The organism is Streptomyces griseus subsp. griseus (assembly GCF_000720255.1).
Lineage (GTDB): Bacteria > Actinomycetota > Actinomycetes > Streptomycetales > Streptomycetaceae > Streptomyces > Streptomyces griseus_I.
Map to the genome: position 1 here is coordinate 54,525 of NZ_JOJE01000032.1, position 56,104 is coordinate 110,628.

General features: G+C 69.2%; 59 protein-coding genes and 1 pseudogene (2 of these 60 only partly in view). 32 read left to right on the forward strand and 28 right to left on the reverse strand.

Annotated elements, in window-relative coordinates; genetic code table 11:
• The 8 genes in view from rpsC to rpsJ are tightly spaced (at most 42 nt apart) and all read right to left on the reverse strand, a layout consistent with a single transcriptional unit that may run on beyond the window.
• Nucleotides 1–93 carry the 5' portion of a 30S ribosomal protein S3 gene (rpsC, locus tag IG99_RS32575; protein WP_037680401.1) on the reverse strand. It extends 729 nt beyond the left edge of the window, so the window shows 93 of its 822 coding nt (coding positions 1–93); its start codon is at nucleotides 91–93; the stop codon falls past the left edge of the window.
• Nucleotides 93–440, reverse strand: a complete 348-nt coding sequence (gene rplV / locus IG99_RS32580; protein WP_037680403.1) for a 50S ribosomal protein L22 — start codon at nucleotides 438–440, stop codon at nucleotides 93–95. Before rplV ends, rpsC begins: the two co-directional genes overlap by 1 nt.
• Nucleotides 441–482: 42 nt before the next feature.
• A complete protein-coding gene (gene rpsS / locus IG99_RS32585; RefSeq protein ID WP_010986346.1) occupies nucleotides 483–764 on the reverse strand; it encodes a 30S ribosomal protein S19 in 282 nt (93 codons plus the stop codon).
• A gap of 12 nt (nucleotides 765–776) precedes the next feature.
• A complete protein-coding gene (rplB, locus tag IG99_RS32590; protein WP_037680406.1) occupies nucleotides 777–1,613 on the reverse strand; it encodes a 50S ribosomal protein L2 in 837 nt (278 codons plus the stop codon).
• 38 nt (nucleotides 1,614–1,651) lie between these two features.
• Nucleotides 1,652–2,071: a 50S ribosomal protein L23 gene (rplW, locus tag IG99_RS32595; RefSeq protein ID WP_037680408.1), complete on the reverse strand. Its 420-nt coding sequence runs from the start codon at nucleotides 2,069–2,071 to the stop codon at nucleotides 1,652–1,654.
• On the reverse strand, nucleotides 2,071–2,727 hold the full coding sequence (rplD, locus tag IG99_RS32600; protein WP_037680410.1) for a 50S ribosomal protein L4: 657 nt from the start codon (nucleotides 2,725–2,727) through the stop codon (nucleotides 2,071–2,073). The genes rplW and rplD overlap by 1 nt, the downstream gene beginning before the upstream one ends.
• A gap of 8 nt (nucleotides 2,728–2,735) precedes the next feature.
• Nucleotides 2,736–3,380 carry a 50S ribosomal protein L3 gene (gene rplC, locus IG99_RS32605; RefSeq protein ID WP_037680411.1) on the reverse strand — a complete coding sequence of 215 codons (645 nt, stop codon included), beginning with the start codon at nucleotides 3,378–3,380 and terminating at the stop codon, nucleotides 2,736–2,738.
• Nucleotides 3,381–3,397: 17 nt separating this feature from the next.
• Nucleotides 3,398–3,706 (reverse strand): 30S ribosomal protein S10, encoded by a 309-nt coding sequence (gene rpsJ / locus IG99_RS32610; protein ID WP_003948644.1) that lies wholly within the window; start codon nucleotides 3,704–3,706, stop codon nucleotides 3,398–3,400.
• Nucleotides 3,707–4,230: 524 nt separating this feature from the next.
• Here rpsJ and IG99_RS32615 point away from each other — a divergent pair.
• Nucleotides 4,231–5,892, forward strand: a complete 1,662-nt coding sequence (locus IG99_RS32615) for an RNA ligase family protein (RefSeq protein WP_037680413.1) — start codon at nucleotides 4,231–4,233, stop codon at nucleotides 5,890–5,892.
• A gap of 50 nt (nucleotides 5,893–5,942) precedes the next feature.
• The gene (locus IG99_RS32620) at nucleotides 5,943–8,726 is read left to right on the forward strand and encodes a poly(A) polymerase (protein ID WP_037680416.1); all 2,784 of its coding nucleotides are present in this window, start codon (nucleotides 5,943–5,945) and stop codon (nucleotides 8,724–8,726) included.
• Nucleotides 8,727–8,748: 22 nt separating this feature from the next.
• On the opposite strand, the gene IG99_RS32625 is transcribed toward IG99_RS32620, so the two are convergent.
• The 4 genes from IG99_RS32625 to IG99_RS32635 all read right to left on the reverse strand — a co-directional run bounded on the left by IG99_RS32625 (nucleotide 8,749) and on the right by IG99_RS32635 (nucleotide 12,655).
• Nucleotides 8,749–9,261, reverse strand: a complete 513-nt coding sequence (locus IG99_RS32625; protein ID WP_037680417.1) for a hypothetical protein — start codon at nucleotides 9,259–9,261, stop codon at nucleotides 8,749–8,751.
• Nucleotides 9,261–9,827, reverse strand: coding sequence for a hypothetical protein (locus IG99_RS49130; protein WP_158973283.1), 567 nt, complete (start codon nucleotides 9,825–9,827; stop codon nucleotides 9,261–9,263). The genes IG99_RS32625 and IG99_RS49130 overlap by 1 nt, the downstream gene beginning before the upstream one ends.
• 79 nt (nucleotides 9,828–9,906) lie before the next feature.
• A complete protein-coding gene (locus IG99_RS32630) occupies nucleotides 9,907–12,174 on the reverse strand; it encodes a DUF6571 family protein (protein WP_037680418.1) in 2,268 nt (755 codons plus the stop codon).
• A gap of 10 nt (nucleotides 12,175–12,184) precedes the next feature.
• Nucleotides 12,185–12,655, reverse strand: coding sequence for a hypothetical protein (locus IG99_RS32635; RefSeq protein WP_037680419.1), 471 nt, complete (start codon nucleotides 12,653–12,655; stop codon nucleotides 12,185–12,187).
• A gap of 236 nt (nucleotides 12,656–12,891) precedes the next feature.
• Here IG99_RS32635 and IG99_RS32640 point away from each other — a divergent pair, with 236 nt between their 5' ends.
• From IG99_RS32640 to IG99_RS32655, 4 genes are read left to right on the forward strand one after another with little or no spacing between them, the layout of a single operon-like run.
• Nucleotides 12,892–13,260: a WXG100 family type VII secretion target gene (locus tag IG99_RS32640; RefSeq protein WP_051866163.1), complete on the forward strand. Its 369-nt coding sequence runs from the start codon at nucleotides 12,892–12,894 to the stop codon at nucleotides 13,258–13,260.
• Complete coding sequence (locus tag IG99_RS32645) at nucleotides 13,260–13,994, forward strand: hypothetical protein (RefSeq protein ID WP_199815661.1); 735 nt, start codon at nucleotides 13,260–13,262, stop codon at nucleotides 13,992–13,994. Before IG99_RS32640 ends, IG99_RS32645 begins: the two co-directional genes overlap by 1 nt.
• Nucleotides 13,995–14,014: 20 nt before the next feature.
• On the forward strand, nucleotides 14,015–15,556 hold the full coding sequence (locus IG99_RS32650) for an AAA family ATPase (protein WP_037680420.1): 1,542 nt from the start codon (nucleotides 14,015–14,017) through the stop codon (nucleotides 15,554–15,556).
• Nucleotides 15,557–15,560: 4 nt separating this feature from the next.
• Nucleotides 15,561–16,235 (forward strand): hypothetical protein, encoded by a 675-nt coding sequence (locus IG99_RS32655; protein WP_037680422.1) that lies wholly within the window; start codon nucleotides 15,561–15,563, stop codon nucleotides 16,233–16,235.
• 42 nt (nucleotides 16,236–16,277) lie between these two features.
• Here IG99_RS32655 and IG99_RS32660 read toward each other — a convergent pair whose 3' ends face one another.
• The 3 genes from IG99_RS32660 to IG99_RS32670 form a co-directional block, all read right to left on the reverse strand.
• Complete coding sequence (locus IG99_RS32660) at nucleotides 16,278–17,951, reverse strand: multicopper oxidase family protein (RefSeq protein WP_037680424.1); 1,674 nt, start codon at nucleotides 17,949–17,951, stop codon at nucleotides 16,278–16,280.
• Nucleotides 17,944–18,288 (reverse strand): hypothetical protein, encoded by a 345-nt coding sequence (locus IG99_RS32665; RefSeq protein WP_199815662.1) that lies wholly within the window; start codon nucleotides 18,286–18,288, stop codon nucleotides 17,944–17,946. The genes IG99_RS32660 and IG99_RS32665 overlap by 8 nt, the downstream gene beginning before the upstream one ends.
• Before the next feature lie 141 nt (nucleotides 18,289–18,429).
• On the reverse strand, nucleotides 18,430–18,870 hold the full coding sequence (locus IG99_RS32670; RefSeq protein ID WP_037680518.1) for a YybH family protein: 441 nt from the start codon (nucleotides 18,868–18,870) through the stop codon (nucleotides 18,430–18,432).
• A gap of 117 nt (nucleotides 18,871–18,987) precedes the next feature.
• Here IG99_RS32670 and IG99_RS32675 point away from each other — a divergent pair, with 117 nt between their 5' ends.
• Nucleotides 18,988–19,887: a LysR family transcriptional regulator gene (locus tag IG99_RS32675; RefSeq protein ID WP_199815664.1), complete on the forward strand. Its 900-nt coding sequence runs from the start codon at nucleotides 18,988–18,990 to the stop codon at nucleotides 19,885–19,887.
• Between the two features lie 46 nt (nucleotides 19,888–19,933).
• Here IG99_RS32675 and IG99_RS32680 read toward each other — a convergent pair whose 3' ends face one another.
• A complete protein-coding gene (locus tag IG99_RS32680; RefSeq protein ID WP_037680426.1) occupies nucleotides 19,934–20,881 on the reverse strand; it encodes an NAD-dependent epimerase/dehydratase family protein in 948 nt (315 codons plus the stop codon).
• A 140-nt stretch (nucleotides 20,882–21,021) separates the two neighbouring features.
• Here IG99_RS32680 and IG99_RS32685 point away from each other — a divergent pair, with 140 nt between their 5' ends.
• Nucleotides 21,022–22,422 carry a S41 family peptidase gene (locus tag IG99_RS32685; RefSeq protein ID WP_037680428.1) on the forward strand — a complete coding sequence of 467 codons (1,401 nt, stop codon included), beginning with the start codon at nucleotides 21,022–21,024 and terminating at the stop codon, nucleotides 22,420–22,422.
• Between the two features lie 55 nt (nucleotides 22,423–22,477).
• Here IG99_RS32685 and IG99_RS32690 read toward each other — a convergent pair whose 3' ends face one another.
• Nucleotides 22,478–23,026 carry a DUF1062 domain-containing protein gene (locus IG99_RS32690; RefSeq protein WP_037680430.1) on the reverse strand — a complete coding sequence of 183 codons (549 nt, stop codon included), beginning with the start codon at nucleotides 23,024–23,026 and terminating at the stop codon, nucleotides 22,478–22,480.
• 200 nt (nucleotides 23,027–23,226) lie between these two features.
• On the opposite strand from IG99_RS32690, the gene IG99_RS32695 reads away from it, so the two are divergent.
• Nucleotides 23,227–24,213 (forward strand): hypothetical protein, encoded by a 987-nt coding sequence (locus tag IG99_RS32695; RefSeq protein ID WP_037680432.1) that lies wholly within the window; start codon nucleotides 23,227–23,229, stop codon nucleotides 24,211–24,213.
• Here IG99_RS32695 and IG99_RS46330 read toward each other — a convergent pair.
• Complete coding sequence (locus tag IG99_RS46330; protein WP_078948035.1) at nucleotides 24,178–24,405, reverse strand: DUF397 domain-containing protein; 228 nt, start codon at nucleotides 24,403–24,405, stop codon at nucleotides 24,178–24,180. The genes IG99_RS32695 and IG99_RS46330 overlap by 36 nt on opposite strands.
• On the reverse strand, nucleotides 24,402–25,280 hold the full coding sequence (locus tag IG99_RS32700; RefSeq protein ID WP_037680434.1) for a helix-turn-helix domain-containing protein: 879 nt from the start codon (nucleotides 25,278–25,280) through the stop codon (nucleotides 24,402–24,404). Before IG99_RS32700 ends, IG99_RS46330 begins: the two co-directional genes overlap by 4 nt.
• A gap of 111 nt (nucleotides 25,281–25,391) precedes the next feature.
• Between IG99_RS32700 and IG99_RS32705 the strand changes: the two genes are divergently transcribed.
• The 3 genes and pseudogenes from IG99_RS32705 (at nucleotide 25,392) to IG99_RS32715 (ending at nucleotide 27,175) form a co-directional block, all read left to right on the forward strand.
• Nucleotides 25,392–25,868, forward strand: coding sequence for an ATP-binding protein (locus IG99_RS32705; protein WP_037680436.1), 477 nt, complete (start codon nucleotides 25,392–25,394; stop codon nucleotides 25,866–25,868).
• A gap of 199 nt (nucleotides 25,869–26,067) precedes the next feature.
• Nucleotides 26,068–26,373 (forward strand): annotated as a pseudogene (locus IG99_RS32710) (helix-turn-helix domain-containing protein); the annotation flags it as partial.
• A gap of 214 nt (nucleotides 26,374–26,587) precedes the next feature.
• Nucleotides 26,588–27,175, forward strand: a complete 588-nt coding sequence (locus tag IG99_RS32715) for a Uma2 family endonuclease (protein WP_037680437.1) — start codon at nucleotides 26,588–26,590, stop codon at nucleotides 27,173–27,175.
• A gap of 355 nt (nucleotides 27,176–27,530) precedes the next feature.
• Here the strand turns inward: IG99_RS32715 and tuf are convergent, their stop codons facing one another.
• The 6 genes from tuf to IG99_RS32745 all read right to left on the reverse strand — a co-directional run bounded on the left by tuf (nucleotide 27,531) and on the right by IG99_RS32745 (nucleotide 33,229).
• A complete protein-coding gene (gene tuf / locus IG99_RS32720; protein ID WP_037680438.1) occupies nucleotides 27,531–28,724 on the reverse strand; it encodes an elongation factor Tu in 1,194 nt (397 codons plus the stop codon).
• A gap of 155 nt (nucleotides 28,725–28,879) precedes the next feature.
• Entirely contained in the window at nucleotides 28,880–31,006 is a 2,127-nt protein-coding gene (gene fusA / locus IG99_RS32725) for an elongation factor G (RefSeq protein WP_037680439.1), read from the reverse strand.
• A 39-nt stretch (nucleotides 31,007–31,045) separates the two neighbouring features.
• Nucleotides 31,046–31,516 (reverse strand): 30S ribosomal protein S7, encoded by a 471-nt coding sequence (gene rpsG, locus IG99_RS32730; RefSeq protein WP_005481264.1) that lies wholly within the window; start codon nucleotides 31,514–31,516, stop codon nucleotides 31,046–31,048.
• A 2-nt stretch (nucleotides 31,517–31,518) separates the two neighbouring features.
• A complete protein-coding gene (rpsL, locus tag IG99_RS32735; protein WP_003948652.1) occupies nucleotides 31,519–31,890 on the reverse strand; it encodes a 30S ribosomal protein S12 in 372 nt (123 codons plus the stop codon).
• A 314-nt stretch (nucleotides 31,891–32,204) separates the two neighbouring features.
• Nucleotides 32,205–32,450 carry a MerR family transcriptional regulator gene (locus tag IG99_RS32740; protein ID WP_051866166.1) on the reverse strand — a complete coding sequence of 82 codons (246 nt, stop codon included), beginning with the start codon at nucleotides 32,448–32,450 and terminating at the stop codon, nucleotides 32,205–32,207.
• The gene (locus IG99_RS32745) at nucleotides 32,447–33,229 is read right to left on the reverse strand and encodes a hypothetical protein (RefSeq protein ID WP_234312045.1); all 783 of its coding nucleotides are present in this window, start codon (nucleotides 33,227–33,229) and stop codon (nucleotides 32,447–32,449) included. The genes IG99_RS32740 and IG99_RS32745 overlap by 4 nt, the downstream gene beginning before the upstream one ends.
• 210 nt (nucleotides 33,230–33,439) lie before the next feature.
• Here IG99_RS32745 and IG99_RS32750 point away from each other — a divergent pair, with 210 nt between their 5' ends.
• From IG99_RS32750 to IG99_RS32770, 5 genes are all read left to right on the forward strand, one after another.
• Entirely contained in the window at nucleotides 33,440–33,958 is a 519-nt protein-coding gene (locus IG99_RS32750) for a helix-turn-helix domain-containing protein (RefSeq protein WP_234312046.1), read from the forward strand.
• A gap of 364 nt (nucleotides 33,959–34,322) precedes the next feature.
• On the forward strand, nucleotides 34,323–34,736 hold the full coding sequence (locus IG99_RS32755) for a hypothetical protein (protein WP_037680440.1): 414 nt from the start codon (nucleotides 34,323–34,325) through the stop codon (nucleotides 34,734–34,736).
• A gap of 149 nt (nucleotides 34,737–34,885) precedes the next feature.
• A complete protein-coding gene (locus IG99_RS32760; RefSeq protein ID WP_037680441.1) occupies nucleotides 34,886–35,485 on the forward strand; it encodes a phage tail tube protein in 600 nt (199 codons plus the stop codon).
• Between the two features lie 122 nt (nucleotides 35,486–35,607).
• Nucleotides 35,608–35,898 carry a hypothetical protein gene (locus tag IG99_RS32765; protein ID WP_037680449.1) on the forward strand — a complete coding sequence of 97 codons (291 nt, stop codon included), beginning with the start codon at nucleotides 35,608–35,610 and terminating at the stop codon, nucleotides 35,896–35,898.
• Between the two features lie 65 nt (nucleotides 35,899–35,963).
• On the forward strand, nucleotides 35,964–36,317 hold the full coding sequence (locus IG99_RS32770; RefSeq protein ID WP_037680524.1) for a hypothetical protein: 354 nt from the start codon (nucleotides 35,964–35,966) through the stop codon (nucleotides 36,315–36,317).
• 259 nt (nucleotides 36,318–36,576) lie between these two features.
• On the opposite strand, the gene IG99_RS48045 is transcribed toward IG99_RS32770, so the two are convergent.
• Nucleotides 36,577–37,512: a hypothetical protein gene (locus IG99_RS48045; protein WP_158973284.1), complete on the reverse strand. Its 936-nt coding sequence runs from the start codon at nucleotides 37,510–37,512 to the stop codon at nucleotides 36,577–36,579.
• Between the two features lie 273 nt (nucleotides 37,513–37,785).
• On the opposite strand from IG99_RS48045, the gene IG99_RS32780 reads away from it, so the two are divergent.
• The 15 genes from IG99_RS32780 to IG99_RS32850 all read left to right on the forward strand — a co-directional run bounded on the left by IG99_RS32780 (nucleotide 37,786) and on the right by IG99_RS32850 (nucleotide 50,035).
• Entirely contained in the window at nucleotides 37,786–37,980 is a 195-nt protein-coding gene (locus IG99_RS32780; RefSeq protein ID WP_107056076.1) for a hypothetical protein, read from the forward strand.
• Between the two features lie 81 nt (nucleotides 37,981–38,061).
• A complete protein-coding gene (locus tag IG99_RS49135; protein ID WP_158973285.1) occupies nucleotides 38,062–38,484 on the forward strand; it encodes a hypothetical protein in 423 nt (140 codons plus the stop codon).
• A 101-nt stretch (nucleotides 38,485–38,585) separates the two neighbouring features.
• The gene (locus tag IG99_RS50710; protein ID WP_037680456.1) at nucleotides 38,586–39,197 is read left to right on the forward strand and encodes a hypothetical protein; all 612 of its coding nucleotides are present in this window, start codon (nucleotides 38,586–38,588) and stop codon (nucleotides 39,195–39,197) included.
• Between the two features lie 66 nt (nucleotides 39,198–39,263).
• Nucleotides 39,264–40,460 carry a phage tail protein gene (locus IG99_RS32795; RefSeq protein ID WP_037680458.1) on the forward strand — a complete coding sequence of 399 codons (1,197 nt, stop codon included), beginning with the start codon at nucleotides 39,264–39,266 and terminating at the stop codon, nucleotides 40,458–40,460.
• Entirely contained in the window at nucleotides 40,457–41,749 is a 1,293-nt protein-coding gene (locus IG99_RS32800; RefSeq protein ID WP_037680459.1) for a phage tail family protein, read from the forward strand. Before IG99_RS32795 ends, IG99_RS32800 begins: the two co-directional genes overlap by 4 nt.
• A gap of 19 nt (nucleotides 41,750–41,768) precedes the next feature.
• Nucleotides 41,769–42,689: a phage distal tail protein gene (locus IG99_RS32805; RefSeq protein WP_037680462.1), complete on the forward strand. Its 921-nt coding sequence runs from the start codon at nucleotides 41,769–41,771 to the stop codon at nucleotides 42,687–42,689.
• An 81-nt stretch (nucleotides 42,690–42,770) separates the two neighbouring features.
• Entirely contained in the window at nucleotides 42,771–43,988 is a 1,218-nt protein-coding gene (locus tag IG99_RS32810; protein ID WP_037680464.1) for a hypothetical protein, read from the forward strand.
• Nucleotides 43,989–44,011: 23 nt separating this feature from the next.
• Nucleotides 44,012–45,202 carry a hypothetical protein gene (locus IG99_RS32815; protein ID WP_037680466.1) on the forward strand — a complete coding sequence of 397 codons (1,191 nt, stop codon included), beginning with the start codon at nucleotides 44,012–44,014 and terminating at the stop codon, nucleotides 45,200–45,202.
• A gap of 28 nt (nucleotides 45,203–45,230) precedes the next feature.
• Nucleotides 45,231–46,253 carry a hypothetical protein gene (locus tag IG99_RS32820; RefSeq protein ID WP_037680467.1) on the forward strand — a complete coding sequence of 341 codons (1,023 nt, stop codon included), beginning with the start codon at nucleotides 45,231–45,233 and terminating at the stop codon, nucleotides 46,251–46,253.
• Nucleotides 46,254–46,282: 29 nt separating this feature from the next.
• On the forward strand, nucleotides 46,283–47,386 hold the full coding sequence (locus IG99_RS32825) for a hypothetical protein (RefSeq protein WP_037680470.1): 1,104 nt from the start codon (nucleotides 46,283–46,285) through the stop codon (nucleotides 47,384–47,386).
• A complete protein-coding gene (locus IG99_RS32830; RefSeq protein ID WP_037680472.1) occupies nucleotides 47,386–48,108 on the forward strand; it encodes a hypothetical protein in 723 nt (240 codons plus the stop codon). The genes IG99_RS32825 and IG99_RS32830 overlap by 1 nt, the downstream gene beginning before the upstream one ends.
• A 27-nt stretch (nucleotides 48,109–48,135) precedes the next feature.
• Nucleotides 48,136–48,549, forward strand: coding sequence for a hypothetical protein (locus IG99_RS32835; RefSeq protein WP_037680474.1), 414 nt, complete (start codon nucleotides 48,136–48,138; stop codon nucleotides 48,547–48,549).
• A gap of 83 nt (nucleotides 48,550–48,632) precedes the next feature.
• Nucleotides 48,633–49,514: a peptidoglycan-binding protein gene (locus IG99_RS32840; protein WP_037680477.1), complete on the forward strand. Its 882-nt coding sequence runs from the start codon at nucleotides 48,633–48,635 to the stop codon at nucleotides 49,512–49,514.
• 15 nt (nucleotides 49,515–49,529) lie between these two features.
• Entirely contained in the window at nucleotides 49,530–49,775 is a 246-nt protein-coding gene (locus tag IG99_RS32845) for a hypothetical protein (protein ID WP_037680479.1), read from the forward strand.
• Nucleotides 49,772–50,035 (forward strand): hypothetical protein, encoded by a 264-nt coding sequence (locus IG99_RS32850; RefSeq protein WP_037680481.1) that lies wholly within the window; start codon nucleotides 49,772–49,774, stop codon nucleotides 50,033–50,035. Before IG99_RS32845 ends, IG99_RS32850 begins: the two co-directional genes overlap by 4 nt.
• A gap of 55 nt (nucleotides 50,036–50,090) precedes the next feature.
• Here the strand turns inward: IG99_RS32850 and IG99_RS32855 are convergent, their stop codons facing one another.
• Together IG99_RS32855 and rpoB are read right to left on the reverse strand one after the other, a co-directional pair.
• Entirely contained in the window at nucleotides 50,091–53,990 is a 3,900-nt protein-coding gene (locus IG99_RS32855; RefSeq protein WP_037680483.1) for a DNA-directed RNA polymerase subunit beta', read from the reverse strand.
• Nucleotides 53,991–54,088: 98 nt separating this feature from the next.
• Nucleotides 54,089–56,104 carry the 3' portion of a DNA-directed RNA polymerase subunit beta gene (rpoB, locus tag IG99_RS32860; protein ID WP_037680485.1) on the reverse strand. The gene runs 1,470 nt beyond the window's last position, so only the last 2,016 of its 3,486 coding nucleotides appear in the window; its start codon lies off the right edge, out of view; the stop codon is at nucleotides 54,089–54,091.

The following is a 56,104-nucleotide window of genomic DNA, read 5'->3' on the forward strand; positions in this document are numbered from 1 at the left end:
GTAGTCCTTGTACAGCTTGTCGGCGTACCAGCGCGACTTGAAGTCGGTGGTGACACCGAGCCGGAACCCATGCGGGTTAACCTTCTGGCCCATTACCGGGTTCCTTCCTTGCTGCTGACGACCACGGTGATGTGGCTGGTCCGCTTGCGGATCCGGTAGGCGCGGCCCTGGGCGCGCGGACGGAACCGCTTCAGGGTCGGGCCCTCGTCGACGTACGCCTCGGAGATGAAGAGGCTGTCGGCGTCGGTGTGGTCGTAGTTGTGCGCGGCGTTGGCGATGGCGCTGTCAAGCACCTTGCCGACCGGCACGCTCGCGGCCTGCGGGGCGAAACGCAGGACCGCCTGAGCCTCCGTGGCGTCGAGGCCACGGATGAGGTCCACCACGCGGCGGGCCTTCATGGGCGTGACGCGGATGTACCGCGCCTGGGCCCTGGCTTCCATGGTTGTCCTTCCAGTGTCTGTCATGGTCATTCCACCCCGCTGTTAGCGGCGCTTCGACTTCCGGTCGTCCTTGACGTGACCCCGGAAGGTGCGCGTCGGCGAGAACTCGCCGAGCTTGTGGCCGACCATCGACTCGGTGACAAACACCGGAATGTGGGTCTTGCCGTTGTGCACCGCGATCGTGTGGCCGAGCATGGCCGGGATGATCATCGAGCGACGGGACCAGGTCTTGATGACGTTCTTGGAACCGGCTTCGTTCTGGGCGTCCACCTTCTTGATCAGGTGGTCGTCGACGAAGGGCCCCTTCTTGAGACTGCGCGGCATCTAAACCCGCTCCTAGCGCTTCTTGTTCGTCTTGCGGCGGCGGACGATGTACTTGTTCGAAGCCTTCTTCGGCGAACGAGTACGACCCTCCTTCTGACCCCAGGGGCTGACCGGGTGGCGACCACCGGAGGTCTTGCCCTCACCACCACCGTGGGGGTGGTCAACCGGGTTCATCGCCACACCGCGAACGGTCGGGCGGACGCCCAGCCAGCGCTTGCGGCCGGCCTTGCCCCAGTTGATGTTGCTCTGCTCGGCGTTGCCGACCTCGCCGATCGTGGCGCGGCAGCGCTGGTCGACCAGGCGGATCTCACCGGAGGGCATGCGGAGGTGGGCCATCGAGCCCTCCTTCGCGAGCAGCTGCACGGAGGCACCGGCGGAGCGGGCGAACTTGGCGCCACCGCCCGGACGGAGCTCGATCGCGTGCAGCGTCGTACCGACCGGGATGTTGCGCAGGGCCAGGTTGTTGCCCGGCTTGATGTCGGCCCCGGGACCGTTCTCGACGCGGTCACCCTGCTGCAGGTTGCGCGGGGCGAGGATGTAGCGCTTCTCGCCGTCGGCGTAGTGCAGCAGCGCGATGCGCGCGGTGCGGTTGGGGTCGTACTCGATGTGCGCGACCTTCGCCGGCACGCCGTCCTTGTCGTGACGACGGAAGTCGATCACTCGGTAGGCGCGCTTGTGTCCGCCACCCTGGTGGCGAACGGTCACACGACCGGCGTTGTTACGGCCGCCCTTGCTGTGCAGGGGGCGGACCAGCGACTTCTCCGGCGTGGACCGCGTGACCTCGACGAAGTCGGCGACGCTGGCGCCACGGCGGCCCGGCGTAGTCGGCTTGTACTTGCGGATTCCCATTTCTCAGTCCTCGTCCGATATCGGACGATCCGAACCGCTTACGCGGTCGGACCGCCGAAGATGTCGATACGGTCGCCCTCGGCGAGGGTCACGATCGCGCGCTTGGTGCCGGCACGCTGGCCGAAGCCGGTGCGGGTCCGCTTGCGCTTGCCCTGGCGGTTGATCGTGTTGACCCCGGTGACCTTGACCGAGAAGACCGCCTGGACGGCCTGCTTGATCTGGGTCTTGTTGGCGCTCGGGTCGACGATGAACGTGTACTTGTTCTCGTCGAGAAGGGCGTAGCTCTTCTCGGACACGACCGGCTTGATCAGGACGTCACGGTGGTCCGTGTACGCCTTGCTCGCCGGGGTGACGACGGTGTTCTTGCCCTCGGCAGCGTGGCGACGCGCCTTGGCGACGCGCGCGGCCTTGGCGGCCTTCGCAGCCTTGGAGGCAATGCTCGGGTGACGCGTAGCCATCAGGCCTCGCTCCCTTCGGTGTCGTTGGCCTTCGGGCCGGCGACGAAGGACTCGAGAGCGGCCTGGGTGAAGACCACGTCGTCCGAGACGATCACGTCGTACGTGTTCAGCTGGCCCGGCTCCAGGATGTGGACCTGGGGCAGGTTGCGGGCGGACAGCCACGCGGCCTCATCGGCGCGGTCGACGACCAGGAGCAGGTTCTTGCGCTCCGAGATCTTGCCGAACAGCGTCTTGGCGGCCTTGGTGGAGGGGGTCTCGCCCTCGATCACGCCGGTGACGACGTGGATGCGGTTGTGGCGGGCCCGGTCGGTGAGGGCGTGGCGCAGGGCCGCGGCCTTCATCTTCTTCGGGGTCCGCTGCGAGTAGTCACGCGGCTGCGGGCCGTGGACGACGCCACCGCCGGCGAACTGCGGGGCGCGGGTCGAACCCTGACGGGCGCGGCCGGTGCCCTTCTGGCGGTACGGCTTCTTGCCGCCACCACGGACTTCACCGCGGGTCTTGGTCTTGTGCGTGCCCTGGCGGGCAGCGGCGTTCTGCGCGACGACGACCTGGTGGATCAGCGGGATGCTGATCTTCTCCACGCCGAAGTACTCCGCGGGGAGCTCGACGGTACCGGCCTTCTCGCCGGCAGGCGAAAGGATGTCAACAGTGCTCATCGGTTACCTCAGGCCCCCTTGGCCGCGGTGCGGACCAGGACGAGGCCGCCGTTCGGACCGGGAACCGCGCCCTTGATGAGCAGCAGACCCTTCTCCGCGTCAACGGCGTGGACGGTCAGGTTCTGGGTGGTGACCCGCTCGTTGCCCATGCGACCCGCCATGCGGAGGCCCTTGAACACGCGGCCCGGGGTGGCGCAGCCACCGATGGAACCGGGGGAGCGGTGCTTGCGCTGGGTGCCGTGTCCGGCGCCGAGGCCCTTGAAGTTGTGACGCTTCATGACACCGGCGAAGCCCTTGCCCTTGCTCTTGCCGGTCACGTCGACCTTGAGGCCGGCCTCGAACACCTCAGCGGTGATCTCCTGGCCGAGGGTGTACTCGCTGGCGTCAGCGGTACGGATCTCGACGAGGTGGCGGCGGGGAGTGACATCGGCCTTGGCGAAGTGGCCCTTGAGGGGCTTGTTCACCTTGCGCGGGTCGATCTCGCCGAACGCGATCTGGACGGACTCGTAGCCGTCGGCGTCGTTCGTGCGGACCTGGGTGACGACGTTGGGGCCGGCCTTGACGACGGTGACCGGAACAACACGGTTGTTCTCGTCCCACACCTGCGTCATGCCGAGCTTCTCGCCCAGGATGCCCTTGATCTGCTTAGCCATTCTCAGATCACCAGCCCTCAGAGCTTGATCTCGATGTCGACACCGGCCGGGAGGTCGAGTCGCATCAGAGAGTCAACGGTCTTGGGGGTCGGGTCGAGAATGTCGATCAGGCGCTTGTGCGTGCGCATCTCGAAGTGCTCGCGCGAGTCCTTGTACTTGTGCGGCGACTTGATGACGCAGTACACGTTCTTCTCAGTGGGCAGCGGCACCGGGCCCGCGACCGACGCACCAGTGCGAGTCACCGTCTCGACGATCTTCTTCGCCGAGGAGTCGATGACCTCGTGGTCGTAGGCCTTGAGCCGGATGCGGATCTTCTGTCCCGCCATGGCTACTCAGCAGTCCTGTCTCTCGTAACGCTCCGGAACCCGGTGTTCTCTTACGTTCTCTCCGACCCACGCGGTCGGGCGTGTCGCGCTTCCACTGACACAGATGTCCCTTGTTCGAACATCCCTCCAGGGAATGAACACGGCCCTTCCGGAACCGCAAGCCGGAGCCAAAAGGCCACCGGGTGCCTGGCCGGTGCCGCACCACACTTCCCGGAAGATTCCCGTACGTCCGTCCCAGCGCTGCCTTTCGGCAGTTGGAACGACGAGTACTGTGGGACTCGCTTCCGGTCCCCCCGGCGGGAGGCGCGCAGCATCAACACTCGACCGAGCAACCCCGCTAGTCTGCCATACGCAGCTGGGGCTTCGCCAATCGAGCTGGAGAGAATACCCCGGACGTGACGAAGGTCAAACGCGTGCGGGCGACACCCCCGCTCCTCCCCCCGCCCACGCCGTAAACCACTGGCCCACGGCCGCCCGGCGTTCCTAGGCTGATCAGGTACGAGCCGCCACGGGGGACGTTCACGATGCGTACGCACTATCCGCGGACCCGGCACCTGCCCTGGTCCCCCGGCGCCACCGCCGATGACCTCAGGATCACCGACCTGTCCGGCCTGCGCGGCCGCGAGGTCGTCGTCACCGAGAAGCTCGACGGCGAGAACACCACGCTGTACGCCGACGGCCTGCACGCCCGCTCGCTCGACTCGGCCCACCACCCCTCCCGCACCTGGGTCAAGGCCCTCCAGGCGCGCGTCGGCCACGCCATCCCCGTGGGCTGGCGGGTGTGCGGGGAGAACATGTTCGCCCGGCACTCCATCGCGTACGACGACCTGGAGAGCTGGTTCTACGGCTTCTCGGTGTGGGACACGGACGGCCGCTGCCTGGGCTGGGACCGGACGGTGGCCTTTCTGCGCGGGCTCGGTGTTCCCGTACCGCGGGTCCTGTGGCGAGGCGTGTTCGACGAGCGGGCGCTGCGCGCGCTGCGGCTGGATCTCGGGCGGCAGGAGGGGTACGTCGTCCGGGTCGTGGACGGGTTCGGCGCTCATGAGTTCGGGGGGCGGGTGGCCAAGTGGGTGCGGGCCGGGCACGTGCGGACGGACACGCACTGGATGCACGCGGCCGTCGTCGAGAACGGTCTCGGCCCGGGGGCCGCGTTGTGGGCGGTGCGTTCGGGGGTGGCCGTCGACGCGGCGGCGCTGGAGGAGGCCGTGGGCCTGCCCGGCGAGGGGGACCCGCGAGCCGTCGCCCTGTTCGATGCGGCGGGGCGGTCCGGGGACGACCGGCTCGTCGGCGTGCTGGCCACGCTGCTGCACTCGGGCAGGCGGGCACGGCTCGCGGCACGGCTCGCAGGGGTGGTGGGCATGCCGCTCGCGCGCCGGGTCGCGGATCTGGTGGGACTGCACCCGGCGCTGCATCGGCCGTATCCGGACGAGGACCGGCGGGCCGGCCTGGTGCGGCTGTCCCACGCCGCCGACCTCGGCCTGCTGCACGCGGTCGCCCGGGTCACGGCGGCCACGGACGAGGCGCGCGAGCAGGTGGAGTGGTCGGCACTGCACGCCGAGGACGTGGCGGGCCTGGACGAGCAGGCGCTGCGGGAGGCGTTCGCCGAGCTGCCGGCCGACGCGGCCGTCCGGTGCCGGGCCGAGGCCCGGGAGGCGTACGCGCGGGGCCGGATCGGCGGGGTCGAAGAGGCGGTGGCGGCGACCTGGCGCTGGCGCTCCGGCGCCTTCCCGAAACTGATCCAGACGGTCGGGCCGGCGGGCAGCGGCAAGAGCACCTTCGCCCGCGGACTCCCGGGCGTGAACGCGTACGTCTCCCTGGACGATCTGCGCGAGGCGCGCGGCTCGCGCGCCGACCAGCGGGCCAACGAGGCCGTCCTGCGCGAGGGGCTCGACCGGCTGGACAAGGCCCTGGCCGGCGGAGGGACCGTGGTGTGGGACGCCACGTCCCTGAACAAGCAGCAGCGCTCGCTCGTGCACGCGATCGCCCACCGTCGTGACGCCCTGATCACGCACGCCGTGGTCCTGGTCGACGAGGACGAGCTGATACGGCGCAACGCCCACCGCGAGCACCCGGTGCCCCCGGAGGTGCTCGCCGCCCAGCTGCGCCGCTTCGGCCCGCCGTACCCGGGAGACGCACATCGCACCTGGTACATCGGGGCGGGCGGAACCGTAGAGGAAGAGATCTGACGGGCCCTGGGGGCCTGAGAGATCCGAGAGAGGGCTGAGAGGGCTGACCGTTGCGTACCAGCGAGGAGATCTATCACCGGGTGCGCTGGGACGCGCGCTTCGACCCGGCCCGCTTCGTGCTGGGCGTCCTGCAGCGCGGGGCCGCGCCCAAGCGTGTTCCGCTGCCCGCCTTCGTGCCCGGCGGCGAGATCCCGTGGCACCGGGTGCTGTTCTTCGAGGCCGACGGCGAGGTGGTGTGGGACCGGGGCACGGGTGTGGACCGGATCGACGCGACGGGGGCCGGGCGGGTGCGGGAGGCTCGGCTGCTCCGGGCGCCGTTCTTCACGGCCCGTACGCCGTATGCGTGGGACGGGGAGGACTGGGTGCCGGCGCGCTCACCGGCCGGCGCCGCTTCCGGCCCTGATGGTGTGCGGGTGCTGACCTGGAACACCCTCTGGGACCGGTACGACGCCGACCGCATCGACAGCGCCCGGCGCAGGCCCGAGCTGCTGCGGGCCCTGCGCGACGCCGACGTCGACGTGATCGCGTTGCAGGAGGTCGAGGCGGAACTCCTCGTCCCGCTGCTGCGGGAGCCGTGGGTGCGGGCGGGGTGGACGCTGGGGACGGATCCGCGGGAGCGGGACGTGGACGAGTGCGGTCTGCTGCTCCTGAGCCGGTTGCCCGTGCGGGAGGCCGCGTTCCACGCGCTGGGCCCGCACAAGGCGGTGACCGCCCTCGTCGTGGAGACGGGCACGCGTCCCCTGGTCGTCGCGGCGACGCACCTGAGCAGCGACCACTCCGAGAACGGTGCGGTCCGGCGCGACGCCGAGCTGACGCGCGTCGCCGAAGGTCTGGCGGGTCTGGAAGCCGAACTGGTCCTCATGGGCGACTTCAACGACGGCGGTGACACACCGCAGCTGACGTTGGGGATGCGGGACGCGTGGAGCGAGGTGCACGGCGCCGGCGACCCGACCCCCACCTTCGACCCGGGCACCAACCCGCTGGCCGCGATCTCGTCCCTGACCGGCCGGGCCTCCCGGCTGGACCGGGTGCTGCTGCGCGGGGAGGGCCTGCGGGTACGGCGGGCCGAGCTGTACGGCGACGTTCCCGCGGCGGAGGGGCTGTACATCTCCGATCACTTCGGTGTGCGGGCGGAGGTGACGTCGGGTGCCCCGGACGGTCCGGAGGCGGATATCGACCGCGTTGACACACGGCCGACGCCCCGTACGGCACTGGCGTGGATCCCTCCCGAGGAACTGTGGCCGCCGCTGCAGGACATCCGCCGCGACCACGACCCGCAGATCCGCCGTTGGCCTCCCCATGTGAACCTGCTCTTCGGATTCGTGCCGGAACACGCCTTCGAGCAGGCGGCATCGGTCCTCGCGACAGCTGCCACGGCTCCCTTCGACGCCCGGCTGGAGGGCGTGCACTGGTTCGGCCACCGGGACGACGCCACCGTCTGGCTCGACCCCGCGGCCGCAGGCGAGGAGCCGTGGACCGAGCTGCACCGCACCCTCCTGCGCCACTTCCCCGGCTGCCGCGGCCGCCGCGCGGGCTTCACCCCTCACCTGAGCCTGGGCCGCACCACCGACCCGAACGCCCTGGCCGCCACCTGCGAGGCCCGGCTCACTGCGACACCGGTCAGGGTCGGCGAGCTGGCACTGCTGTCGCGGCGCGGGGACGAGCCGATGAGGGTGCGGGGGACGGTGACGCTGGGGACGGGAGAGGTCAGCTGGAGGGAGGAGGCGGGGCGGTACGAGGGCGAGGCCACGGACGCTGCTGTCGCCGACCTGATCACGGCCCGCGTCACGGACGTGCTCGGGGACGGTCTCGTGCACGTCGTCGGCTCCCGGCGCATGGGCTGCGCGCTGCCCGGTGCGGACCTGGACCTGGTGGCGGCACTGCCCGGGTCTGTCGAAGTCGCCGCGGTACAGACACGGTTGACCACAGCTCTCTCTGAGGCGACCGATGTGCGCGAGGTGGTCGGGGCCCGCGTGCCCGGTCTGCGGTTGCGGATCGACGGGCTGGACGTGGACCTGGTCGTCGTCGCCACCGGCTCGCTGGACCCCGCCCAGGCGGTGGCTCGCCGAGCCGAGCTGGGAGAGGCGGCGGCGATCGCGCTCAGCGCGGTGAGCGACGCCGACGCGGTGCTCGCCTCGGTGGGCGCACACGGTCCGGCCTTCGCCCGGCTGGCCAGGCAGGTCAAGGCATGGGCGAAGGCACGGGGTCTGGACTCGGCACCGTTCGGGGGCCTGCCGGGCCTCGCCTGGTCCGTCCTGGCGGCCCGCACGGCGAGCAAGTCCGGCGACCTGCCCCCGGCGGATCTGCTACGCCACTTCTTCGCGACCTGGGCGGCATGGGACTGGCGAGAGCCGGTAGGACCGCAGGACGTCGGGCCCGCCCCCCTCACCATCACGACACCCTCCGCCCCCGTACGCCCCTGCACGGACCAGGTCACGCCGGGCATGCGAGACCTCATCACCCAAGAGCTGTTCCGCGCCTGGGAGTTGCTGGACGCGACGCCGGCCCCGCCTCCCTGGGCCGAACTCCTCGCCCCTCCCCCGCTCCACCGCCGCCACGCGGCCTGGGCGGTCGTGACGGTGGACTCGGCGGCGGACGAGGGCCGGGTACGAGGCAGGATGCGGGCCCTCATCACCGACCTCGCGGCCACGGCCCCGGACTGTCACGCCTGGCCCCGCCCCTTCACCGCCGGCCCCATCCGCTACGCCATCGGCCTGGGCTCCACCCCACCGACCACCGACCACCTCACGAAGATCGCGGAACAGCGACTGCGCGGCCTGCCGGGAGTCACGCTGACGAGGGCTGAGGGGGGCGCGATCCCGACCCTCCGCTGATCATCGGGGCGCCGCCACACCCTTACAGCTTGCCGAGGAGGAGCCCCCGCCAGGTCCAGCCGGCGTCGAGCACGGCGTTCCGCAGGGGATCGCGCAGGTCGGCGCCGTCGAAGCGGAAGGTCTCCGTCGCCTGGAGGCGGCCACTGCTTCCGCGTTCGATCGTCCAGGTGCGTGTGACGGTCCTGTCCGGCCCGCGTGAGTACTGCCTCGACACCGCCAGCCTCGGCGGATTTCCGACGCGGGTGACTTCCCACTGCTCCTCGACGGCGCGCACCTCATGGTCCGCCTGGACCAGACGCATCCGAATCCGCAGAGCACGGCTCAACTGGGACTGAACGAAGAAGTGCTGCCAGGTGGGCTCCGCCAACCGCCACTCCGCCACCAGGTCGGCGCCATCCCCGCCACCGTCACGGATGACGTACGGAACATCCGGGCTGTTCAGGCTGAGCAGGGCTGCGCGTACCTCCTCGGCAGCAGCTGGCACAACACCGTCTGCGGGGTGCCGAGTTCCTGTCAACTTGTCGAAGAGGCCCATCACACCTCGGGGGGCATTGTGAAGGTGGCCGGCAAGCCGGCGTTGGACTTGCAGTTGAGCAGGCCCGAAAGGATGCGACTCGATTCGTACACGACACGAAGGGTGTCCTGTCGCGCCGCATCCTCGCGTTCCGACGGTTCAAGCGTGGCACGAAATTCTCCACGAATCAGCACCGTCGCTCCGGCCCCCAAAGAGAATTTCTTGCTGGAGCATTCAAAATAGAGCACACTGACTTTGACGCCAGCAAGGGCAGTCTTCGCCATGCGGTATTCCTTGAAGATCGAGGCAACCTTGCCTTCTTCAGGAGCTTCTTTCGTAATAGAGAACCTCACCCTTGCCGAGGATAGTCCCGCCGACCCTCTATGCACTCCACAGAATTGTTCGAAATTTCCCTCACGCGCCGTTGCTGCATCGTACTGCGCAACCAGGCCATCAGCCGCTCCCTTCGGATTTCCGAGATACGTGGCCCTTGCGGAGTCCGGGATATCAGCAATTCGCTTCATGGCCGCTTTGGCCTGAGCACTGAGGACGCTGTCACAGGATGTCTCGGCAGGGCTTGGGCTCACTGTGCCCCCTCCCTTCGACTCGCCACTTTGGCAGCCGGTCACCATGAGGACCGCAGCAATCGAGACCGAGGCCATCAGCCTAAGCCTTGGGAAGTACACCACGCTGGTCCTCTCCATTGGTCCCCTTCGCATACCCGATCCCTAGCGCCTCTTCCAAGTCCTGGCCGAAACCTTCATCATGGTCGATATGATGTTTCGCCAAAAATTGATCCACCGGAGATGCAGCGGCTATACGACCTGCATCATAAATAACATTACGCTGCTCCTGAATCGTGCTGGAGCTGTCCATTTGGCCAGTCTCCGCACTGCTGCCGATCACGGCACCGATCTGCTGGTTAAGAGCTCCCTGCCCGGCATCCATGAAGACAGGAATGAGCGTGCCCGCGACACCGACCGCGGCCACAGGGGGCAGAAACGCTGCTCCTCCTGCGACCGCCACACCAGCGCCGAACTTGATCCAGTCGGTCTTCTCCTGCAGGCTCTTGTTGTACGCCGCGTCCTTCGCAAGCCCCTCGGCCCGAACCTGATCTGCTCTTGACTGGTCGAGGATTCCCTGGATCTCCGCGCCGGTCCGCACGATTTCGCGGGCGTGCGGCTGATTGATCTGATCGCCGTGAACCTGCGCTTCCAGCCCGCTCGTCCCATAGATCTGCTGAGCCACGGAGACTTCGGAGTACGCGTCCGGATGCTGCCCGATCGAGCTCAGGAACTTGATCGCGTTGCTCGATCCGAACTGTGCGTGCCCGTCAGGGTTCTTCGGGGCGAACAAGCTGTCGTCCCTGTTCTCGTTCAGCCCCCAGTTCAGATCGTCGATGTAGCCGGCCCCCATGCGGCCGAGGCTGTCCGAGATGGGCTCCTTGACGTTCTCGGGGTCGCCGTAGGTCTGCACGACCTTTTCCATGATCGCGGCTGAGGTCGCGTCCCGGGCCAGGGTGGGCGTCGAGTCGTCGTACGCGTACCCCAGCGTCGCCGCTTCCAGGGCGTGCCCGAGGGCGTCAGGACCGCCGTCACGCGCGTGTGCGGCCTCGTCACTGCCGGGGTGGACGAGGCTGTCCCCCGGCCAGTTGAAGTCCTTCTTCGTCAGCTCGTCGTAGTAGTTGTAGTCGAGGGTGGCGCCCTTCTTCACGGTGCCGTCCTCGTTGTACACCGTCGGCGTCATGTCGTCCGAGAAGAACTTCTTCGCCGCCTCGGGGCTGTGCCCGAGCCCCTCCAGAACGCTGGTGAGCGGGTCGTATCCGGCGCCGACCTTCCCCGAGGGGTTGTATCCCAGGTCGAGGTCGACTCCCGACGGCTTGTTGCGCATGAAGAAATCGGGGTCCTTGTGGTGCAGTTGGACCACATGCTCGGCGATGGGGTTGATGAACCTCGCATCGTAGTTCCCGTACCTCAGCAGCCCGCCGAGGATCTGGTATCCGTAGGGCGAGTTCGGCGCTCCCAACTGGAGGTCGATCGGCTGAGTTCCCAGCTTCCTGAATTCGGTACCCCAGCTGGCGGGCAAGTGAGGCTTGTTGTCCGGGTCGGTCGCCGAGGCGAGCGCTGTTCCCATGTTGCGCTGGAGCTGCCTGGTCAGGGCCAGCCGCTCCTTGTCGTCCCCTTCCGTACCGTCGAGGGACATACGGCCGTAGAACTCGAGGGTCTTCTCGGGACCTCCGAGGGACTTGTAGAAGCCGGTGCTGAAGTCGGCGTCCTTGGCGTTCCACTTCATGATCGAGTTGAGCTCGGTGAGCTGCTTGTCGGTCATCTTCGGACCGAGCTTGGCCAACTCGGCAGCGCGCTCGACCTGGGCCTCGTCGAGGGATTCGTACGAGCTGTGCCCGGCGTTGTGCGGATCGCTGCCGTGGCTCTTGCGCAGCGCGCGGGCCACTGACGCGTCGATCTCCGAGGCGTGGGACAGAATCCTGGTGATGCGACCCTCCAGTTCGTCCCTGGCCTCGTTCTCCTCCTTGGTGTGTACGTCGACGTCGCCCCTGATGTGTGGGTACACGCAGCGAACCGTGCCGTCACCGTAGTCCTGGACGCTGATTCCCCACTTCTGGACTTCGGCGTGCGCGGCCCTGATCTGCTTCTGGAGCGAGGCCAGTTCCGTGTGGGCGTCTTCGAGGACCTGGTAGATGCTGTTCGCCTCGGTGTGGAGGTCGGCGACCTCCTTCGCCGTCTTGGTGACGAAACCGCGCGTCACCGTGGCGTTCACCCCCGCCCACCGGGCCTTGTCCGACTTGGCCTGCATGCCGTCGCGGGCGTTCTCCGCAGCGGTCTTGAGCTTGTCGACGGCGGTCTTCCAGTCCGAGACAGCCGTGCCCAGCTTGCCGAGATCCACCTCGACGAGATCCGTGTACTTGACGGCCACCGCGCTACTCCTACTTGAAGTACTTGCTGATCTCGGACGCGGACACGGCTGAGCCGTCCCTGCTGCGCAGCACAGCCGAGATCTTTGCGTCGTCCTCGGAGTGCAGCTTCTTGCTGAAGTCGAGGTGGTTGGAAATGTGCGCACACGCCTGGAGGACTGTTTTCGCCTGGGACGTCCAGACCTCGACCGTCAGCTCCAGTGCGCCACCCATCGCGAAGCCGTGCGACGTGAGCGAGGCGGCGGCCTGCATCGTGGATCCGGCGCCGTCCTTGTTCATCCCCGCGCCGGCGATGTCCGTCCCGGTGTGCAGATCCTCGTACAGGGTGAACGCGTCATGACCGACGGCCCCCAGGTCGTCCTGGTTCACCACCAGCTCGCCCTCGCCCCCGCCGCCCTCCGCGGCGAGCTGGTTGAGCCGCATCCCTGTCGAGCCGCTCTCCGCCGCGTCGGCCTTCAGCTGCTCCCACTCGTCCCAGGCCATGCCCCACGCCCTCCCCCGCCCCCGTGTCGCGTCCAGCCGATCGTGGCCGATCACCTGAAGCTTCTTACCCTTTCTTACCGTTGCTTCACAACCGCTCGCGCCGAGTCATGAACGTCTATGTGTGACAGGGGGGTTCGCCGTGCGGGGTTCCCTCCCGCGTGGAGAGGCCGGGGAGCTTCCGTGACTACCTGGGGCCGACGGGCCGCGTTTCGCTTTTGTCGCTTTGAGTGCATGCAATGATCACGCTGATCAGCGTGCATGACGGGGGCATGGCAGGGATGACCGGTTACTACAAGGTCGAGTTCGAGGCGATGGCCCGGCTCGTCGTCGATCTCGCCGAGTGCGCGGACACCATGCGGTCCGCGATGAGACAGCTGAAGGACATCGGGCCCAAGGGCGCCGGCTCCGGTGAGCTGGAGGAGGCGTGCGACGACTTCCAGGAGAAGTGGGGCTACGGCATCGAGCTGATCGCCGACGCCACGGGCGGCATCACCGAGAAGGTCGCGCAGTCGGGCCGTGTCTACCAGGGGCTGGAAGAGGAGGTCACGGCACTCGTGCGGGCCGTGAAGCTCGCCGACAAGTCCTTGAGGGCGGAGGGTCAGTGATGCCCGGCTCCGCCGAGACGCCCGCGTTCCGCTTCCAGGTGCCGTCGGAGTTCCACGCCGTACCGCTGGGCCTGGGTGACGACGAGGACGCCTTCGACGCACGCGTACGGCAGTTCGCGCGGGACTACTGGGGCGAGCGCGAGGACCTGGAGCCACTGCGCAAGGTGACCACCGCCATGTACGCGGCCAACGCGCAGAACCTCGTCGAGGGCGGCACCGTCTACAACGCGCTCGGCATCTTCCCCGTCGGCGGCAGCGCGGACGGTTCCGAGCCTCCCGAGCGCGTCAGCCGCGCCACGCTCACCATCAGCGTGCGCGACCTGGACAACCCCGACCCGCACTTCACCGCCTCGGGCATCGCCGAGGCGCTGGACAAGGCGGGCCAGGGCGGCGAGGTCCAGCTCGTCTCCCTTCCCGTGGGACCGGCCGTCGTCCACATCGCCGGGTCCCGCGCCGTGTGGGAGCTGCCGGAGGAGGAAGGGCCGGGGCAGCAGGAACGGTTCTTCGTGCGCATCGAGGTCTGGGTGCCCTTCCCTGACGAGAACCGCCTGCTGCTGCTCTGTCTCAGCACGGCCGACGTCCAGGACCTCTTCCACTACCAGTCCGTCCTCGCGGACATCGCCGACACCGTCGCCTTCGGCGAGGACGATGACGAGGACGAGGACGATGACGAGGCGCCCCTGAACGCGGTCACGAAGGAAGCCGCTCCGCTCTCCCCCTTCGGCTCCTACTGACCGCGCCCAGGAGGCCGCCCATGAATCCTCAGACAGCACCGACGACACAGTCCTACGACGCGCTCGGCTTCGACCCCGCCCCCGGCGTGCCCGCCTCCGTGCACCAGCTCGTCACCTCCCTCAACAGCGCGGGCAAGCAACTGCACGACGCGCACGCGACCCTGACCAAGCTGGGGAAGGCGGACGGGGCGTGGGTGGGCGAAGCGGCCGCCGCCTTCGCCGAGAAGACCGGTGTGCTGCCGAAGTACCTGGACGACGGACGCGACTCACTGATCGACGCCGCGCACGCGCTGCGCACCTGGGAGTCTCAGCTGGCGGACTTCCAGACGAAGGCACGCCACTACGAGCACGAGGCCACGGCGGCCAGGCGGACGCTGGCGGACGCGCGCGGCAACCCGGATCTGCAGCTCGCGGGCCGGACGTTCGACACGGACGCGGAGCTGCACGACGCACAGCGGCGCCTGAACCACGCGACGAAGCGGGTGACCGAGGCGAGCGACGAGCTGGACGCGATCATCAAGAGGGCGCGGGAGCTCCAGCACGACCACCAGGTGGCGGCGCACATCGCCGCCGATCTGATCCGCAAGGCGGCCGAGGACGCCCCGGTCGAGTCCCTACTGGACATGATCGTCGACGCGGTCAAGGGCCTGGGCGAACGCATCAAGGACCTCGCGGGCGACCTCTGGGAGTGGATCAAGAAGCACGCGGACACGATCTACGAGATCGGGGACTGGCTCGGCTACGCCAGCGCGGCCTGTGACGTCCTCGCGGTCGTCTTCTCCGAGACCATCATCGGCGCCGTCGTCTTCGAGGGCATCGGCATGGTGCTCAACGCGGGCGCGCTCCTCTTCCACGGCGTCGGCTGGGCGGCCGGGTCGAAGAAGGGCAACTGGCTGGACATCGGCCTGGACGTGGTGGGCTTCGTCCCGTTCGGCGACCTGCTGAGGCTGGGGAAGGTCGGCAAGGGGATGTTCAAGGGCGTCAAGATCCCGATGAACGTGCTGGACTTCGGGGCGAAGGCCTCCGACGCCTGGAAGCGCGCGGACGACATCATCGAGCACGTCGGCGGGACCGCGAAGCTGGGCGACGACGCCGAGCAGTGGGTGATGCGCAACGTCAGCGCCCTCGGCAGCAAGGCCCACGCGATCCACATCACCGCGGACACCCTGGCCGACCGCTTCAAGGTGGCCGTGGCCAAGGAGTTCGGCGACTACAACCTCTACAAGGCCGGTGCCGGCATCACCGACATGGCCTTCCAGAAGGTGGTGCCCCAGCTGATCGAGAACACCCCGCTGGGCCGTATCCCCGCACTCGCGGACTCGGTCAGGCCGGTCATCGACAACGCCGGCGAGACCGTCGGACGCTACATCGACCCCCGCTCCTGGACGGCACGCGGTTACGAGGCGGCGCTCGGCGCGAAGAACCTCTACAAGGAGGGCGTGCGGATCGCCACCGATCCCGTCGAGTACGGCTCGGAGAAGATCCACGAGGGGATCGACCGGGCCCGCGACACAGCAGGCGACGTCCTCGGCCGCCTGGCCGACGCCAACCCGTTTGGATGACCCCGTGGACAACAGCCCGTACACGTTCCTGGTCTCCGGGAACAACCCCGTTCCGGTGTCCGATCCGCGGTCACTGGGACTGCCGCCCGACGCCGACACGCGCGCGACGATCCGGTCGACGACCGCCCGCCGCCCGGAGGACACCCCGCTGGCCCGGGTCGTCGCGCCGCGCTCCGCGGAGCGGTGGAGCCGCAAGGCGCCCTCGCCGTTCTGGATCCACGACGGACCGGGTGGCAGCCCCTGGTGTTCCGTCCACCCGGCCGCACCCGACGCCTACGACGTCCGTGCCGCCGACGGCACTCCCCTGGCCAGGATCACCCGCCGTCCCGGCAGGCTCCTGCCCTGGCCCCGCCGCGTCCGCTGGTCCGCGCAGCTCACCGGCGCCCCGCGGCCGGTCACGGGCAGGCAGGGCACCTCGTACGCCTGGTTCCTCTACGTGGTGACGTCGCCCGTCTGGTTCCTCTTCGCGCTCTGCGCGCTGCTGTACGCGTTCTTCGACGGCACCACCGACGACTGGACCTTCGGCAGACCGATCCGCACCCGGTGGCGCGTCCCCGGCACCGGCACGGCCCTGGACTACCGGGGCGTCAACAAGGTCTACCGCTTCGACCCGCGGCGTCTGGACCCCCGGGTCGCCTACGCCCTGGCGGTCCTCCAGACGTGGCAGCGCGGGAGCTGAGCCGGCCGGCGCTCGTCAGCGCGCCCGCGATCGGTACAGAGGTCAGATGATGTCGAGGTTGGCCATCATCCCCATGTCCTCGTGCTCGGCGTTGTGGCAGTGGAAGAGGTAGCGGCCGCGGTAGCCGTCGAAGCGGGTGATGATCTCCGCCGCTTCCCCCGGGCGGAGCGAGACGGTGTCCTTGAGGCCCGCGTCGTGAGGGAGCGCCTTCCTTCCTCTGCGCGACAGCACCCGGAACCCGACCAGGTGGAGATGGACGGGGTGGTGCACGTCCGCGATCAGCCGCCACACCTCGACGTCGCCGAGCCGGGTGGTGACGTCGGAGCGGGCCGGGTCGAACGGGACTCCGCCGATCAACCAGCCGTGGCCGCCGTGCATGCGTCCGGCGCGGAAGGAGAAGTCGCGTGTCCGTGTGGCGTCCGCCCGGCGCCAGTTCGGCAGGTCGTGGGAGAGGAGGCGGGGGATGCGGCTGTGGTCGGCGGCCTTGCGTGCGACCCGGAAGGCCAGGACGTCGCGTGTGCGGCCGGAGCCCAGCCGGTTGACGATTCTGACACGGCCGCCGACCTGGACCTTCGTGAAGTCGACCACCACGTCGTAGCGTTCGGCCGGGGCGATCGGCAGGGTGCGGTGGGTGACCGGTGCGGCGAGCAGTCCCTGGTCGGCGCCGACCTGGACGAGGTCGAGACGGTGTCCGTCGTCGGTGACCGCTTCGAGGTCGTAGTGGCGGGCGTTGGAGGCGTTCAGGACGCGCAGCCGGTAGCGGGCCGCGTCGACCTCGTGCACCGGCCACGGGGCGCCGTTGACCAGGATCACGTCGCCGAGGACTCCGGCGTGGAAGGCCTCCTCGACACCTGGCTGGTCGCGCAGGGTGGGATCGAGGGACGGGTAGTGCAGGTTGCCGTTGTCGTCGAACGCCCGGTCGGCGATCATGAGCGGCAGCTCCCGCGGCCCTGAGGGCAGGCCGAGCGAGTCCTCGGCGTCGTCGCGGATGATGTGCAGCCCGGCGAGGCCGCGCCAGATCGCGGGGGCGGTGAAGTCCATCCGGTGGTCGTGGTACCAGAGCAGCGTCGGCCGCTGGTCCATCGGGAACGTGTAGTCCCGCGTCAGCCTGGTCACCACGGCCTTCGGGTCCTGCATGCCCTGCATGCCCTGCATGCCCTGCATGCCGTCCATGCCGTCCATGCCGTCCATGTGGTCCATGCCGCTCATGTCATGCGCGCCGTGCATGCCGTGCACGATGGGGGATGCGGGCTCCCGCCAGTTCTTCGGCAGGACGAGGTCGGTCGGGTAGCCGTCCGAAGCGGCCGGCGTCCGTCCGCCATGCAGGTGCACGACCGTCGGCACGGGCAGCCCGTTGTGATGCGTCACGGTGACCGGGCGGCCGCGGCGCGCCTCGATCGTCGGACCTGGGAACGTTCCGCCGTAGGTCCACATCGGCGTCTTGACGCCGGGCAGGACCTCCAGGGTCGCCTCGCGCTGGGTGATTTCGTAGCGGTCGACGCCGCCCGAGGTGCTGACCGGCTTCAGGACGGACGGCAGCGGCAACGGCACCTGGAACGCGGGCGGCAGCGGCACACCGCTGCGTAACTGGTCGCCGGTGGAGGCCGGATGGCGCGCCAAGCCCGCCGCGGCCGTCAGCCCGGTGACCGCCGTCAGCCCGAGCGCCCCGCCGATGCCGAGGAACTGGCGCCTGCCGATTCCACGGGTTTCAGCCACTGGCTTCCTCCTCGCGCGGGGCCCATGCCGTGCGCGGAGCCGGCCGCAGGACAGGCTGCCGCCATACGGCGATGAACATCACGGTGAGCGCGACGACGGTCAGCACGCCCAGGGGAAGGTGCAGCCAGAGCGCGCCGTCCATCCCGGCGAAGTACTGCACCGTCTCCGCCGCCACCAGCGCCAGCGTGGCGACGAACGGCCAAGCCTGACGCAGCCGGACCCAGACCACGATCGCCGCGATCAACTGCACGTAGCCGAGGGAGGTGACCGTGTTGGCGCCGGCCAGGTGCCAGCGCAGTCCGTCGTAGTCGCCGCTCAGATAGACGCCTGCGAACACGGGCTGACCGAAGATCGCAACCGCGTGCGCGCTGACGACCGCCCGTAATGCCCAGCCACAGGACCACTTCCGATGGCCGGCGTCGGATCGGGCCGGCACGGCCCGACGGAATCTGTCGATCGTGACCATGAGTCGCTCTTCTCAGGGCTCGAGGTCGACCACTCCGGTGCCGCTCAGGATGTCGAGCGGCACGGAGACCTGGTCGTGCGCGATCAACCAGGTGCCGTCGATCTTCCGGAGGCAGTACGTCACCCTGACCCACATCCCGCTTACCGCCGTCCCGTCCTTGAGCGTGCCGCCGAGACGAGCGAAGGCGTGCCCGAACGCCACGTCGTCGCCCACCGTGAGCGTCAGGTCGCGAACCTCATAGGTGACGGTCTCGAAGGACGTGAAGACGGGGGCCCAGTTCTTGAGTTTGGCCTCGATCCCCACGTGCTGGAGCGGCGGCTGAACGTCGAAGGACACGATGTCCGTTGCGTAGAGCCGCCCCAGGCCATCGAGATCCTTGCTCTGAAGTCCTTCGACGAGCTTGTGGATGTGCCGGCGGATCTCGGCCTCATCCCTTTCGTGCTGCGTTGTCATCGCCATCCCACCCCGTCCGTTCGCGCTGGAATCCTGGCTCCTCACGAACTCGACTCTATGACTCGGGAGTTATCGCGTCTAAGATGAATATTGCTATGGCGTTATGTATTCGGGGGCATGATGGAGTTGCACTCGCTCAGACAGTTCCTGGTGGTGGCCCGGCTGGAGCACCTCAGCCGGGCCGCCGAAGAGCTGCACATCGCCCAGCCGTCCCTGAGCCGGACCATCGCCCGACTGGAGAGCGAACTGGGCGCACCGCTGTTCGATCGGGGCGGCCGGCTCCGGCTGAACGACAGCGGCAGACTCTTCCGCGATCACATCGAACGGGCACTGGGCGAACTCGACGCGGGACGGCGCGCTGTCGCCGAGTCCACCAGCGAGGGCCTGGGCGCCGTGAGACTGGCGTCGGAAACCTTTCTCACCCTCACCGGGCCGCTGGCGGCCTACAAGCAGGCGTATCCCGCCGCCGAGATCGAGCTCCACTGGTCGCCGCCCGAGGACATGGCCCGCCGCCTGCGCGCCCAGGAGGTCGATCTGTGCGTCGCCTCGCAGCCGATCCACACCGAGGGCCTGGAGTCCGTGCAGCTCTTCGACGAGGCGGTGGGAGTGGGTACGCCACTCGACCACCCCCTGGCGGGCCGCACCTCCGTGACCATCGACGAACTCGCCGACCAGCCCATCGTCACCGCCCGCCAGGGGCACTGGCTACGCCGACTGCTCGAACGGCTCTTCGCCGCACGAGACCTGACCCCGAAGGTCGTCTGCCAAAGCGACGAAGCCAGCGCCATCGCCGACCTGATCAGCGCGGGGCTGGGCATCGGTCTCGTCCCCGCCTTCGCCCGCCGCAGCATCACGCAAGCCCCTGTTGCCTGGGTCCCCGTCGACAACCCCGACTGCCGTCGCACGGTCACCCTCTACTGGGGCGCCGACAACCGTTCGTCATCCGCCGCACGGTTGATGCGCACCGCGATCACTGACTGGGACTGGAGCACAGGGGAGCCGCAGGCCCGACGCTGACGATCGGATCACCGGTCGTTTTCAGGAGCTGCGCGGCCGACGCTGGTCAGCGCACCCGCGATCGGTACCACTCGGCAGCCCCGGTCAGTCGGTGCAGGGGCCCCGGGCCGGGCGCGCAGCCGGCCGACCGCCAGACTTCCTCGCTCGCGTACCAGTGGTCGAGGGCGACGAGGGAGAGCTGCCGTTCACCGGCCCGGCCCTCGGTCCCGTGCAACGCCTCCACGCAGCGCTCCCAGGGCCATGACTCGGTCACCCGGGGCAGGACGTCCAGATCGGCGAGGGTCCGCAGCAGGGCTCCGGTGGTGACGGGTTCGGGGTGGCTGGCGTGGTGGATGCCGGGCTCGACCTCGTTCCCGTCCAGGGCGAGGGCGACGATGAGGCGCGCGAGGTCCTCGACGGCGACCGCGGAGATTCGGGCCCTTCCCCCGTCCCAGACGGCCGGCACACGCCGGACCAGCTCGGCCAGCCCGGGCACCACCCAACGGTCGCCCTCCCCCAGCACCAGCCCCGGCCGCAGTACGACGGCCCCCGCGGCCAGCGCGAACGCCTCCGCCTCCAGCCGGGACGCGCTGGCGGCGGAGACGGGGGCAGGTGCCACCTCGTCGACGTCGATGCCGCGGTGCGGGCCGCGCCCGTAGACAGCGGCGGTGGAGAGGTGGACCGTCCGTCCGACGCCCGCGGCCCGTGCCTCCTCCATGAGCGCGGCGGTGCCCAGCACGTTCACGGTGTGGCAGTGCTCCGGGGTCGGCCCCAAAACCCCGCCGAGGTGCAGCAGTACGTCGGCGTCGTCGCAGACCCCGCGCAGTGAGCCGGCGTCGGCCAGGTCGGCGTACCGCCAGTCGTCGGCGTGCGCGCGCGTCCCGTGGGTGGTCCGGCGGCCGAGGGCCGTGACGTACAGCGCGTCCGTCGCCCGCCGTCCCGCCAGCTCCCGCAGGACGGCGGAGCCGATGAATCCGGTCGGTCCGGTCAGGACGATCCGTACGGGGGGACTCAACTCCCGGCCCTCCTAACCCTCTTCCTACCCAAAGGGTAGGGCTGTCCTCAGCCCCGAACCACCGGTTGGCCGGATGGTCCGCACGCGCCTCCCTCCGTCACGGTGAGGGGCGAACCAAGTCCACAGAGGAGAACAAGACCGTGCGCATCGCCGCCACCACCGCCACCGCCGCAGCCGTCGCCCTGACCCTCGCCGCCGGAGTCGCGCCGGACGCCAGTGCAGCCGGAGGCGCCAGTGCCTCCGGGGCCGCCACCATCGACGGCCTGTGGCGCATGGACGGCTACGGCACCGTCCTCGACCTCCGTCGCGGCGCGTACCAGGAGTACCAGACCACCGCCGTGAGCTGCCTCAAGGGCGATTCCGCACAGCGGACCGGCCCCGGCACTTACACCGTGGACGGGGTCGTCCTGACCGTACGCCCCGGCCCGGGCCCCGACCGCGCGACTCTCGGTGCGGACGAATCCGTGAGCCACCGCGCCCTGCGGCGCATTCCCGCACTGCCCGACGCCTGCACGCGTCCGATGCCGAAGGACCCCCTGACCGCGTTCGACGCCTTCTGGCAGTCCTTCGAGGAGAACTACCCGTTCTTCGCCGCCAAGGGCGTCGACTGGCACGCCGTGCGGGACCGCTACCGGCCGCTGGTGCACACGGGCACCCCCCGGGACGAGCTCTACGACCTCTTCAACCGCATGGTGGAGCCGTTGTACGACGCCCATGTCGTCGTACAGGACGGCGACCGCTTCAAGGGGCAGGTCCGCCCCGGCACGACCGCGCCGAGCGAGGAGCTCGACACCAGGGTCAAGAACTTCGTCGTAGAGCGTGACCTGGCCGACGCCACGCACCGCCAGGACTTCGCGAGCGGCCGGATCACCTATGCCGACCTTCCCGGCGGCCGGGGCTATCTGCGTCTCTCCGCCTTCTCCGGGTACGACACCACGGACCGGTCGTACGCCGCCCAACTCGCCGAACTCGACCGCGCGCTGAACTCGGTCTTCACCTCTGCCCGCGTCCAGCGCCTGCACGGCCTGATCATCGACCTGCGCGTCAACGGCGGCGGCTCCGACGCCCTCGGCATCCACCTCGCCGGACGCCTCACCGACATGCCCTACGTCGCCTATGCCAAGCGCGCCCGCAACGACCCCGCCGACCCGACCCGGCACACCCGCCCCGAGCCGATCCGCGTCACCCCGGCCGCCCACACCTCCCGCTACACCGGCCCTGTGGCGATCCTCACCGGCGGCTCCACGGTGAGCGCCGGCGAGACCTTCACGCAGGCCCTCATCGACCGCCCCGGCCGCACGGTACGCATCGGGCAGCCCACCCAGGGTGTCTTCTCCGACGTCATGTCCCGCGACCTCCCCAATGGCATGACCGCCTGGCTGCCCAACGAGGAGTTCCTGACCCGCACCGGTCGCACCTTCGACGGCACCGGCATCCCCCCGCACCTGACGGAACCGGTCTTCACGGAGGAGGAGTTCGCCGAACACCGCGACTCGGCGTTCGACCGCGCGGTCCGTGTGCTGAGCCGCTTGGAGGGCTGACCGAGGGGCCTGTCCGACGGATCTCGCCGGACAGGCCCCTGGGCTCATGGAGTGCTCAGCGCTTGAGCGTGAAGGTGAAGCCGTCGGACAGCTTGCCGCTCAGGCGGACTCCCGAGACGAGGTTCCCCTCCCTGATCAGTCTCTCGACCTCCGCCCGTGAAAGACCGCACCCTTCAGCGATCAGTCGTACCGGCCGGACGGGAATCCGCGCCGCGAACCGGACCGCGATGTCGATCACCTCGCGGTCCAGGTGATCCGAGCCGCCGGTGTCGAGACGCCAGGCGCCCGCCCAGTCGAGGGCGATGCGATTACGGCGCCGAACGACCGGGTCCTGGAGCAGCTCAGCTGCCAGACCGAGGTCGTTGTCGTGCAGCCGGTCCAGCAGCTCGGGTCGTACGCAGCGCACGTTCATTCGCTCGAAGACCGTGAGCTTCGCGGTTTCCCCGCACCCGGTGCAGAGCACGAGGAGCCAGGCGTCGATGAGCTTGTGGTTCGCGTTGACGCGGAATTTTCCGTTGGCCCGGAAACGCTCGGACGCGCACGTGTGGCAACGGCGGAGGACAAGCGGAAGGCAGGTGGGCATGACAACCCAGGTGTTGAGCACAGAAGTACACCGGTTTCAGTGTGAGAAGACCGCAGCAGAAAGGAGCGCGGCGCACATGCGCGACGCGCGACAGATCAGCGTTCGAGGGGTCTCACACGGTGTACAACGGCACGTCCTTGCCTGGGCGACTGAGGTCGGCAGCACGGTAGTGACGCGCAGTGGCGCTGATCAACTGTTTTTCGGCCCCGTACTCTCACGCCATGACCCGCACCACGCCACCGCGCCCCGTCGACATCGCGGCCCACTTCCCCGAGCTGGCACCACTCGCCCGGACCACCGTTCGTCTGCACCCCCGGGCCGGGAACCCCACGGCCGCGGACAGTTCCATCGGCGGTCCGCTGCTGTGGCCGGCGGACGAGCCGTGGCCGACCTGCCCGGAGCACGACGGGCCGTGGTACGTCGGGTACGCACCGGACGACGTCCATGTGAGCCGCCGCGTCCTGGCGGCTGCCTGGGCCCGGCCCCGTGCGCAGGGCGAGGACCTGCTGACCCCCGAGGAGCGGGCCGTGGTCGACCGCGCGAGTGAACGGCGAATACCCCAGGACGGCCCGGTCCCCATGATCCCGGTGGCCCAGCTCTACGCGTCCGACGTCCCGGACCTCCCCCGCCCGGCCGGCACGGACCTTCTCCAACTGCTGTGGTGCGCGTACGACCACGAAGAGGACTACCTGCCCCGCACGGAGCTCCGCTGGCGCACGTCCACCGACGTCACCGCCCCCCTTCTCACCCCGCCCCGCCCGGCCGTCATCGGCGACGACTGCTACCTGCCCGAGCCGTGCGTCCTGCACCCGGAGCCGGTCACGGAGTACCCGGCCCCGCACGAACTCCCGCGCGAGCTGGTCGAGCGGATCCACGAGGAGTTGGCGGACGCGGTGGAGTACCAGTACGACCTCGGCGTCGCCCCCGGCTGCAAGGTCGGCGGCTACGGCCCGTGGAGCTTCTCCGACCCGTTCCCCATGTCCTGCGCCGAGTGCGGCTCAGCCGTACGCCCGCTCCTCACCCTCGACGGCTGCGAATGGGACGGCGGCAGCGGCAGCTGGCGCCCCCTTGAGGACGCCGACTACACCGGCTACCACTCCGACGGCCCCGCCTGCGCGACCAAGCTCAACATCGGCCGGAGCTATGCCATGCAGCTCTACGTCTGCACGACGTCAGTCACCCACCCGCACATCCAGAACATGCAGTGAGGACACGAAGCCGGCCCAGCTGGAGGGGGCAAGGGCCAGTCGGGGGCCGGTGAGGTGCTTGGAGTCTCGGACGTGGATGGTGGTGGGGGTAGTGGCGACTTCTACGCAGGAGTCGCCGTCGGGGCCGTCGCTGTAACTGCTCTTGAACCACGCCAGCGCGGATGCGTCTCCGGCGGGGGCATTGCGGATCATGTTTCTCCCAGCAGTTGCTCGATGAAGGCCAGCGACTCCCGAGGCGTGAGAGCCTGCGCCCGGATGGTGCCATACCGCAGCTCAAGGATCCGCAGCTGCTTCGGATCGGAGATCGGTCGGCCGTTGTAGGCACCGTCGGAACGGCCCACGGCCGTGCCGTCCGGAAACTTCAGCACCTCGATCCTCCCGCTCAGCCCGGGGTGAGCCTCAGCGTTCGTCGGCATCACCTGAAGCGTGACGTTGCGCAACTGCGCTACTTCCAGCAGATGTTCGAGCTGCTGACGCCAGACCATTGTGCCTCCGACCGGCCGACGCAGCGTCGCCTCTTCCTGGACGAAGCTGAGCGCTGGCGCAGGTGACCTTTCGAAGATCGACTTGCGGGCGATACGGGCTGCCACGCGCCGCTCCGACTCCTCTGGCGAATACGCGGGCTGCCATGCGTCGAACAGCGCCCGCGCGTGCTCCGGCGTCTGCAACAAGCCGTGCAGACTGAGCCCGACGTACACCCCGAGCTCAACCGCATTCGCCTCCAGCTTGGCGATCTCCCGCACCTGCTTCGGATACCGAACCTTCTTCACGTCCTCCTTCATGGCGGAAAGCAAGCCCCCCGCCCCCAACACCTCGTCCGCCCTGTCCAGGTACTCGGGCCGGGGAATCCGCTTCCCACCCTCGATCTTGTAGACCATGTCCTCGCCGTACCCGACCGCCTCCCCGAACTCGGCGGCCCGCATCCCGACCGCCTCGCGGCGCAGCTTCAGCTGACGCCCGACCGTGGCCACGACCGCCACTCCCCACTCGTCGTCAGGATCCACCTCCCAACCCGGTTCGTCCGCCTCACTCTTGAGCCGCGTCGCCTCACCGTCGACCTGAAGCACTGCTCCCCCCTCCTGACAGGCCCGGACACCAGTGGACAGCACCGGGACAGTAACCGTACGTATCGACCTAGTCACTGTTCACGGTAGCTATGCGACGCCACGCTGAGTGACGTGAAGCAGCAAATCCACCCTCCCCACACCCCCATCCGCAACTTCGGCGTCCAGCTGTCGCCGACCCCGCGCGGAGCCCGCCTCGCCCGCCTGCTCGTCACGGAGCAACTCCGTTCGTGGGGTCTGCCATCGGACCCGGCGGCACACGTCGTTGCAGAGCTCGCGGCGAACGCGGTGACCCACGGCCGCGTACCGGGACGCGACTTCCGGCTCCTGGTCTACGTCGTCGGCGACACCCTCCGCATCGAGGTCACGGACACCCGAGGTGACCGCCGACCGCAGCCGCGACGACTCCCGTCCGCCGACGCTGAAACCGGCCGAGGACTGGTCCTGGTGGAGGCGCTGGCGGATCGCTGGGGGGTGCTGGAGGGCCCTTCGCCCCGCAAGACGGTGTGGGCCGAACTCGACCTGCGACCGAAGCCCGAAAACTCACGCTTCGGTGCGACGGGCTGCCTCCCTCAAGGACCACAAGGTTGAAAGAACCCGCACCAAGCCCCACCCCTCCTCCCGCCGGCGGCTCCGCTCACCCGCCCGGGTGAACATCGGCAACTGAGCTGGATTTCGGACCGGTTGCCTGCCCTACGCTCAGCGCAACAACCGCAGACATTCGACGGCCCTCGCCGGGACTGCCATCCCAGTGCGAGGGCCTGACCACCGAGGAAGTCGACTCTTCCTGATGGATACGCAAAACCCTAGCGCGCCCTCGCGCACCCAGTCCCGGCATGCCGCCAAGAACCACCCGAGCCATCACGCTCGCCCCGGCGGCCTGATCCACGACCACACCCGCCACAGCACCCGCTTCACGGTGATCGGCAATCACCTCGCCCAGCACCAGGAGCTGTCGCTGCTGGCCATCGGCCTGGCCGTGCACATCCAGCCGCTCCCCAGCGGCGCCCGCGTGGACATCAAGAGCCTCGCCGCCCGCTTCCCGGAAGGCACGACCCGTATCGCGGCGGCCCTGCGCGAGCTGGAGGCGCACGGCACCTGGCCCCCGGCGTCGCCGCCTGGCTGGAACACGAGGATCCAGCCACCGCGCAGGAAGCCCTGCGGGAATTGAGCGCTGTCCTGCACGCAGCAGTGCAGGCAGTGCGCGAGTGAGCCGGTCAGGGCAGCCGAGCCGCCCACCTTCCCGGGGGCCGCCTAGCATGAAGGTGACGACCCTTGCCCCCGGGCACAGACGACGAGGAGCGAGCGCCATGACCATCGCCCCGGACGACGCGCAGCACGGCGCCTCCCACGTCTACCAGGCCATGCGGGACTTCGTTCAGTCGATGGACGACACCCTCCCCGGCAAGTTCGAGATCACCAAGGAAGGGATCGTCCACGACATGATGTCGCCAGGAGGACCGCATGAGGTCACGGCAGCCCACATCAGCCGCAGGCTGGAGAAGGTCATGCCGGACGAGCTGCTGGCCCACAACGGCACCCCCGACGTGGAGGACAAGCCCGAGGGCATCATGCGCCACCCTGACGTAATGGTGATCGCTTGGGACGATCTCAGCGCCGAAGGCTCCATCGACCCGCGCACCCTGATCGCCGCCATCGAGGTCGTCTCCCGCTCCAACCCCGACAACGACTGGGTCGGAAAGTCGCGTGATTACCCTCTGATCGGCATCCCCGTCTACGCCATCTTCGACCCCCGCACCGGCACGGGCGCCGTCCTCACGGACATCCACCCCACCCCCGACGGCCCCCGCTACGCCACCCGCAAGGACTTCGTCTACGGCGAGGACGTCACCATCGCCGACTGGACGATCTCCACCCACGGCCTGCCGCGCTACTAACCCGCGAAGTACGGAACTAGTGCTGAACTAGTGCCGCGGCAGGCAACGTTTGCCCGTTGAGCGGCGGCGTCCGGTGCGTGCTCTGGGGGTCCCCCCGGCCGAAGGCTGGGGGGAGTGCCGGCCGGAAGCCCTCGTACTGGATGTACTTGGGCTTTCGGCCGGTGCGGCGAGTGGGGGCACCTCCCACGCCCTTGAGGCAGTGGGGGAGCGTGCCGAGCGTCGCGACGGGGCGAACGTTGCCTGTCGCGGCACTAGCGTCTGCAATTCGTGACACGCGAAAGGGGCCCCTACGACCGAAGTCGTACGGGCCCCTTCAGGAGCTCAGCTCAGGCTGTGCTACCAGTCAGGCTCAAGATCACTTGTTGATCTTGGTGACCTGGCCGGCGCCGACCGTCCGGCCACCCTCACGGATGGCGAACTTCAGGCCCTCTTCCATGGCGACGGGCTGGATGAGCTCCACCTTCATCTCGGTGTTGTCACCCGGCATGACCATCTCGGTGCCCTCGGGGAGGGTCACGACGCCGGTCACGTCCGTCGTACGGAAGTAGAACTGCGGACGGTAGTTGTTGAAGAAGGGGGTGTGACGACCACCCTCGTCCTTCGACAGGATGTAGGCCTGGGCCTCGAACTCGGTGTGCGGCGTGACCGAGCCCGGCTTGATGATGACCTGGCCGCGCTCGACGTCCTCGCGCTTGATGCCGCGGAGCAGCAGACCGACGTTCTCACCGGCCTGGCCCTCGTCGAGCAGCTTGCGGAACATCTCGATGCCGGTGACCGTGGTGGTGGTCTTCTCCTGCTTGATGCCCACGATGTCGACGGTCTCGTTGACCTTGAGGACACCACGCTCGATACGGCCGGTGACGACCGTACCGCGACCGGTGATCGTGAAGACGTCCTCGATCGGCATGAGGAACGGCTTGTCGACGTCACGCTCGGGCTGCGGGATGTTCTCGTCCACGGCCTTCATGAGCTCGAGCACGGACTGGGTCCACTCGGCGTCGCCCTCGAGCGCCTTCAGCGCGGAGACCTTGACGACCGGCAGGTCGTCGCCCGGGAACTCGTACTCGGAGAGGAGCTCACGGACCTCGAGCTCGACGAGCTCCAGGATCTCCTCGTCGTCCACCATGTCGGCCTTGTTCAGGGCGACGACGATGTACGGAACGCCGACCTGGCGGGCCAGGAGCACGTGCTCCTTGGTCTGCGGCATCGGGCCGTCGGTGGCGGCGACCACGAGGATGGCGCCGTCCATCTGCGCCGCACCCGTGATCATGTTCTTGATGTAGTCCGCGTGACCCGGGCAGTCGACGTGGGCGTAGTGACGCGCCTCGGTCTGGTACTCGACGTGCGCGATGGAGATGGTGATACCGCGCTGGCGCTCCTCGGGCGCCTTGTCGATGTTGTCGAACGCGGTCGCCTCGTTCAGGTCCGGGTACGCGTCGTGCAGCACCTTGGTAATGGCGGCCGTGAGGGTCGTCTTACCGTGGTCGATGTGACCGATGGTGCCGATGTTGACGTGCGGCTTAGTCCGCTCGAACTTCGCCTTCGCCACTGGGGTCCTCCTGTGGAGTGGTTCTGTACGCCTTACTTGGACGGCGCCAGGTGATCTTTGCTGTTAAAGCCCGGGCCCGGGGGCATTCTCCACAAATGCGGGTGAATACCCCTGGAGGCTCCGGAGTCAAGCCTACGGCGTGTAAACGGAGAGTGTTACTCGCCCTTGGCCTTCGCGATGATCTCCTCGGCGACGTTCCGCGGAACCTCGGCGTAGGAGTCGAACTGCATCGAGTAGCTTGCGCGACCCGACGTCTTGCTGCGGAGGTCGCCGACGTAGCCGAACATCTCCGACAGGGGCACGAGACCCTTGACGACGCGGGCACCGGCCCGCTCCTCCATGGCCTGGATCTGACCACGGCGGGAGTTGATGTCGCCGATGACCTCACCCATGTAGTCCTCGGGCGTGGTGACCTCGACGGCCATCATCGGCTCGAGCAGCACGGGGCTGGCCTTGCGCGCGGCCTCCTTGAAGGCCTGCGAACCGGCGATCTTGAAGGCGAGCTCGGAGGAGTCGACCTCGTGGTAGCCACCGTCGATGAGCGTGACGCGGACGCCCGTCATCTCGTAGCCGGCCAGGATGCCGAACTGCATGGCCTCCTGCGCACCGGCGTCCACCGAAGGGATGTACTCCTTCGGGATACGGCCACCGGTGACCTTGTTCACGAACTCGTACGACGCGTCGCCGCCCTCGATCGGCTCGATCGCGATCTGCACCTTGGCGAACTGGCCGGTACCACCAGTCTGCTTCTTGTGCGTGTAGTCGACGCGCTCGACGGCCTTGCGGATCGTCTCGCGGTAGGCGACCTGCGGCTTGCCGACGTTGGCCTCGACCCTGAACTCACGGCGCATACGGTCGACCAGCACCTCGAGGTGCAGCTCGCCCATACCACCGATGATGGTCTGGCCGGTCTCCTCGTCCGAGTGGACCTGGAAGGACGGGTCCTCCTCGGCCAGGCGCTGGATGGCGACACCCAGCTTCTCCTGGTCGCCCTTGGACTTGGGCTCGATGGCGACCTGGATGACCGGCGCCGGGAAGTCCATGGACTCCAGGATCACCGGGTTCTTGTCGTCGGACAGCGTCTCACCGGTGGTGGTCTGCTTCAGGCCCATGACGGCGACGATGTCACCGGCGCCCACCGACTCGATCTCCTCACGCTTGTTCGCGTGCATGCGGTAGATCTTGCCGATGCGCTCCTTCTTGCCCTTGACGGAGTTCAGCACGGCGGTGCCGGACTCCAGGCGGCCCGAGTAGACCCGGACGAAGGTGAGCTTGCCGAGGTGCGGGTCGCTCATGATCTTGAACGCGAGGGCGGACAGCGGCTCGTCCTCGGACGGCTTGCGCCTGACCACGACCTCGGGGTCCTTCACGTCGTGGCCCTCGATGGCCTCGACGTCGAGCGGGGTCGGGAGGTAGCGCACGACCGCGTCGAGCAGGGGCTGGACGCCCTTGTTCTTGAACGCGGTGCCACAGAACACCGGGGTGACCGTGGTGTCGCTGGACTTGCCGGACGCGATGGTGATGCGACGGATCGCGGCGTACAGCTGCTCCTCGGTGGGCTCCTCGCCCTCCAGGAACAGCTCCATGATCTCTTCGTCGTTCTCCGCGACGGCCTCGACGAGCTTGTTGTGCCACTCCTCGGCGGCCTCGGTGTGCGTGGCCGGGATGTCGACGACGTCGTACATCTCGCCCTTCGCGGCCTCGGCGGACCACACGAGCGCCTTCATGCGGACCAGGTCCACGACGCCCTTGAAGTCGGCCTCGGCACCGATCGGCAGCTGCATGACGAGCGGCTGGGCGCCCAGGCGGTCCGAGATCATGTCCACGCAGCGGTGGAACTCGGCGCCGGTACGGTCCAGCTTGTTGACGAAGCAGATGCGGGGCACGCCGTAACGGTCGGCCTGACGCCACACCGTCTCGGACTGCGGCTCGACACCGGCGACACCGTCGAACACCGTCACAGCACCGTCGAGCACACGCAGGGAACGCTCCACCTCGACGGTGAAGTCGACGTGACCCGGGGTGTCGATGATGTTGATGGTGTAGTCGTTGTCCTCGAGCGGCCAGTGACAGGTGGTCGCAGCAGACGTGATCGTGATGCCACGCTCCTGCTCCTGCTCCATCCAGTCCATCGTGGCGGCGCCGTCGTGGACCTCACCGATCTTGTACGAAACGCCGGTGTAGAACAGGATCCGCTCGGTGGTGGTCGTCTTGCCCGCGTCGATGTGGGCCATGATCCCGATGTTGCGGACCTTGGCCAGGTCAAGTGAAGTGGTAGCCATAAGGCTTCAGTCTTCTCTCGGTCTCGATGTGGGTAGCGACTACCAGCGGTAGTGCGCGAAGGCCTTGTTGGACTCGGCCATCTTGTGCGTGTCCTCGCGCTTCTTCACAGCGGCACCAAGGCCGTTGGAGGCGTCGAGAAGCTCGTTGAGCAGACGCTCGGTCATGGTCTTCTCGCGACGGGCGCGGGAGTAACCGACGAGCCAGCGCAGCGCGAGCGTGTTGGCGCGACCGGGCTTGACCTCGATCGGAACCTGGTACGTCGCACCACCGACACGGCGGGACTTGACCTCGAGGGTCGGCTTGATGTTCTCCAGCGCGCGCTTCAGCGTGATGACCGGGTCGTTGCTGGTCTTCTCGCGCAGGCCCTCCATGGCGCCGTACACGATGCGCTCGGCGGTGGAGCGCTTGCCGTTCAGCAGCACCTTGTTGATCAGGGAGGTCACCAGAGGAGAACCGTAGACCGGGTCGATGATGACCGGGCGCTTCGGGGCGGGGCCCTTACGAGGCATTTCTACTTCTCCTTCTTGGCGCCGTAGCGGCTGCGGGCCTGCTTGCGGTTCTTGACACCCTGGGTGTCGAGCGAACCGCGGATGATCTTGTAGCGAACACCGGGCAGGTCCTTCACACGGCCGCCGCGCACGAGCACGATGGAGTGCTCCTGCAGGTTGTGTCCCTCACCCGGAATGTAAGCGGTGACCTCGATCCCGCTGGTCAGACGCACACGCGCGACCTTACGCAGGGCCGAGTTCGGCTTCTTCGGGGTGGTCGTGAACACACGCGTGCAGACGCCGCGACGCTGAGGGGAACCCTCGAGTGCGGGCGTCTTGTTCTTCTCGACCTTGTCCTGCCGGCCCTTACGGACCAGCTGCTGGATCGTAGGCACTACTTCTCCGGTTTCTGTGTGCCGAATGGTGAAGCTAACCTGGAACATCTCCGACCCACGCGGTCGGGTGTGTCGAATCCCGCAGCATCCCGCCGCTAGGCGAAAGGGCGCAGATTGCGGTGGCCGCTCACGGCTCCCGTCGCGGTCTGAAGGCACGCACGAGAGCCAGGGCACACCCCAGGCACAAGGTCTGAGCGTACCTACCTCATTCGCTGTGGTCAAAACAAATGGGCGAGCCCGGCAGAGCCATAGCAATCATCTCAAATCGCTTGCCCTGCCGGGTGCCCGCATCGGAGGGTCTCAGTCCCCCGTTCTCACTCTTCGGTTTTCGTTCCGTCCCGCCTCTGCGTGCGCCGGGTGGCGCGCTCCGCGGCGAAGACGTCCTCCAGGCGGAACAGCAGCGCCCGGCCGGCCCGGCCCGCGGCGGTGAGGCGGCCCAGCTGGACCCACTTGCGGATAGTGGCGGGGGCCACACCGACCTCGCGGGCGGCGAGCTCACCGGGGATGAGAGCGGGGGCGCCGCCCTGACGGTCGTGCGGCCGGTCGCGCGGCGCGGTCATCGGGCGGCCTTCCGGTCGGTCCGCGCGGCCGGGGTGATACGACGCTCGGCGGTGGCGGGGCGCGCGGCGGTGCTACGGCGTGCGGCGGTGGTACGGCGCTCCCACTCCCCCTCGGTCCAAGTGTGGCGGTAGGCGGGGTCGTCGCGGCAGCCGCAGTGCGGGTCCGCGCAGCGGCAGGCCGGATTGACGCAGAGGACGGCAGCGCGGTCGGGAAAGGCCCGCAGCGACACGGAGTCGCACCAGGGACAGCGGCCGGACATCCGTACGACGGTCTCGGTGTCACCCAGCGCGCGGGCGCAGCGGCGGGCCATCCGGCGGGCCTCGTCGCGGACGTGGGCGGCGAGGACGGGGTCGACGGCGATGTCGTCCAGGAGTGCGGCGATCCGGCGCAGCCGCTCGGGGACGGTGACGCGACGCGGGCGCGGCAGGCCGAGACGGTCGCGCACCGCCTCCTCCAGCTCCACCACACCGTCCGTGATGTCGCGGATGGTGTCGGAGATGTGCAGCCGCAGCGGGGCCGCGCTGTGACCCGGGGCCGTGAGGCCGTGGCGCTGCTGGAGGAGGAGTGCCTCCTCGCGTTCCTGGCGCAGCCGGGCACCGAGGCCGGGCGGCGGCGGGACCGCCGGGCGGGCCGTCGCCGAGGTGCGGCCCGGGACGAGTTCGGTGGCGAGTTCGGGGAACTGCTGGGCGAGCTGACCGATCCAGAGGGCAGCTTGCGCGGTCGGCTGTTCCTGGCGGTCCGACGGAGCGGACTGGCCACATGGGTCGGTGATCGGCATGAGGTCCCCCTGCTGGTACGGGCCGAGCCCGGATGGAACGAACGCCGTCAACCCTGCCAGATTGCGTGCGCGCTCGCAACGTACCGCGATCATCCACCTCTCTGAAACCTCCTCATGTTGCACTTATTTTCCTTAGTGCTTGCCCGCGAGCACGTAATTCCGCGCGCGCAAGCAAGCTAAACTTGCCTCCTCCTAGGGAAGCGAGCAGAGATGACCAGCCAGGATCTGGACGCGTTCGCGGCATGGGTCGAGGACCTCATGCGGGAGCGCGGCTACGACATCGACAGCCCTCGCGGCGGGGGGAAGTCCCGGATCGCGGACGAGGCCGGCGTACACCGCGCCGCCGTCACCCGCCTGCTCCAGCGGCAGAGCATGCCGGACCTCGAGACCACACGCCGGCTCGCGCGCGTACTGGGCGTTCCCGTGCGTGACATGCTCATCCGCTCCGGCCGGCTCACGGCCGAGGAACTGGCCGACCCCCAGGCGTACCTGGCCTCTCCGCATCCACCGGGCGGGGACATCGGCCGCCGCCCCACCCTTGAGGAGGTGGCCGATCTGCTGGGCGTGCCCGCCGACCGGCGCGACATGTTCGTGAGAGTGGTGGAGCAGTTCCTGCCGACCGACACGGAGTCGGTGCCGGTGCCGGTGCCGGTGCCCCAGGGACTCGCGCACTCTCCTTCTTCCGCTTCTTCCGCCTCTTCCGTTTCTTCCACTTCCTCCGCCGACTGATCCACGCGCACGACTCACGACGTACGGCTCACTCCGCCGCACGGCCGCCGAGGCAGTGGCATTCGTCCACTGACGGGGAAGGCGGCCAGCGTGGCATCAGGCGCCTGACCAGCACCTCCACCTTCTTCCCACCCTCTTCCGCACCGCTCCCGGGAAATCCGTCCACCCAATAAGTTGCGTGCGCGCACGATATCTGTCACAGTTGCTGCAGCGGCGGAGCTGTGCCCGCGAGCCGGGCGGCGCCCGCCCTTCCCACGCGTACCGCGTCTGTCCGTACGCCGGTACCGGGGCGCCTTCCCTCACGCACTCGCGCCCTCTTCCGTACTCCGCGCCCCGCGCGCCCAGCAGCCCGAGGTGACCCGGCATGACCACGCCCACCCCACCGAGCGCCTTCCCCGATGTCGAGGCCCTGGTCGTCGACATCCTGGAGGCCGACTCCGCACTCTCCACAGCCCTCGTCCGCGTCGACGCGCCGGACGGATTCGACGGCAGGACCGCCGCCGTCCTCGTCAACCGGCGCGGCGGCGCCTGGATCGGCGAACTCCACGTCGACCAGCCGCTCATCGAGCTGGAGGTGTACGGCCCCACCAAGGAGGCCGCGCACACCCTGGCGAACGCGGCCCGCCGCGCACTGCTCGCCGCGGCCGGCAACCGCTACGGCAGGAACCAGATCACCGAGGTCGAGGAACAGGACGGCCCGCGCTGGCTGCCCGACTACCTCTACGCCGCGGCCAACCGCTACGTGTGCGTGCTCAAGGTGTTCCTGAACGTCTACTGAGCACCCCGTGGCGCACTCGCGCCGCCCCACAGACCGAAGGCCCCGTCATCCGGCGGGGCCTTCGTCGTACCCGGAGCACCGCTCCGGGTGCGCCCCTCGAAGGCGCGCGCATCCGCGCGCTGCCCGTTCACACAAGGAGAACCCCAACCATGGCAGGCACCAACTCCTCCGAGATCCGCATCGCCGGCGTCGGCCGCCTCTTCGTCGCGAAGGCCGACACCAAGGTCCCGACGGCCTTCTCCGGCAACTCCGCCACCGACTGGGGCGCCGACTGGACGGACCTCGGCTACACCTCCGGCGACGGCGTCACCTTCAGCAAGAAGGACAAGCTGGAGCCGGTCGACGTGTGGCAGGCCGTCAGCCCGGTGCACTTCGTCTACTCCGACCGGGACCTGACCCTGAAGTTCTCGCTGCTCCAGTTCAACGAGGACACGCTGCCGTTCTTCATGGGCGGCGGCAAGGTCAGCCCGGTGGCCGGCGCCACGGACGTGTTCCAGTACGACATCGCGGACCGTCCGTACGCCGACGTCCGCGCGCTCGGCCTGGAGTTCACCGACGTCCAGGCGAGCGACGGCTCGGCCGTCACCTACCGCTTCGGGATCCCGCGCGGCCAGGTCACGGCGGCGGACGACATCAAGCTGGCCCGCAAGTCCGCGACCCAGCTCGGCATCACCTTCACGGCCATGGCAGGCGCCGATGGTTCGGCACTGGCGAGCTTCGTCATGAAGGACGACTCGTACGCCGCCTGATCCACCGGGCGGGGCGGGTTCGTCCGCCCCGCCCGCTCTTTCACTGCTTCGGCAACGCCTTCGGCAACCCCCTCGACAAGCCTTCGACAACCCTTCGACAACCCTGAGGAGTACGTATCCCCATGGCCCGTTTCGACGTCAACGCCGCCCGCGCCCAGCGCCTCGAAGCCCTCGGCCGCACCTGGTCGTTCGAGCTCGACGGTGATTCCTTCACGCTGCCCACCGAGCTGACCCGGGCCACCGCCCGTGCCCTGCGGGACCTCGACGACAACGACGTCGACGGGCTGCTCGGGCTGCTCATGGGTGAGGAGCAGTTCGCCCGCTTCGAGCGGCACGAGGTCACCATGCAGGACATCGCCGCCATCCTGGAGGCCTACGGCAAGGAGACCGGGCTCGGCCTGGGGGAAGGCTGAGCCTCGTCGGGTTCGTCGACGAACACGCCGAGGCACTCGAAGCGGATCTGCTCCGCTACTACGGCATCGACCTGCTCGACTGGCACCGTGACCGCCTCTCGGCCCGGCGGCTCTCGGTGCTCATCAAGCACCTGCCGCGTGACAGTGCGGTCAACCGGGATCTGTACGGGGAGGCCGCGGAGTGGTCGGTGACCGACCATCTGCTGGCCGCGGCGGTGGACCAGCTGGCGGCCGCCAACTGGATGTTCGCCACGGTCAACACGGCCGAGGACGGCGAGGGCCCGGAACCCCCGGTACCCGTACCGCGCCCGGGCGACCCAGTGGAGGAGGAGCGGGACGTTCCCGTTGGCGACACCCGATCGCCGACCCGGGACGATTCCACCCCGACCCCGGTCCAACTCGCCCGCTTCTTCGGCTGAGAAGCGGGGCTGGAGAGGGGGGCCTGTCCTTGGCCGCAGGGCCCGCGAACCCGTCTGACGGGTGGGTGGGCCCCCAACGGGCCGCATTCGGGGCCTCAACGGGGGCGCCTGGTCCCCGGCCTCGGATCGCGCTTGTCCGCGCGGTCCTGCGGGGCGTGTTTCCCACATCCGTCGCGGCGGTCGGAGCGGTCACGATCCCCGCGTCCGTCCGGCCGGTCATGCTCACCACGCCCATTCGGCCGGTCACGCTCACCGGGGCCTATGGGCCGGTCCTGGTTGTCGTCCTGGTCGCGGTGTCGGCCCTTCGCTCTGCCTTCCCCAGTTCTTCGGCGAGGGCCCGGGCCTTGTCGGAGAGCCGGGGGCGGTCCTCGGGGCCGGGGCCGGGAGTTCCGGGCGGCTCCTGGTGCTCTTCCGGTGCGTCCGGGCGGCGGCCCTTCTCCCGTCCGGCGGGGGTGTCACCCGGCCTGGTCAGCGGAGGGACACTGGGCCGTCCGTTGCGCCGGACCACCCGGCGCCGGTCTGAGGGTGCCGAACGCTCGCGCACCTGGCGGGCGGAGAGCAGTATGTCGCCCCCGCCCCTGTCGTCGTCCGGGCCGCCGTCCGAGCCGCCGTCCGGCACATGCTCCTCAGCGGGCACATCCTCGTCCGAAGGCGTCGGCGTCGGCGTCGGCGCACCGTCCGCCACCGACCGCTCCCGTTCGCCGCGCTCCTCCACTCGCGTCACCTCCGGCGGAGGCCGCAGGAGTTGGAGGTGGGGCAGGGGGATGACCTCGGCGCCCTGTTCGCCCTCGGGGCTGCGGGCCCGGAGGGGGCGCCGACCGGTGCGGGCGTCCTCCTGGCCCCTGAGGTACGCGGCGGTGATCCGCTCCTCATAAGCGCGCCGGACGGCGGGCAGTTGCTCGGCGACGACGTCGGCCCAGCCGGCGCTGTAGGCGGCCAGTTCACGCCGTTCGAGCTCGGCGCGGGGCAGGACGAGGAGGTCTTCGGGGGCATGTCCGAGCCGGTGGACCAGCTCGGACAGGCGGGCGATGAGGTGCGGCAGATCAGGGAATTGTTCAAGCCAGTCGATCGCCCGGTCGTCCCGCGTGTTGCTCGCGTCGCCGTCCACCCCAGGCACCCCGTAGGCCTTGCTCTCGTCCGCTGCTCCTTCGCGCGCCCCCGCGCGAGGACGGCTGCCCGCCGTCCACCGTCGCACACCCCGTCCTCCATGTCCCTCCGGGGGCCCAGCCATTCACATGTCGTTCACCGACGGGAGGACGGCCGGATCCCGACCCCAAGAACCTGACGCACCGTCCATTGCGCCCCCTGCATCACCGCAGGTCCGCACGCGGATGAGGAGGAGCTGCCGAGGCAAACACCGCCCGAACCACAGGATTACTCGTACACTAGTTCGAACACGCGTCTCGAACGCCTCCGTAGGCGCCACGTGTACCACCAGCCCAACGGACACAAGGGAAAGCAGGCCGACATGGCGACTGGCACGAGCAACCACCCGCAGCAGCCGATCGACACCTACACCCGTCTCGCCCGCCTCCTGCGCACCCCCGCCGCCAGCCGCGAGGCCCTGCTCGACCAGGTGTACGAAGAGCTGTTGGACCGGGAGTCACGCGCCTACGCCGCCGGCTGGTCCGACGCCCTGACGGAGGCCCGCCGGACCCGCTGACACCGCGGGCGACCCCCCGGCCGACACAGCCGCTTGTATGCTGCGGCACTCTCGCATCGCGGCCACCAAGGGGGAGCACACTTGTCCACAACGCTCGCGAGCGCAACGAACTACGGCATCCCATTCATGATCATTTCGGTACCCTTCGGCCTCGTCTCACTGCTTTTCATCCCCAAACAACTGCGTGAGCGGCGGCTCAAGAGGACGGGTGTCGAAACCGTCGCGGTCTGCCAGGAGCGCATACGCCGCGGCGGCACAGCGGTGGAACTTCTGAACTGTTCCTTCCGCACGGCCGACGGCGACGAGACCTGGGCGCTCGTCAGTGCTCCGAAGCCGGCGCCGCACGTCGGTCAGGAGTTCCCGGTCGTCTTCGACGCGCGGAAGCCCTCGGTGGTCGAAAGCAGCTACTACCTCTCATCGCGAGGCACATGGGTCGGCTACGTGATCCAGTCGCTCTTCGGCCTGCTGCTCGTGACAGGCGTCGTGATCGGCGCCATCTCCTGACCCTGGCGCCACCCGCGCCCCACACCCTCCGATGCCCTCTTCCGCCCTTGCGGGAGGGGGCATCGCCATGTCCGGACCACGCGCCGCACGAGAGGACACACATGACCGAGTACGTCAGCCAAGAGGAAATGGGCCAGACGCGAACCGCCATTTCCAAAGAGATCAAGAGTGCGATAACCGCGTACGACAACGGGAAGGCGGCCGAGGATCACGCGTGGGTCGCCGACTGGAAGACCCGGCTTCCCACGGAGCTGAACGGCATCAAGTCGGAGTTCACCGTCTTCAAGGCGGAGTGGGTTCCGATTCTCGCCACCCTGCCGGGGCTCTGGAGCTTCGAGGAACTGATCAAGAAGCAGTTCCGCCTGGACTACAACCAGTACGGCTTTCTCACCCGGCAGTCCGCCGAGGCCGCAGGAGGCGGAGGGGGCGCTCCAGGCCCGCGGGGTGAACCGGGGCCTCCCGGACCGCGCGGACCCGAGGGCCCGCAGGGCCGCGAGGGCCGACGCGGACAGCGCGGCGCGCCCGGGCGCCGAGGCCGACCGGGCCCGCGCGGTGACCAGGGCCGCCAGGGACGGCCGGGCCCGGCCGGTCCCCCGCCATCGACCGAGGCGTTGCGCAACGCCACTCAGGACGCCCGCGGCGCGGAGCAGGCACTCCGCGGCGTGGTGGACCGGGCGGAACAGCTGCGCACGACCATCGACGGCGGCCAGTGAGCTGCCGCGAACCGACCGTCTCGCGAACCGTCGAGGCAGGTCCCCGGTGACACATCTGGAGTGTGAATGTCTCTCGTACGATCACTTGGCCGAGCCTCCGGCGCACTGCAGGACTTCAAGACGAAGGCCTCCGGTGCGGGGGCCGCGGCCCAGGGCATGGGAAGCGCGGGCCAGAAGGGCGCGAACCAGCTCAAGACGCTGAAGTCGGCCGCCCAGGGCGCCGAGAAGGAACTGAAGGACCTGAGGACCGCCTCCGACCAGGCCGAGAAGTCGATCGGCAGGGCCGGCCGGACCGGTTCCTCCGCGGGCAAGAACCTCGGCAAGTACCGGACCGGGGCCGAGAAGGCGGCCAAGGGTCAGGACAAGATGAACAAGTCGATGAAGGGCAACTTCTTCGGCATGCTCATGAGCCTGCTCCAGCCGCTGATCGAGAAGGTCGTCGACATGGCGACCAGGTCGAAGACCATGCAGAAGGTCATGAAGGCGGCCTTCGAGGTCATCAAGTCGGTGATCAGCAAGGTCATGAAGGCCATCGGGCCGATCATGAAGAACGCCGCGAAGCTGATCAAGTCGGTCTGGAACGGCATCAAGAAGGCCGTCTCGACCGTCGTCAAGGCGATCGCCACGGTCATCAAGACCTACGTCACCATCTGGAAGAAGGTCATCAGCACCGCGCTGAACGCGATCAAGACGGTCGTCAGCAGCGTCTGGAAGGGCATCAAGGCCGTCGTCTCACCCGTCGTCAGCTGGATCAAGTCGGCGATCCCGAACGCCTTCCGGGCCGTCAAGGACAAGCTGTCCAGCATCTGGGGCGGCCTGAAGGGCATCGCGAGCCGCGCCTTCGACGGCATCAAGGGCGCGGTGAAGGGCCCGATCAACGCGGTCATCGGCATCATCAACTCCGCGATCGGCAGGCTCAACGGCATCAAGGTGTCGATTCCGGGCTGGGTGCCGAAGGTCGGCGGCAAGTCGTTCGGCGTCAGCCTGCCGAGAATCCCCGCGCTCGCCACCGGCGGTGTCGTCATGCCCCGCTCGGGCGGTGTCCCGGCGCTGCTCGCCGAGGCCGGTGAGGCGGAGGCCGTGCTGCCGCTGAGCAAGCTCGACCGGCTGCTGAAGCGGGCGGCCGCACAGGGGCCGGCGTACGCCGGTGCGTCCGGGGCGGCGGGCGGCGCGCTGCACATCGAGCACTACTACGCGGCCGAGACGAGCAGCCCGCAGCGGACCGCGGACGCCCTGATGTTCCTGGCGAAGGCACGCGGATGAGTGCCGTCGCGCGAACAGCCGGCGGCTGGACCGCCGACCCGCTCGTCGGTGTCGGGCCCGCCCTGCGCACCTTCCGCTCGCGGATCGAACAGGGCGGCAGCACGCTGCGTTCGGTCACCGGCCGGATCAAGAGTGCCGCCGCCGCCACCGATCGCGTCCGTTCCTCCGTCGCCCAGGCCGGCACCGCCGTACGGCAGACCAAGGCCAGGGCCGAGACGGCCGCCCGCTCGATCGCCAGGACAGGGCGGAGCGCCATCACCGCCGGGTCCGGCCTGAGGTCCGTGCGCGACCAGGGCAAGGGCTCCACCAAGCGGCTCGGGACACTCATGTCCGGGCTCGGCGGCGTCGGGGCGCTGGTCGCCGGCCTGCTGAGTGCCTCCGGCGTCCTCGGCGACCTCATGGGCACCTTCGGCACCGCCATGACCATCGGTTCCGGCGTCATGCTGGTCATCAACGCCCTGACCCGTGCCAACCCCATCGGCTTCGTCACCGGCCTGCTCCTCCCGGTCGCCGGCTGGCTGATCGACCTGGCGATGAACTCCGAGACCGGGCAGCGGTTCATGGAGCAGCTGGCCACGCTCGTACTGAAGTACGTCGAGCTGTACGTGACGATCATCAGCCCCCTGATGAAGGCGATCGGATCGGCGGTGAGCACCTACGTCACCGGCTACCTCACCGTCGTCAGGGGCGCCGTCACCGGCATCGCCACCCTCATCGGCACCGGCTTCGCCGTCCTCAAGGCCCTCACCACCGGCGACACCCGCGCGCTCAGCGGCCGGGTGTCCGCGGTGTGGCGGGGGTTCAAGGACGCGGTCAGGCCGGCGCTGAAGTGGATCAGTCAGGACATCCCCCGGATGTTCACCCGGATCAAGGCGGCCCTGTCCGGGACGATGCGCGGGCTCGGGCAGTTCGTGGAGACCGGCGCGCAGACCGTCGCGGGTGTGATCAAGGGGCCGGTCAACGGCCTGATCGCGTTCGCCAACTGGATCGTCGACGGGCTCAACAGCCTCAGCTTCAGCCTGTTCGGCAAGAAGTTCGGCGTCGACCTGGACAAGATCCCGATGCTCGCCGAGGGCGGTGTCGCGGTCCCGGGCGCCACCCGTCGGGCGGGCAGGGTCCTGCCGCTCACCGCCCTGCGCCGCCAGCAGGCGCTCGCCCTGCGCAACCACCACCGGCCCGGGCCCCCGCACCGGATCACGGAGTTCCACGAGAGCCGGGGCGCCGGTGCCCACGGCACGGCGGAGGACCTGCTCTTCCTCGCGGCGGCCCACGCACGCACCCCAGCCTGAGAAGTGAGGTGACGGCCCCATGGCCGAGACGACCACAACCGCATACACCGAGGACACCGCACCCGGCTCACTCATCACCCGCGATGGGCAGATGCAGTGGGCCGGACTTCTGCTGGGCCCCGGCACGCCCTACGAGATCGACCGCGGCGGACTGAGCGGCTGGGAGGACCTGCCCGAGTACGACGCCTCGGACGCCGACCACCCCACCGCGCACGGCGCCTGGCCGGGCGCCCGCTACGCCCGGCCCCGCAAGATCGGCGGCACGGTGTGGACCGTACCGTCGGAGGACAGCACCGAGTCCTCGCTGTCCGCGATGCGCGCCCTGCGCCAGGCCCTGCTGCTCGGTGACGCGGAGCGCTGGCTGGCGGTGCGGCTGCACGGCGAGACGCTGGCCGTGCGGGCCCGGGTCAGCCAGCGCGTGCTGGCCGCCGACCGGACGTACACCACGCAGGGCGTGGCCCGGGCGTCCGTGCAGTGGTACGCCACCGACCCGCGCCGCTACTCGGTCACCGAGCAGAGCGCGGTCACCGGCGCCCCGCAGCCGGAGAGCGGACTGACCTGGCCGCTGACCTGGCCGCTGTACTGGGGGCAGTCGGCCTCCACCGGAGACGTGCTCGCCGCCAACTCCGGCTCGGCGCCGACGCATCCGATGATCACCTTCACGGGCCCGTGCTCCAACCCGACGGTGACCGACCGCACCTCCGGCCGCCGGCTGCGCTACGAGATCACGCTCGCCGAGGGCGACGAGCTCGTGATCGACACCGCCGCCGGCACCGTCACCCTCAACGGCACCGCCTCCCGCCGTGACACGGCCGCGCCGGACAGCAGCCCCGAGGAACTGTTCGCCTTCGAACCGGGCCGCGCCCAGCTGGCGTTCCGGCCCGACACCGACGGGGCGGGCGCCCGGATGACGGTCCGCTGGCGCGACGCGGAGTGGTGAGCCCATGACCGTACGAGCCGCCTGGCTCTGACCGCCCCTTCGCCTCCCCCGTACCTTCCGGAGATCACAGGAGACCAGCAGATGAACCTGCGCAGCTCATGGCTGGCCGAGACCGGCCAGACCCGCGAGGACACCCGCCTCACCCAGCTGGGCGCGACCACCCCGACCAACCCCCTGGAGGTCCGCTCCGGCATCCTCCCCGGCTCCTACGACGGCCAGTACCGCCTCTCGGGCTTCTGGATGCAGGGCCGCGCGGGCACCATGTCGGTCACCGTCCACGAGGGCCGGGCCGTCGTCCAGGCCGACGCCAACCAGGGCGCCTACCCCGTCACGCTCTCCGAACCGCAGTCCCTCACCTTCACCGACGGCGAGGCCAACGACCGCGTCGACCTCGTCGTCCTGAAGGTCTCCGACAAGCTCTACGACGGCTCGGCGCAGTCCACGGTCTCCCTGGAGATCATCAAGGGCGAGGCGGACACCAACCCGACCCCGCCGCCGCTCCCGGACGTCGCGCTGCCGATCTACCGGGTCACCGTCCGGGCCGGGATCAGCGCCGGCAAGGGCGGCATCAACTGGAACAACGACGTGACGGACCTGCGCTCCAGCACCGTCGCGATCGGCGGCATCCTCCCGGCCTACGGCGAGACCGGCAACGGCGCCTACCCGGGCCAGTACCGCGACTCCGGCGGCGCCCTCCAGCGCTGGGACGGCTCCGCGTGGGTGTCGTACCCGAGCGCCCTGGGCGGCATCGCCCCGGCCGGCACCGTCACCACGGCCAGCTACACCGGCCAGTACCGCGACAGCTCCTCCGGAGTGCTGCAGCGCTGGAACGGCTCGACCTGGGCGTCGTACCAGCCGGTCGCCAACTGGACCGACTACACGCCGGTCTGGCGCAGCACGAACGGCGCCGCGCCCGCCATCGGCAACGGCACGCTGGCCGGCTCGTACGTGAAGACGGGCAACGTCGTCCAGCTGCGGATCTATCTCAAGATCGGCTCGACGACCAACCTGAGCGCCCAGGACGCCAACGCCGACTGGACCTTCTCCCTGCCGGTCGCGCCGGTGTCCACCGCCTGGAAGCTGGACGGACGGTTCATGACCGCCGAGGCGCACGACGTCTCGGCGCTCCTGACGTACCAGGGCGCCGGTCAGCTGTCGACGGCGAACGGCGGCACGATCCACCAGGTCCGCGACGCCCTCAAGACCAACGGGACCGTGTGGGACAAGTCCGCGCCCTTCACCTGGGCCGCGGGCGACGTACTGACCCTCCACGGCAGCTACGAGGCCGCCTCCTCCTGAGCGGCCACCGGGAAGGACTCGCCATGAACGCACGTTCCGCCTGGCTGTCCACGGACGGCCAGACCCGTGAGGACACCCGGGTCGCCGCCCTGGGTGCCCTCACCCCCACCTCGCCGATCGGCACCCGCTCCGGCATTCTGCCCGGCTCCTACGGCGGGGAACACCGCGTCTCCGGCTTCTGGCTCGCGGGCGCCACCGGCACCATGACCGCCACCGTGAGCTCCGGCCGGGCCGTCGTCCAGGCGGCCGAGTCCCGCGGCGCCTACCCGGTGGCGGTCACCGACGGCGTCCCGCTCACCTTCGAGGACGGCGACGCCCTGTACGGCCGGATCGACCTGGTCGTCCTGCGGATCCACGACCCCGCCTACGACGGCGGCGAGCGCACCGAGGCCGCCGTCGAGATCGTCAAGGGCAAACCGGAGGCCACCCCGACCGCGCCCGCGGCACCGGGCCTGTCCCTGCCGCTGTTCGAGGTCGTGGTCCCCAAGGGCCGCAGCGCCGGGACCGGAGGCATCGACTGGGGCACGGCGCTGACCGACCTGCGCCCCACCACCGTCGCCGTCGGCGGGATCCTGCCGACCGTCCCCGACGACATGGCCATCGGCGCCTATCCGGGGCAGTACCGCGATGTCAACAGCGCGCTGCAGCGCTGGAACGGCACCGCGTGGGTGCCGTACCCGAGGGACGTGGGCGGCATCGTCCCGGCCGGCGCGCTCACCAACGGCGGTCACCCCGGCCAGTACCGCGACTCCGCCGCCGGGCAGCTCCAGCGCTGGAACGGCACGGCGTGGCTGCCGGCCGTGCCCGGACCGGCGTTCGCCAACACCCTGGACGCCGGGTCGACGACGTCGACCACGTACACCGCGACACTCGCCGACGCGTCGGCCACCCCGCTGACGCTCACCTTCACGGCCCCGCCGTCCGGCTCGGTCCTCATCGGCCTGGGCGCCCGCATGCTCACCCGGTCCAGCGAGACCGTGTCCGCCTACATGTCCCCGCAGGTCACCCAGGGCTCCACCGTCATCTGGGCGGCCGACGACGAGCGCACCGCGACGAGCTCGGGGGACATCGGCAAGTCGGTGTCGACCCAGCTGCGGATGAACGGCCTGGCCGTCGGCACCACCTACACGGTCACCGCCATGTACCGGTCGACCAGCGCCACGGTCACCTGCTGGTTCGACGCCCGCTATCTGCGCGTCGACCCGATCGCCTGAACTCCCACCTCCCAGAAAGGAGTCGACCATGCCCGTACGCTCCGGCTGGCTCTCCCCCGACGCCCAGTCCCTCGAGGACACCAGGGTCGTCCCGCTCGGCACGCTCACCCCGACCTCGCCCGTCGCCACCCGCTCCGGCATCCTGCCGGGCTCCGCCGACGGCCAGTCCCGCATCTCCGGGTTCACCCTGACTGGCACCGCGGGCACCATGACCGCCACGGTCAGCCCCGGCCGGGCCGTCGTCCAGGGCGCGGACGCCCGCGGCGCCTATCCGGTCGCGCTCACCGAGTACCTGCCCCTCACCTTCGAGGACGGCGACGCCCAGTACGGCCGCATCGACCTCGTCGTGCTGAGGATCTACGACGACACCTACGACGGCTCCGGCCGCACCGAGGCCGCCGTCGAGATCGTCAAGGGCACCCCGGCCGCGACCCCGGCCGTACCGGCCACGCCCCCTCTCGCCCTGCCGCTCTACGAGGTCGCGGTACCGAAGGGGGCGAGCGCCGGCGCCAACGGCATCCCCTGGGGCACGGCCCTCACCGGCCGCCGTACCGCCACGGTCTCCGTCGGCGGCATCCTGCCCGTCACCACGGACACGGCCACCGGCGCCTACCCCGGCCAGTACCGCGACAACAATGGCGTCCTGCAGCGCTGGACCGGCACCGCCTGGGCCGACCACCAGCCGCCGATCGCCGTGGAGACCAACACCACCGGCGTCACCGCGTCCGGCAACTGGTCGGTGAGCTCGTACAACGCCCGCCGCACGCGCGGTGTCTGCTCCTTCAGCGTCTCGCTCGTCCGGACCACCAGCGCCCTCACCGCGACGGCCGCCGGGAGCACCAACCCGGGCAACGTCAACGACGAGCTGATCTGCACCCTGCCCGCCGGCTGGCGGCCCGCCCACGACACGTACGCCTCCGCCACCGACGGGTACGCCGACGGCGGCATCCGCATCAACCCCGACGGCACGGTGTACCTGCTCACCTGGTCGACCAGCGGTGTCATCCAGGTCGGCAACACCCTGCGGCTCTCCGCCTGCTTCGTGCAGTGACCACCGCCTCACCAGGAGCTGACCGCCGCATGACCACCAACACCCCGTACCGCGCGATCTTCTGCGATCTGCGCGAGGACACCACCATCGACATCCTGCCCCTGCGGGACGTCACCGTCGACGACTACATCGGCAAACCCGGATCGCTCTCCGGCACCGTCCCCGTACCCGACGCGGCGATGGCCGCCCGCGTCCGCCGCATCGAGGAGGGCCGCACCGCGGTCTACCTCCAGCGCGGCAACGACCTGTGGTGGGGCGGCATCGTCTGGACCAGCACCCTCCAGAGCGACGACCGGGGCGTGCTGACCCTCGGCATCCAGGCCGCCACCTTCGAGTCGTACGCGGCCCGCCGCCGCATCCGCGCCAACCTGTACTACAAGGACGCCGACCCGCTGGCCGTCGCCCGTGGGCTGTGGATCAACCTGCAGAAGATGCTGCCCGGCAGCGACATCGGCGTCACGACCGGGGACGAAACCTCCGGCGAGCTCCGCTCGGGCACCTGGCGCAACGGGGACGAGACGATCTACCTGGAGGCGATCGACGCGCTCGCCGCCGTGGACCCCGTCTTCGAGCACCACATCGCCGTCTACCGCGACCCGTCCACCGGTGAGCGGGTGCGCCGGCTGCGGCTGGGCAGCCCGAAGATCAACACCGGGACCACCGACCTGGTCATGGACCGGCCGGGCAACATCCTGGCGTACACCTTCCCGCGCGACGCCACCCGCGGCGGCACCACCGCCAGGGCGCGCGGGGCCACGGACAACTCCAACCAGGCCGCCGAGTCCCGCCCGCTGTACGCCGACGCGCCCGAGGCCACGGAGTTGATCAACGCGGGCTATCCGCGCATCGACCTGTCCTCGGACCACAACGAGGTCTCCGACACCGCCACCCTGCTGTCCCTGGCCAAGGCCGAACTGGCCGAGGCCACGGGGGCGGTGGTGATCCCCGAGATCACCGTCCGCCTCGACGACCTGGTGCCGCCCGCCCTGCTCGGCCGGACCGTCCGCATCCGCGTCACCGACGAGTGGTTCACCGAGGGACTGAACAACCGCTACCGGATCATCGGCGTCAAGGTCAGTCCCTCGCAGCGCGGCCGCCCCGACACCGCCGAGCTCTACCTGGAGGAGGTCTGATGGCCCAGCTGCCCGAGGACATCATCGACCGGCTGACCGCGATGGAACGCCGGATCCAGCAGCTGTCCACCGCCGTCAACACCCGGCCCGCCCTCAACAGGGTCTCCCAGGGCGGAGTGGAGATCAGCGACGGCGGCTACCTTGCCGTACTGCCGCCGGAGGGCGGGCCGGCCGTGTTCGCGGTCGGCGCCTGGTCCGGCAAGGAGTACGGCCTCGCCATCCGCCGCCAGACCGGCTCCATGGCCCTGAGCCTGCACAACGGCGACGGCACCTCGACCTCGCAGCAGCCGCTGAGGATCTACGACCGCAACGGCAGGGAGATCTTCGCCGACGACGTCGACACCGGCGGCCTGGCCCGCCCGTGGCTGTCGATGACGATGCCGACCGACACGGCCCTGGAACGCTGGCCGCGCACCACGTCAGGCAGTTGGTCGACCGTCGCCCGGTCCTGGAACCCGCTGTGGCAGCCGAAGATGCGGATGTACATCTCGACCTCGGTGTCCGCCGGCGCCACCGGCGAGGTCCGGGTCATGGTCAACGACACCCCGTGGGGCGGCACCGTCACGGCTCCCGCGGCGTTCGACTACACCGACTTCGTCGTCAACAACTTCAACGCCTCCTTCGGCAACCTGCTCAAGTTCGAGATCCAGGCCCGCATCGCCTCGGGCACCGGCACGGTGTACGCCCAGCCGCGGATCATGTACGGCCTCCAGACCACCTAGCCACCGACCTCAGCAGCGGAGGAACCCATGGACATCGACCCCACCCAGCCCTGGGGCATCGCCATCGACTACGCCGGCCGCGCCACCCTCACCGAGGAGGGCCACACCGTCTACATCAACGTCACCGACACCAGCCTCAGCAGCATCATCACGCCCGACCCGCTCACCGGCCAGTACTCCCCCGTCAGCGTCACCGCCCAGTTCACCGAGACCGGCATCAACGGCGCCGTGCTGCGCGGCTACGGCCGGATCGGCGTCGAGCCCGTCGGCACGGACCCGGTCGCCCCGGACCCGACGGCCGTGCCGCGCGCCGTCGCCGCGGCGGTCTCCGACTTCCAGGCCAACACGGAGGCGTACGTCAACCTGTGCGCCCGGTGGACACCGGAGGGCGAGCCGGAACCGGAGCCCGAGCCGGACGACGGCACCGAACCCGCCGTCTGACCCTCTCCCTTCGCACCCTCACCCACCCGCACCCCGAGCCGCCCGACCGGCCGGGGCTTTCTCATGCCCGGGAGGCACCGCCCATGGCCAGACCCCTGTCCGCCGACGCCCTCGTGTCCGCCCTGCGGGCCGAGGGCGTCACCGTCGTCGAACACGCCGGATGGCGCACCCACAACCGCAACCACAAGGGAAGTTGGGGCCCGCTCAACGGCGTGATCATCCATCACACCGTCACCTCCGGCACCGCGTCCAGCGTCAGCCTCTGCTTCAACGGCCACTCCGCCCTGCCCGGCCCGCTCTGCCACGGCGTGATCTCCAAGGACGGCACGGTCCACCTCGTCGGCAACGGCCGCGCCAACCACGCCGGCGTCGGCGACCCCGAGGTCCTCGCCGCCGTCACCGCCGAACGCGCGACGCTGCCCGCCCCCCGCCACAGCACCACGGACGGCAACGCCCACTTCTACGGCTTCGAGTGCGTCAACCTCGGCGACGGCAGGGATCCCTGGCCCCAGGTCCAGCTCGACGCCATCGAGCGGGCCGCCGCCGCCCTGTGCCGGGCGCACGGCTGGAGCGCCAACTCGGTGATCGGCCACAAGGAGTGGACCAGCACCAAGATCGACCCGCGCGGCTTCGCCATGGCCGACCTGCGCGCCCGCGTCGCCACGCGTCTGGCGAGGAAGCCGGCCGGCTCGGCCCCCGGCTCCACGGCGCCGCAGTACCAGCCGTTCCCAGGCGCCGAGTGGTTCCGCAAGAACCCCAGGTCCGCGATCGTCACGGCGATGGGCAGGCGCCTGGTCGCCGTCGGCTGCTCCGACTACGCCTCGGGCCCCGGCCCGCAGTGGACCGAGGCCGACCGCCGCTCCTACGCCAAGTGGCAGCGCAAGCTCGGCTACACCGGTGCCGCCGCCGACGGCTGGCCCGGCGCCAAGTCCTGGGCGGCGCTGAAGGTCCCGTACAGCTCCTGAGAAACGAGGTCCACCGTGTCAGAGGCCGCCAAGCGAACCCTCCGTACCGTTGTCCAGACCGCTGTCGGCCTGTGCGTCCTGCTGCCGGCGGTCGTGGGCGCCGTCGGCGTCCCCGAGACCCTCCCCTGGGTGGCCGGCGCCCTGGCCGTCGCCGCGGGCGTGACCCGCGCCATGGCCCTGCCCGCCGTACAGGCCGCGCTTCCGTCCTGGCTGCGCACGAGCACGCCGGCCGAAGAGCGCCGAGAGGAGGACAAGGCGTGACCGACTCCTCCGCCTCCGACCGGGCCGTCGTCGCCGTCGAGCTCGAACGGCTGCGCGGCACCGTCGAGGCCGGCTTCGCGCGGGCCGACGGGCAGCTCGCCCTGCTGGTGCAGCGCAGCGACCAGACCGACAAGCAACTGGCCGACCACGAGCAGCGGCTGGACGCGCTGGAACGCTCCCGCTGGCCCATCGCCAGCATCGGCGCCCTGGCCGCCGTGGCGACGACGGCCGTCGCGGTCTGGGAACTGACCGGCCGCTGAACACGCCGAAGGGCGGCCACCCCGTGGGGTGACCGCCCTTCAAGCGGACGCTCGCTTACTGGTTGTACGGACCGTAGTCGTAGTCCTCCAGCGGAACGGCCTGGCCGGAGCCCGTGCCGAACGGCGAGTAGTCGATGTCGTCGTAGCCGACGGCCGAGTACATCGCGGCCTTCGCCTCCTCGGTCGGCTCGACCCGGATGTTGCGGTAGCGGGACAGACCCGTACCGGCCGGGATGAGCTTACCGATGATGACGTTCTCCTTGAGGCCGATCAGGGAGTCGGACTTGGCGTTGATCGCCGCGTCCGTGAGGACCCTGGTCGTCTCCTGGAAGGACGCCGCCGACAGCCAGGACTCCGTGGCCAGCGAGGCCTTGGTGATACCCATGAGCTGCGGACGACCGGAGGCCGGGTGACCGCCCTCCTGGACCACACGACGGTTCTCGTGCTCGAACTTCGAGCGCTCGACCAGCTCACCGGGCAGCAGCTCGGCGTCGCCGGACTCGATGATCGTCACGCGGCGCAGCATCTGCCGGATGATGATCTCGATGTGCTTGTCGTGGATCGACACACCCTGCGAGTTGTACACCTTCTGGACCTCGCCGACCAGGTGGACCTGGACGGCACGCTGACCCAGGATGCGCAGCACGTCGTGCGGGTTGGTGGCACCCACGGTGAGCTTCTGGCCCACCTCGACGTGCTCGCCCTCGCTGACCAGGAGTCGGGCACGCTTCGAGATCGGGAACGCCGTCTCGTCGCTGCCGTCGTCCGGGGTGACGACGATCTTCTTGGTCTTCTCGGTCTCCTCGATCCGGATGCGGCCCTGGGCCTCGGAGATCGGGGCGACACCCTTCGGGGTACGGGCCTCGAAGAGCTCGACGACACGCGGCAGACCCTGGGTGATGTCGTCACCGGCCACACCACCGGTGTGGAAGGTACGCATCGTCAGCTGGGTACCGGGCTCACCGATGGACTGGGCGGCGATGATGCCGACCGCCTCACCGATGTCGACCAGCTTCCCGGTGGCCAGCGAACGGCCGTAGCACATCGCGCAGGTGCCGACGGCGGACTCGCAGGTCAGGACCGAGCGGGTCTTGACCTCCTCGACACCGTGGTGCACGAGCTGGTCGATGAGCACGTCACCAAGGTCCACGTTGGCCGGCGCGATCACCTTGCCGTCGATGACGACGTCCTGGGCGAGCATGCGGGCGTACACGCTGGTCTCGACGTCCTCCGCCTTGCGCAGCGTGCCGTCGGCCTCGCGCGTGGCGATCCGCAGCTTCAGACCGCGCTCGGTGCCGCAGTCCTCCTCGCGGATGATGACGTCCTGCGACACGTCCACCAGACGACGGGTGAGGTAACCCGAGTCGGCGGTACGCAGAGCGGTGTCCGCGAGACCCTTACGGGCACCGTGCGTGGAGATGAAGTACTCCAGCACGGACAGACCCTCACGGAACGACGCCTTGATGGGCCGCGGGATCGTCTCGTTCTTCGCGTTCGACACAAGACCACGCATACCGGCGATCTGACGCATCTGCATCATGTTGCCTCGTGCACCCGAGTTCACCATCATGAAGATCGGGTTGGTCTTCGGGAAGTTCTCGTTCATCGCCTCGGCGACCTCGTTGGTCGCCTTGGTCCAGATCGCGATGAGCTCCTGCGTGCGCTCGTCCTTGGTGATCAGACCGCGCTCGTACTGCTTCTGGACCTTCTCGTCCTGCGCCTCGTAGCCCTTGACGATCTCCTTCTTCGCCTCGGGAACGACGACGTCGGAGATGGCGACGGTGACGCCGGAACGGGTGGCCCAGTAGAAGCCGGACGCCTTCAGGTTGTCGAGCGTCGCCGCCACGATGACCTTGGGGTACCGCTCGGCGAGGTCGTTGACGATCTCGGAGAGCTGCTTCTTGCCGACCTCGTAGTCGACGAACGGGTAGTCCTCGGGCAGCAGCTCGTTGAAGAGCGCACGGCCCAGGGTCGTCCGCAGACGGAACGAGTCACCCTGCTGCCACTCCGGCTCACCCTCCTCCTGCGCCGGCGGGGTCCAGCCGCGCGGCGGGATGGTGCCCACCGGGAAGCGGATGTCCACACGCGACTGCAGCGAGAGCTCGCCCGCGTCGAACGCCATGATCGCCTCGGCGACGGAGGAGAAGGAACGCTCCTCGCCCTTCACCTCGCGCATCTCGCCGTCGGTGGTGAGGAAGAACAGACCGAGGACCATGTCCTGGGTCGGCATCGTCACCGGACGGCCGTCGGCGGGCTTGAGGATGTTGTTCGAGGACAGCATCAGGATGCGGGCCTCGGCCTGCGCCTCCGCGGACAGCGGCAGGTGTACGGCCATCTGGTCACCGTCGAAGTCCGCGTTGAACGCGGTGCAGACGAGCGGGTGGATCTGGATGGCCTTGCCCTCGACCAGCTGCGGCTCGAAGGCCTGGATGCCGAGGCGGTGCAGGGTGGGAGCACGGTTCAGCAGAACCGGGTGCTCGGCGATGACCTCTTCGAGGACGTCGTACACGACCGTGCGGCCGCGCTCCACCATGCGCTTGGCGCTCTTGATGTTCTGCGCGTGGTTCAGGTCGACCAGGCGCTTCATCACGAACGGCTTGAACAGCTCCAGCGCCATCGCCTTCGGCAGACCGCACTGGTGCAGCTTCAGCTGCGGACCGACGACGATCACGGAACGCGCGGAGTAGTCCACACGCTTGCCGAGCAGGTTCTGACGGAAACGGCCCTGCTTGCCCTTCAGCATGTCGCTGAGGGACTTCAGCGGGCGGTTACCGGGACCGGTGACCGGACGGCCACGACGACCGTTGTCGAACAGCGCGTCGACGGCCTCCTGGAGCATGCGCTTCTCGTTGTTCACGATGATCTCGGGCGCACCGAGGTCGAGAAGGCGCTTCAGTCGGTTGTTCCGGTTGATCACACGGCGGTACAGGTCGTTCAGGTCGGAGGTCGCGAAGCGGCCACCGTCCAGCTGCACCATCGGGCGAAGGTCCGGCGGGATGACCGGGACGCAGTCGAGGACCATGCCCTTGGGGCTGTTGGAGGTCTGCAGGAAGGCAGACACGACCTTCAGCCGCTTCAGCGCACGGGTCTTCTTCTGGCCCTTGCCGGTACGGATGATCTCGCGGAGACGCTCGGCCTCCTCGTCGAGGTCGAAGGACTCCAGGCGCTTCTGCAGCGCCGCGGCACCCATCGAACCGTCGAAGTACGTGCCGAAGCGGTCACGCAGCTCGCGGTAGAGCAGCTCGTCGCCCTCCAGGTCCTGGACCTTGAGGTTCTTGAAGCGGGTCCACACCTCGTCGAGACGGTCGATCTCGCGCTGGGCGCGGTCGCGCAGCTGCTTCATCTCGCGCTCGGCACCCTCGCGCACCTTGCGGCGCACGTCGGCCTTGGCACCCTCGGCCTCGAGCTCGGCCAGGTCGGTCTCGAGCTTCTTGGCACGGCCTTCGAGGTCCGCGTCGCGACGGTTCTCGATCTGCTGCCGCTCGACGGAGACGTGCGCCTCCAGGGAGGGCAGGTCACGCGTGCGGCGCTCCTCGTCGACGTACGTGATCATGTACGCCGCGAAGTAGATGACCTTCTCGAGGTCCTTGGGAGCCAGGTCGAGCAGGTAGCCCAGCCGGCTCGGGACACCCTTGAAGTACCAGATGTGCGTGACGGGGGCGGCGAGCTCGATGTGGCCCATCCGCTCACGGCGCACCTTGGCGCGGGTCACCTCGACGCCGCAGCGCTCACAGATGATGCCCTTGAAGCGGACACGCTTGTACTTGCCGCAGTAGCACTCCCAGTCCCGGGTCGGACCGAAGATCTTCTCGCAGAAGAGTCCGTCCTTTTCCGGCTTGAGCGTGCGGTAGTTGATCGTCTCGGGCTTCTTGACCTCGCCGTGGCTCCACTGACGGATGTCGTCAGCGGTGGCCAGACCGATCCGGAGCTCGTCGAAGAAGTTGACGTCGAGCACTATGCGTCAATCCCTCTCAGGGTTGTAAGTCTTGGGGTCTGAAACGGGGGTCCCGGGGCCGGCCGGGGCTTCATTGCTGAGCCCCGGCCGAACTCCCGTCAGACCTCTTCGACGCTGCTCGGCTCGCGCCGGGACAGGTCGATGCCGAGCTCCTCCGCAGCGCGGAAGACGTCCTCGTCGGTGTCGCGCATCTCGATGGACATACCGTCGCTGGACAGCACCTCCACGTTCAGGCACAGGGACTGCATCTCCTTGATGAGCACCTTGAAGGACTCGGGGATGCCGGGTTCGGGGATGTTCTCGCCCTTGACGATGGCCTCGTAGACCTTCACGCGGCCGGTGACGTCGTCGGACTTGATGGTCAGCAGCTCCTGGAGGGCGTACGCGGCGCCGTAAGCCTCCAGCGCCCACACCTCCATCTCGCCGAACCGCTGGCCACCGAACTGGGCCTTACCACCCAGCGGCTGCTGGGTGATCATCGAGTACGGACCGGTCGAGCGGGCGTGCAGCTTGTCGTCGACCAGGTGGTGCAGCTTGAGGATGTACATGTACCCGATGGAGATCGGGTCCGGGAACGGCTCACCGGAGCGGCCGTCGAACAGCCTCGCCTTACCGGTCGGCTGCACCATGCGCTCGCCGTCGCGGTTCGGGATGGTGTGGTTCAGCAGACCCGCGAGCTCGTCCTCACGCGCACCGTCGAACACCGGGGTGGCGACGTTGGTGCCCGGGGCGACCTGGTCGGCGCCGATGACCTGGAGGCGCTGCGCCCAGTCCTCGGCGAGACCCGAGACGTCCCAGCCGCGGCTGGCGAGCCAGCCGAGGTGGATCTCCAGGACCTGTCCCGGGTTCATTCGGGACGGCACACCCAGCGGGTTGAGGATGATGTCGACCGGGGTCCCGTCCTCGAGGAACGGCATGTCCTCGATGGGCAGGATCTTGGAGATGACACCCTTGTTGCCGTGACGGCCGGCGAGCTTGTCACCATCGGTGATCTTGCGCTTCTGCGCCACGTACACGCGCACCAGCTGGTTCACACCGGGCGGAAGCTCGTCGCCCTCCTCGCGGTCGAAGACGCGCACACCGATGACCTTGCCGGTCTCGCCGTGCGGCACCTTCAGCGAGGTGTCACGGACCTCACGGGCCTTCTCACCGAAGATCGCGCGCAGCAGACGCTCCTCGGGGGTCAGCTCGGTCTCACCCTTGGGCGTGACCTTGCCGACGAGGATGTCACCGGCGATGACCTCGGCACCGATACGGATGATGCCGCGCTCGTCGAGGTCGGCGAGGACCTCCTCGGAGACGTTCGGGATGTCCCGGGTGATCTCCTCCGGGCCGAGCTTGGTGTCACGGGCGTCGACCTCGTGCTCCTCGATGTGGATCGAGGAGAGGACGTCGTCCTGCACGAGGCGCTGCGACAGGATGATCGCGTCCTCGTAGTTGTGACCCTCCCACGGCATGAACGCCACGAGCAGGTTCTTGCCGAGCGCCATCTCGCCGTTCTGGGTGGCCGGACCGTCGGCGAGGACCTGGCCCTCGATGATCCGGTCGCCCTCGTTGACGATGACCTTCTGGTTGACCGAGGTGCCCTGGTTGGAGCGGGCGAACTTGGCCAGGCGGTACGTGATGTACGTGCCGTCGTCGTTGGCGGTGGTGATGTAGTCCGCGGAGACCTCCTGGACCACACCCGCCTTCTCGGCCTTGACCACGTCGCCGGCGTCGACGGCGGAGCGGTACTCCATGCCGGTGCCGACGAGCGGGGACTCGCTCTTGATCAGCGGCACGGCCTGACGCATCATGTTCGCGCCCATGAGGGCACGGTTGGCGTCGTCGTGCTCGAGGAACGGGATCATGGCGGTCGCGACCGACACCATCTGGCGCGGCGAGACGTCCATGTAGTCCACGTCGTCACCGGCGACGTAGTCGACCTCGCCGCCACGGCGGCGGACCAGGACGCGGTTCTCGGCGAAGCGCATGTCGTCGTCGAGCGTGGCGTTGGCCTGCGCGATGACGAAGCGGTCCTCCTCGTCGGCCGTCAGGTAGTCGACCTCGTCGGTGACAATGCCGTCCGTGACCCGGCGGTACGGCGTCTCCACGAAACCGAACGCGTTGACGCG

Coding starts and splice junctions, on each gene's coding strand:
- rplV (WP_037680403.1), bottom strand. CDS start 440: ATGGAAGCCAGGGCCCAGGCGCGGTACATCCGCGTCACGCCCATGAAG.
- rpsS (WP_010986346.1), bottom strand. CDS start 764: ATGCCGCGCAGTCTCAAGAAGGGGCCCTTCGTCGACGACCACCTGATC.
- rplB (WP_037680406.1), bottom strand. CDS start 1,613: ATGGGAATCCGCAAGTACAAGCCGACTACGCCGGGCCGCCGTGGCGCC.
- rplW (WP_037680408.1), bottom strand. CDS start 2,071: ATGGCTACGCGTCACCCGAGCATTGCCTCCAAGGCTGCGAAGGCCGCC.
- rplD (WP_037680410.1), bottom strand. CDS start 2,727: ATGAGCACTGTTGACATCCTTTCGCCTGCCGGCGAGAAGGCCGGTACC.
- rplC (WP_037680411.1), bottom strand. CDS start 3,380: ATGGCTAAGCAGATCAAGGGCATCCTGGGCGAGAAGCTCGGCATGACG.
- rpsJ (WP_003948644.1), bottom strand. CDS start 3,706: ATGGCGGGACAGAAGATCCGCATCCGGCTCAAGGCCTACGACCACGAG.
- IG99_RS32615 (WP_037680413.1), top strand. CDS start 4,231: ATGCGTACGCACTATCCGCGGACCCGGCACCTGCCCTGGTCCCCCGGC.
- IG99_RS32625 (WP_037680417.1), bottom strand. CDS start 9,261: ATGGGCCTCTTCGACAAGTTGACAGGAACTCGGCACCCCGCAGACGGT.
- IG99_RS32635 (WP_037680419.1), bottom strand. CDS start 12,655: ATGGCCTGGGACGAGTGGGAGCAGCTGAAGGCCGACGCGGCGGAGAGC.
- IG99_RS32640 (WP_051866163.1), top strand. CDS start 12,892: ATGATCACGCTGATCAGCGTGCATGACGGGGGCATGGCAGGGATGACC.
- IG99_RS32645 (WP_199815661.1), top strand. CDS start 13,260: ATGCCCGGCTCCGCCGAGACGCCCGCGTTCCGCTTCCAGGTGCCGTCG.
- IG99_RS32650 (WP_037680420.1), top strand. CDS start 14,015: ATGAATCCTCAGACAGCACCGACGACACAGTCCTACGACGCGCTCGGC.
- IG99_RS32670 (WP_037680518.1), bottom strand. CDS start 18,870: ATGACAACGCAGCACGAAAGGGATGAGGCCGAGATCCGCCGGCACATC.
- IG99_RS32675 (WP_199815664.1), top strand. CDS start 18,988: ATGATGGAGTTGCACTCGCTCAGACAGTTCCTGGTGGTGGCCCGGCTG.
- IG99_RS32695 (WP_037680432.1), top strand. CDS start 23,227: ATGACCCGCACCACGCCACCGCGCCCCGTCGACATCGCGGCCCACTTC.
- IG99_RS46330 (WP_078948035.1), bottom strand. CDS start 24,405: ATGATCCGCAATGCCCCCGCCGGAGACGCATCCGCGCTGGCGTGGTTC.
- IG99_RS32715 (WP_037680437.1), top strand. CDS start 26,588: ATGACCATCGCCCCGGACGACGCGCAGCACGGCGCCTCCCACGTCTAC.
- fusA (WP_037680439.1), bottom strand. CDS start 31,006: ATGGCTACCACTTCACTTGACCTGGCCAAGGTCCGCAACATCGGGATC.
- rpsG (WP_005481264.1), bottom strand. CDS start 31,516: ATGCCTCGTAAGGGCCCCGCCCCGAAGCGCCCGGTCATCATCGACCCG.
- IG99_RS32740 (WP_051866166.1), bottom strand. CDS start 32,450: ATGACCGCGCCGCGCGACCGGCCGCACGACCGTCAGGGCGGCGCCCCC.
- IG99_RS32745 (WP_234312045.1), bottom strand. CDS start 33,229: ATGCCGATCACCGACCCATGTGGCCAGTCCGCTCCGTCGGACCGCCAG.
- IG99_RS32750 (WP_234312046.1), top strand. CDS start 33,440: ATGACCAGCCAGGATCTGGACGCGTTCGCGGCATGGGTCGAGGACCTC.
- IG99_RS32755 (WP_037680440.1), top strand. CDS start 34,323: ATGACCACGCCCACCCCACCGAGCGCCTTCCCCGATGTCGAGGCCCTG.
- IG99_RS32760 (WP_037680441.1), top strand. CDS start 34,886: ATGGCAGGCACCAACTCCTCCGAGATCCGCATCGCCGGCGTCGGCCGC.
- IG99_RS32765 (WP_037680449.1), top strand. CDS start 35,608: ATGGCCCGTTTCGACGTCAACGCCGCCCGCGCCCAGCGCCTCGAAGCC.
- IG99_RS32780 (WP_107056076.1), top strand. CDS start 37,786: ATGGCGACTGGCACGAGCAACCACCCGCAGCAGCCGATCGACACCTAC.
- IG99_RS50710 (WP_037680456.1), top strand. CDS start 38,586: ATGACCGAGTACGTCAGCCAAGAGGAAATGGGCCAGACGCGAACCGCC.
- IG99_RS32795 (WP_037680458.1), top strand. CDS start 39,264: ATGTCTCTCGTACGATCACTTGGCCGAGCCTCCGGCGCACTGCAGGAC.
- IG99_RS32800 (WP_037680459.1), top strand. CDS start 40,457: ATGAGTGCCGTCGCGCGAACAGCCGGCGGCTGGACCGCCGACCCGCTC.
- IG99_RS32805 (WP_037680462.1), top strand. CDS start 41,769: ATGGCCGAGACGACCACAACCGCATACACCGAGGACACCGCACCCGGC.
- IG99_RS32810 (WP_037680464.1), top strand. CDS start 42,771: ATGAACCTGCGCAGCTCATGGCTGGCCGAGACCGGCCAGACCCGCGAG.
- IG99_RS32815 (WP_037680466.1), top strand. CDS start 44,012: ATGAACGCACGTTCCGCCTGGCTGTCCACGGACGGCCAGACCCGTGAG.
- IG99_RS32820 (WP_037680467.1), top strand. CDS start 45,231: ATGCCCGTACGCTCCGGCTGGCTCTCCCCCGACGCCCAGTCCCTCGAG.
- IG99_RS32825 (WP_037680470.1), top strand. CDS start 46,283: ATGACCACCAACACCCCGTACCGCGCGATCTTCTGCGATCTGCGCGAG.
- IG99_RS32830 (WP_037680472.1), top strand. CDS start 47,386: ATGGCCCAGCTGCCCGAGGACATCATCGACCGGCTGACCGCGATGGAA.
- IG99_RS32835 (WP_037680474.1), top strand. CDS start 48,136: ATGGACATCGACCCCACCCAGCCCTGGGGCATCGCCATCGACTACGCC.
- IG99_RS32840 (WP_037680477.1), top strand. CDS start 48,633: ATGGCCAGACCCCTGTCCGCCGACGCCCTCGTGTCCGCCCTGCGGGCC.